Annotated in this window: 56 protein-coding genes and 1 tRNA gene (1 of these 57 running past the window's edge); 41 read left to right on the forward strand and 16 right to left on the reverse strand. The window is 55.3% G+C overall.

Annotation, left to right across the window (positions count from 1 at the left end; translation table 11 throughout):
• From AD948_RS09675 to AD948_RS09685, 3 genes are all read left to right on the forward strand, one after another.
• On the forward strand, positions 1–413 hold a 413-nt coding region (locus AD948_RS09675), incomplete at its 5' end, for a DUF1178 family protein (protein ID WP_061471704.1).
• Positions 414–590: 177 nt separating this feature from the next.
• A complete protein-coding gene (locus AD948_RS09680; RefSeq protein WP_231948299.1) occupies positions 591–1,001 on the forward strand; it encodes a DUF2147 domain-containing protein in 411 nt (136 codons plus the stop codon).
• A 30-nt stretch (positions 1,002–1,031) separates the two neighbouring features.
• Positions 1,032–2,291: a lactonase family protein gene (locus AD948_RS09685; protein WP_006557635.1), complete on the forward strand. Its 1,260-nt coding sequence runs from the start codon at positions 1,032–1,034 to the stop codon at positions 2,289–2,291.
• Between the two features lie 11 nt (positions 2,292–2,302).
• On the opposite strand, the gene ubiG is transcribed toward AD948_RS09685, so the two are convergent.
• The gene (gene ubiG, locus AD948_RS09690; protein ID WP_061471706.1) at positions 2,303–3,043 is read right to left on the reverse strand and encodes a bifunctional 2-polyprenyl-6-hydroxyphenol methylase/3-demethylubiquinol 3-O-methyltransferase UbiG; all 741 of its coding nucleotides are present in this window, start codon (positions 3,041–3,043) and stop codon (positions 2,303–2,305) included.
• Between ubiG and AD948_RS09695 the strand changes: the two genes are divergently transcribed.
• The 7 genes from AD948_RS09695 to prfA all read left to right on the forward strand — a co-directional run bounded on the left by AD948_RS09695 (position 3,042) and on the right by prfA (position 10,671).
• Positions 3,042–3,248 carry a hypothetical protein gene (locus AD948_RS09695; RefSeq protein ID WP_006557633.1) on the forward strand — a complete coding sequence of 69 codons (207 nt, stop codon included), beginning with the start codon at positions 3,042–3,044 and terminating at the stop codon, positions 3,246–3,248. The two genes, ubiG and AD948_RS09695, sit on opposite strands and share 2 nt — an antisense overlap.
• Positions 3,218–4,471: an aspartate kinase gene (locus tag AD948_RS09700; RefSeq protein WP_061471708.1), complete on the forward strand. Its 1,254-nt coding sequence runs from the start codon at positions 3,218–3,220 to the stop codon at positions 4,469–4,471. Before AD948_RS09695 ends, AD948_RS09700 begins: the two co-directional genes overlap by 31 nt.
• Complete coding sequence (locus tag AD948_RS09705; protein WP_061471711.1) at positions 4,464–5,549, forward strand: NAD(P)H-dependent flavin oxidoreductase; 1,086 nt, start codon at positions 4,464–4,466, stop codon at positions 5,547–5,549. Before AD948_RS09700 ends, AD948_RS09705 begins: the two co-directional genes overlap by 8 nt.
• The gene (locus AD948_RS09710; RefSeq protein WP_248845988.1) at positions 5,542–6,924 is read left to right on the forward strand and encodes a helix-turn-helix domain-containing protein; all 1,383 of its coding nucleotides are present in this window, start codon (positions 5,542–5,544) and stop codon (positions 6,922–6,924) included. The genes AD948_RS09705 and AD948_RS09710 overlap by 8 nt, the downstream gene beginning before the upstream one ends.
• A 131-nt stretch (positions 6,925–7,055) precedes the next feature.
• The gene (gene ispG / locus AD948_RS09715; RefSeq protein WP_006557628.1) at positions 7,056–8,216 is read left to right on the forward strand and encodes a flavodoxin-dependent (E)-4-hydroxy-3-methylbut-2-enyl-diphosphate synthase; all 1,161 of its coding nucleotides are present in this window, start codon (positions 7,056–7,058) and stop codon (positions 8,214–8,216) included.
• A gap of 128 nt (positions 8,217–8,344) precedes the next feature.
• Positions 8,345–9,616 (forward strand): histidine--tRNA ligase, encoded by a 1,272-nt coding sequence (gene hisS, locus AD948_RS09720; RefSeq protein WP_061471790.1) that lies wholly within the window; start codon positions 8,345–8,347, stop codon positions 9,614–9,616.
• The gene (gene prfA, locus AD948_RS09725) at positions 9,613–10,671 is read left to right on the forward strand and encodes a peptide chain release factor 1 (RefSeq protein WP_045541909.1); all 1,059 of its coding nucleotides are present in this window, start codon (positions 9,613–9,615) and stop codon (positions 10,669–10,671) included. The genes hisS and prfA overlap by 4 nt, the downstream gene beginning before the upstream one ends.
• Before the next feature lie 52 nt (positions 10,672–10,723).
• Here the strand turns inward: prfA and AD948_RS09730 are convergent, their stop codons facing one another.
• Entirely contained in the window at positions 10,724–11,113 is a 390-nt protein-coding gene (locus AD948_RS09730) for a hypothetical protein (RefSeq protein WP_254909351.1), read from the reverse strand.
• Between the two features lie 120 nt (positions 11,114–11,233).
• Here AD948_RS09730 and prmC point away from each other — a divergent pair, with 120 nt between their 5' ends.
• Together prmC and AD948_RS09740 are read left to right on the forward strand one after the other, a co-directional pair.
• Positions 11,234–12,121, forward strand: a complete 888-nt coding sequence (gene prmC / locus AD948_RS09735; RefSeq protein ID WP_061471714.1) for a peptide chain release factor N(5)-glutamine methyltransferase — start codon at positions 11,234–11,236, stop codon at positions 12,119–12,121.
• 250 nt (positions 12,122–12,371) lie between these two features.
• Positions 12,372–12,821 carry a DUF4167 domain-containing protein gene (locus AD948_RS09740; protein ID WP_061471716.1) on the forward strand — a complete coding sequence of 150 codons (450 nt, stop codon included), beginning with the start codon at positions 12,372–12,374 and terminating at the stop codon, positions 12,819–12,821.
• 230 nt (positions 12,822–13,051) lie between these two features.
• Here the strand turns inward: AD948_RS09740 and AD948_RS09745 are convergent.
• A tRNA-Met gene (locus tag AD948_RS09745) sits at positions 13,052–13,126 on the reverse strand.
• Positions 13,127–13,235: 109 nt separating this feature from the next.
• Positions 13,236–13,694 (reverse strand): MlaD family protein, encoded by a 459-nt coding sequence (locus AD948_RS09750; RefSeq protein WP_061471719.1) that lies wholly within the window; start codon positions 13,692–13,694, stop codon positions 13,236–13,238.
• A gap of 118 nt (positions 13,695–13,812) precedes the next feature.
• On the opposite strand from AD948_RS09750, the gene AD948_RS09755 reads away from it, so the two are divergent.
• Positions 13,813–14,661: an undecaprenyl-diphosphate phosphatase gene (locus AD948_RS09755; protein WP_061471722.1), complete on the forward strand. Its 849-nt coding sequence runs from the start codon at positions 13,813–13,815 to the stop codon at positions 14,659–14,661.
• Positions 14,662–14,766: 105 nt separating this feature from the next.
• A complete protein-coding gene (locus tag AD948_RS09760; RefSeq protein ID WP_061471791.1) occupies positions 14,767–16,311 on the forward strand; it encodes an APC family permease in 1,545 nt (514 codons plus the stop codon).
• A gap of 121 nt (positions 16,312–16,432) precedes the next feature.
• Here AD948_RS09760 and AD948_RS09765 read toward each other — a convergent pair whose 3' ends face one another.
• Both AD948_RS09765 and AD948_RS09770 read right to left on the reverse strand, forming a co-directional pair.
• Entirely contained in the window at positions 16,433–17,530 is a 1,098-nt protein-coding gene (locus AD948_RS09765; protein ID WP_058988968.1) for an ATP-grasp domain-containing protein, read from the reverse strand.
• The gene (locus AD948_RS09770) at positions 17,527–18,102 is read right to left on the reverse strand and encodes a DedA family protein (RefSeq protein ID WP_006557616.1); all 576 of its coding nucleotides are present in this window, start codon (positions 18,100–18,102) and stop codon (positions 17,527–17,529) included. Before AD948_RS09770 ends, AD948_RS09765 begins: the two co-directional genes overlap by 4 nt.
• 177 nt (positions 18,103–18,279) lie before the next feature.
• Here AD948_RS09770 and AD948_RS09775 point away from each other — a divergent pair, with 177 nt between their 5' ends.
• The 8 genes from AD948_RS09775 to AD948_RS09810 are packed head-to-tail and all read left to right on the forward strand — an operon-like array spanning position 18,280 to position 26,182.
• Positions 18,280–19,293 (forward strand): lytic murein transglycosylase, encoded by a 1,014-nt coding sequence (locus tag AD948_RS09775; RefSeq protein WP_061471793.1) that lies wholly within the window; start codon positions 18,280–18,282, stop codon positions 19,291–19,293.
• A complete protein-coding gene (locus AD948_RS09780) occupies positions 19,290–20,171 on the forward strand; it encodes a septal ring lytic transglycosylase RlpA family protein (protein ID WP_061471725.1) in 882 nt (293 codons plus the stop codon). Before AD948_RS09775 ends, AD948_RS09780 begins: the two co-directional genes overlap by 4 nt.
• 8 nt (positions 20,172–20,179) lie before the next feature.
• Positions 20,180–21,400 carry a D-alanyl-D-alanine carboxypeptidase family protein gene (locus AD948_RS09785; RefSeq protein ID WP_061471727.1) on the forward strand — a complete coding sequence of 407 codons (1,221 nt, stop codon included), beginning with the start codon at positions 20,180–20,182 and terminating at the stop codon, positions 21,398–21,400.
• A 3-nt stretch (positions 21,401–21,403) separates the two neighbouring features.
• Entirely contained in the window at positions 21,404–22,036 is a 633-nt protein-coding gene (gene tmk / locus AD948_RS09790; protein ID WP_035381801.1) for a dTMP kinase, read from the forward strand.
• A gap of 9 nt (positions 22,037–22,045) precedes the next feature.
• Entirely contained in the window at positions 22,046–22,993 is a 948-nt protein-coding gene (locus tag AD948_RS09795) for a DNA polymerase III subunit delta' (protein ID WP_006557610.1), read from the forward strand.
• Positions 22,990–24,534 carry a methionine--tRNA ligase gene (gene metG / locus AD948_RS09800; RefSeq protein WP_061471730.1) on the forward strand — a complete coding sequence of 515 codons (1,545 nt, stop codon included), beginning with the start codon at positions 22,990–22,992 and terminating at the stop codon, positions 24,532–24,534. The genes AD948_RS09795 and metG overlap by 4 nt, the downstream gene beginning before the upstream one ends.
• An 8-nt stretch (positions 24,535–24,542) precedes the next feature.
• On the forward strand, positions 24,543–25,331 hold the full coding sequence (locus AD948_RS09805) for a TatD family hydrolase (RefSeq protein ID WP_061471794.1): 789 nt from the start codon (positions 24,543–24,545) through the stop codon (positions 25,329–25,331).
• A gap of 20 nt (positions 25,332–25,351) precedes the next feature.
• Positions 25,352–26,182, forward strand: a complete 831-nt coding sequence (locus AD948_RS09810) for an MBL fold metallo-hydrolase (RefSeq protein WP_061471733.1) — start codon at positions 25,352–25,354, stop codon at positions 26,180–26,182.
• Positions 26,183–26,267: 85 nt separating this feature from the next.
• Here AD948_RS09810 and AD948_RS09815 read toward each other — a convergent pair whose 3' ends face one another.
• Positions 26,268–27,146: a universal stress protein gene (locus tag AD948_RS09815; protein WP_006557606.1), complete on the reverse strand. Its 879-nt coding sequence runs from the start codon at positions 27,144–27,146 to the stop codon at positions 26,268–26,270.
• Positions 27,147–27,193: 47 nt separating this feature from the next.
• Positions 27,194–27,796 carry a pyridoxamine 5'-phosphate oxidase gene (gene pdxH / locus AD948_RS09820; RefSeq protein ID WP_211264468.1) on the reverse strand — a complete coding sequence of 201 codons (603 nt, stop codon included), beginning with the start codon at positions 27,794–27,796 and terminating at the stop codon, positions 27,194–27,196.
• Positions 27,797–28,106: 310 nt separating this feature from the next.
• On the opposite strand from pdxH, the gene fabI reads away from it, so the two are divergent.
• Both fabI and aroC read left to right on the forward strand, forming a co-directional pair.
• Positions 28,107–28,946, forward strand: a complete 840-nt coding sequence (gene fabI, locus AD948_RS09825; protein WP_006557604.1) for an enoyl-ACP reductase FabI — start codon at positions 28,107–28,109, stop codon at positions 28,944–28,946.
• Between the two features lie 8 nt (positions 28,947–28,954).
• Positions 28,955–30,025: a chorismate synthase gene (gene aroC, locus AD948_RS09830; RefSeq protein ID WP_006557603.1), complete on the forward strand. Its 1,071-nt coding sequence runs from the start codon at positions 28,955–28,957 to the stop codon at positions 30,023–30,025.
• Here aroC and AD948_RS09835 read toward each other — a convergent pair whose 3' ends face one another.
• Positions 30,026–30,457 carry an OsmC family protein gene (locus AD948_RS09835; protein ID WP_061471737.1) on the reverse strand — a complete coding sequence of 144 codons (432 nt, stop codon included), beginning with the start codon at positions 30,455–30,457 and terminating at the stop codon, positions 30,026–30,028.
• Positions 30,458–30,717: 260 nt separating this feature from the next.
• On the opposite strand from AD948_RS09835, the gene AD948_RS09840 reads away from it, so the two are divergent.
• Positions 30,718–32,217: a malate:quinone oxidoreductase gene (locus AD948_RS09840; RefSeq protein WP_276325359.1), complete on the forward strand. Its 1,500-nt coding sequence runs from the start codon at positions 30,718–30,720 to the stop codon at positions 32,215–32,217.
• Between the two features lie 559 nt (positions 32,218–32,776).
• Here the strand turns inward: AD948_RS09840 and AD948_RS09845 are convergent.
• The 5 genes from AD948_RS09845 to AD948_RS09865 form a co-directional block, all read right to left on the reverse strand.
• Entirely contained in the window at positions 32,777–33,307 is a 531-nt protein-coding gene (locus AD948_RS09845) for a 6-pyruvoyl trahydropterin synthase family protein (RefSeq protein ID WP_061471739.1), read from the reverse strand.
• Positions 33,300–34,028, reverse strand: a complete 729-nt coding sequence (gene queC / locus AD948_RS09850) for a 7-cyano-7-deazaguanine synthase QueC (RefSeq protein ID WP_061471741.1) — start codon at positions 34,026–34,028, stop codon at positions 33,300–33,302. The genes AD948_RS09845 and queC overlap by 8 nt, the downstream gene beginning before the upstream one ends.
• Positions 34,029–34,031: 3 nt before the next feature.
• Positions 34,032–34,676, reverse strand: coding sequence for a 7-carboxy-7-deazaguanine synthase (queE, locus tag AD948_RS09855; RefSeq protein ID WP_058988957.1), 645 nt, complete (start codon positions 34,674–34,676; stop codon positions 34,032–34,034).
• Between the two features lie 23 nt (positions 34,677–34,699).
• Positions 34,700–35,734 (reverse strand): biotin synthase BioB, encoded by a 1,035-nt coding sequence (bioB, locus tag AD948_RS09860; protein WP_061471743.1) that lies wholly within the window; start codon positions 35,732–35,734, stop codon positions 34,700–34,702.
• Between the two features lie 497 nt (positions 35,735–36,231).
• On the reverse strand, positions 36,232–37,005 hold the full coding sequence (locus AD948_RS09865; RefSeq protein ID WP_061471744.1) for an SDR family oxidoreductase: 774 nt from the start codon (positions 37,003–37,005) through the stop codon (positions 36,232–36,234).
• Positions 37,006–37,145: 140 nt separating this feature from the next.
• Between AD948_RS09865 and AD948_RS09870 the strand changes: the two genes are divergently transcribed.
• The 14 genes from AD948_RS09870 to AD948_RS09940 all read left to right on the forward strand — a co-directional run bounded on the left by AD948_RS09870 (position 37,146) and on the right by AD948_RS09940 (position 52,015).
• The gene (locus AD948_RS09870; RefSeq protein ID WP_061471746.1) at positions 37,146–38,069 is read left to right on the forward strand and encodes a LysR family transcriptional regulator; all 924 of its coding nucleotides are present in this window, start codon (positions 37,146–37,148) and stop codon (positions 38,067–38,069) included.
• Between the two features lie 103 nt (positions 38,070–38,172).
• Positions 38,173–38,460 carry a putative hemolysin gene (locus AD948_RS09875; RefSeq protein ID WP_050942277.1) on the forward strand — a complete coding sequence of 96 codons (288 nt, stop codon included), beginning with the start codon at positions 38,173–38,175 and terminating at the stop codon, positions 38,458–38,460.
• 551 nt (positions 38,461–39,011) lie between these two features.
• A complete protein-coding gene (locus AD948_RS09885) occupies positions 39,012–39,698 on the forward strand; it encodes a phosphoadenylyl-sulfate reductase (protein WP_061471797.1) in 687 nt (228 codons plus the stop codon).
• A gap of 63 nt (positions 39,699–39,761) precedes the next feature.
• A complete protein-coding gene (gene cysD, locus AD948_RS09890; protein WP_006557924.1) occupies positions 39,762–40,556 on the forward strand; it encodes a sulfate adenylyltransferase subunit CysD in 795 nt (264 codons plus the stop codon).
• Positions 40,557–40,582: 26 nt separating this feature from the next.
• Positions 40,583–42,463 carry an adenylyl-sulfate kinase gene (gene cysC, locus AD948_RS09895; protein ID WP_061471750.1) on the forward strand — a complete coding sequence of 627 codons (1,881 nt, stop codon included), beginning with the start codon at positions 40,583–40,585 and terminating at the stop codon, positions 42,461–42,463.
• A 192-nt stretch (positions 42,464–42,655) separates the two neighbouring features.
• Positions 42,656–43,507: a sulfate ABC transporter permease subunit CysT gene (cysT, locus tag AD948_RS09900; protein ID WP_061471752.1), complete on the forward strand. Its 852-nt coding sequence runs from the start codon at positions 42,656–42,658 to the stop codon at positions 43,505–43,507.
• A complete protein-coding gene (locus tag AD948_RS09905; RefSeq protein WP_061471754.1) occupies positions 43,489–44,307 on the forward strand; it encodes a sulfate ABC transporter permease in 819 nt (272 codons plus the stop codon). The genes cysT and AD948_RS09905 overlap by 19 nt, the downstream gene beginning before the upstream one ends.
• A complete protein-coding gene (locus tag AD948_RS09910) occupies positions 44,304–45,371 on the forward strand; it encodes a sulfate/molybdate ABC transporter ATP-binding protein (RefSeq protein ID WP_061471756.1) in 1,068 nt (355 codons plus the stop codon). Before AD948_RS09905 ends, AD948_RS09910 begins: the two co-directional genes overlap by 4 nt.
• A gap of 146 nt (positions 45,372–45,517) precedes the next feature.
• Positions 45,518–45,862: a DUF2849 domain-containing protein gene (locus tag AD948_RS09915; RefSeq protein WP_061471759.1), complete on the forward strand. Its 345-nt coding sequence runs from the start codon at positions 45,518–45,520 to the stop codon at positions 45,860–45,862.
• 31 nt (positions 45,863–45,893) lie between these two features.
• Positions 45,894–47,588, forward strand: a complete 1,695-nt coding sequence (locus AD948_RS09920) for a nitrite/sulfite reductase (RefSeq protein WP_061471761.1) — start codon at positions 45,894–45,896, stop codon at positions 47,586–47,588.
• A complete protein-coding gene (locus tag AD948_RS09925) occupies positions 47,575–48,063 on the forward strand; it encodes a DUF934 domain-containing protein (protein ID WP_006557916.1) in 489 nt (162 codons plus the stop codon). The genes AD948_RS09920 and AD948_RS09925 overlap by 14 nt, the downstream gene beginning before the upstream one ends.
• 18 nt (positions 48,064–48,081) lie before the next feature.
• Positions 48,082–50,106, forward strand: coding sequence for a glycosyltransferase N-terminal domain-containing protein (locus tag AD948_RS09930; protein WP_061471762.1), 2,025 nt, complete (start codon positions 48,082–48,084; stop codon positions 50,104–50,106).
• Positions 50,106–51,107 (forward strand): tetraacyldisaccharide 4'-kinase, encoded by a 1,002-nt coding sequence (gene lpxK / locus AD948_RS09935; protein WP_408736065.1) that lies wholly within the window; start codon positions 50,106–50,108, stop codon positions 51,105–51,107. Before AD948_RS09930 ends, lpxK begins: the two co-directional genes overlap by 1 nt.
• Positions 51,104–52,015: a lysophospholipid acyltransferase family protein gene (locus tag AD948_RS09940; protein ID WP_061471766.1), complete on the forward strand. Its 912-nt coding sequence runs from the start codon at positions 51,104–51,106 to the stop codon at positions 52,013–52,015. The genes lpxK and AD948_RS09940 overlap by 4 nt, the downstream gene beginning before the upstream one ends.
• A gap of 76 nt (positions 52,016–52,091) precedes the next feature.
• Here AD948_RS09940 and AD948_RS09945 read toward each other — a convergent pair whose 3' ends face one another.
• The gene (locus AD948_RS09945; RefSeq protein WP_061471767.1) at positions 52,092–52,994 is read right to left on the reverse strand and encodes a glucosamine inositolphosphorylceramide transferase family protein; all 903 of its coding nucleotides are present in this window, start codon (positions 52,992–52,994) and stop codon (positions 52,092–52,094) included.
• 145 nt (positions 52,995–53,139) lie between these two features.
• Here AD948_RS09945 and AD948_RS09950 point away from each other — a divergent pair, with 145 nt between their 5' ends.
• Positions 53,140–53,937, forward strand: coding sequence for an inositol monophosphatase family protein (locus AD948_RS09950; protein ID WP_006557911.1), 798 nt, complete (start codon positions 53,140–53,142; stop codon positions 53,935–53,937).
• Positions 53,938–54,035: 98 nt separating this feature from the next.
• Positions 54,036–54,899, forward strand: a complete 864-nt coding sequence (locus tag AD948_RS09955) for a lipid-binding SYLF domain-containing protein (RefSeq protein WP_039903671.1) — start codon at positions 54,036–54,038, stop codon at positions 54,897–54,899.
• A gap of 294 nt (positions 54,900–55,193) precedes the next feature.
• Here the strand turns inward: AD948_RS09955 and mltG are convergent, their stop codons facing one another.
• On the reverse strand, positions 55,194–56,180 hold the 3' portion of the coding sequence (mltG, locus tag AD948_RS09960; RefSeq protein WP_061471769.1) for an endolytic transglycosylase MltG. 12 nt of this gene lie beyond the right edge of the window; the window shows 987 of its 999 coding nt (coding positions 13–999); the start codon falls outside the window, past its right edge; the stop codon is at positions 55,194–55,196.

The following is a 56,180-nucleotide window of genomic DNA, read 5'->3' on the forward strand; positions in this document are numbered from 1 at the left end:
GGGATAGCGCGCCTTTTGTGCAGTTGCAGCAGAATGGTTTTTTAAACTGCCCTGAGTGTGGGACATCTGATGTCCGGCAGGTTTTGATGGCCCCCGCCATTGCCAAAGGCGGGAAGAGTGGCGGTGCTGCCGAGCACGAAAGCGCGCCGACCTCAGCGCCCGCCACGCAGGCTGCCGGGGGTGCAGGCATTCCTGATAAGGTTCTGGTGGCCTTTCAGAAAATGCGGCAGGTGGTAGAGCAGAACTGCGAGAACATGGGTGACCGCTTTGCAGAAGAGGCTGTAAGGATTCACCATGGTGAAGCGCCTGAACGGGGTATTTATGGGAACGCGACGGAGCGTGACCAAGAAATGCTCCGTGAAGAAGGGGTGGATGTGGTGGCCATTCCGTGGGTTCGGCGGTCAGATAGCTGACTGTGAAAGAGCGGTTGGCGGGGAAGTCTGTCTGATACAGGTCATTCCCGCTGAAGGCGCCCAAAATACAGATGCAGCCAGGTAGGTTGCAGGAATATGGAGAAGGACAAGGTGAGCAGAAAGAACAGATGGCTTGCGGCATTCCTTTACCCAGTTCTGATATGCGCGTTCTTTATCGTGTCAGGCACCGCCCGGGCGGAAAGTGTGCAGGCCAATCCGTTTGAAGGCTACTGGCTCAGTCAGGGCCATGATGGCGTGTTCAAGATAGGAACGTGCGGGGATACGGTATGTGGTCACCTTGTTGGGCTGCAATATGAGGGCACGGATGTTCCGCGTGACAAAAAGGGGAATTCGGAGTGCAATCTTCTGATGCTTACCGATTTCCGTGCATCCTCTGATGAAGGCGGGCGTTGGAACGGCAAGATTCTAGACCCTGACACCGGAAGCGTTTATCAGGCGCAGATATGGTCTCCCAGAAAAGATGTTCTGAAACTGCGGGGATATATCGGGTTGCCGCTTTTTGGCGAAACCCAGACATGGACCCGTTATCAGGGAACCATCGGCCCGGTGTGTAAAATGCCGCATTAAAAATTGAAAAGAACAACAAGGCTCTTGTTTATGACTCATTCTCTTTCCCGTCGTCTGTTCGGGCTTGCTGGCATGGCCGGAGCCGTGACGGTAGCGCTTCCGGCCTACGCTCAGGACGATACGGCCAAGGCTCCAGATCCGGCTGATCCGGAATCACGGGAGCGCACATATTGTTATGTGGGGGGATATACCCAGCACGGGCCGCCGGGAGGAAATGGGGAAGGGATTACCGTCTTTGAAATGGATCCGAAGACGGGCGTTCTGACAAACCTGATGACATTCACGGACATTGCCAGTCCGTCCTATATTGCGCTCTCACCCGATAAACGGTTTCTGTATGCCGTCAGTGAGATCAATGATTTTGATACGGCGCATAGTGGCTCTGTAACGGCGTTCTCAATTGATCATGCAACAGGTGCCCTGACAAAGCTGAATACTGTTGCCTCCGGCGGCGCGGACCCGGCGCATCTGAGCGTCCACCCGTCTGGCAGGTATGTCATGGTCGCTAATTATACCGGGGGAACGGTCGGGGTTCTGCATGTTCTGGCCGATGGCTCTCTGGGCCGTATGACCGAACTGCTGCACAACACCGGGCCCCGCATGCCAGATCGGGCGGCGGATAACCCGCCGGGCAATTTTGCCATCAGCGATCATTCATCAGCCCATCCCCACATGGTGAAGGCTGACCCTACAGGCAAATACGTTCTGGTGATGGATGCCGGGCTGGACCGTGTTTACGTGTGGACCATCAATCTGGATACCGGCAAGCTCACTCCTGCCGCTGTGCCCTTTACAACCATGACGCCGGGTTCTGCGCCCCGACATTTTGAGTTTGGGTCGGATGGACACAAGCTCTATCTGCTATGTGAGCAGGACTCCAAGGTTGTGGTAGCGGATTTTGACCCGCAGACAGGCAAGATTGCGCCGCAGCAGACTGTCAGTAGCGTGACAGCGCATTTCCGTGGCAGCACGTTGGCCGCAGGCATTCTGCTCTCTCCTGATGAACATTTTCTCTATGTGTCCAACAGGCTGGGGGATTCGCTGGCTGTGTTTCAGGTCGCCAAGGATGGAGGCCTGACATTGGTGGATGAGATCTGGACCCATGCGGATTATGGGCGGTCGCTCATGTTTGATCCGTCAGGCAGCTATTTGTACGTTGCAAACCAGAGGAGTGATTCCATCACATCCTTCCGGGTTGATAAAACGACGGGAAAGATCAGTTTCACATGGGACTTTACGCCAATTGGCAGCCCCACGTGTTTTGAATTTCTGCGTGTTCCGGCTTCCTGAGCGCGCCGGAATCAGCTTTTTCTGAAAGCCGCAATGTAATTTACATCAAGGTTGCGGCTTTCCTTCCAGCCGGTCAGGCTGGGCACCATGCCCGCAATAGCCTGGATGTTCAGACCTGCTGAGCGGCCATATCGGCCCAGTTCGGCAGGGGTAATAAATTTCCGCCATTCATGCGTACCAACCGGCAGGAGGCGGAGCAGATATTCCGCCCCAATTTTGCCAATGGCCAGAGATTTCAGGGTGCGGTTCATGGTGGATACAATCACAATGCCACCCGGTTCCGCCAGATCAGCCAGCATGTGCATAAATCTTTCAGGATCAGTCACATGCTCTATAATTTCTAAGGCGACCACGGCATCAAATTTGGCGTTTTCCGCCACCAGTTCTTCTGCGCTGCCAACACGATAAGTCAGCGGGCCGGAGCCATCGGGAAGCGGGTGATTTTCAAGATGCGTCCGTGCGGCGGCAATGCCGTTGGCAGAGGCGTCAAGGCCCAGAACATCATGGCCCGCCCTTGCCAGTGCCTCACTGGCCAAACCCGCGCCGCAGCCGATATCAAGCACACGCACGCGGCGGCTGGTGCGCCCACGCAGGGGGAAGTGGCGGCAGGCCCAGCTTATCCGCAGTTCATTCATGGCATGCAGGGGCCGCATGGGGCCGGAGGGGTCCCACCATTTATCCGCCAGAGCGCCAAAGCGGGCAATTTCTTCGGGGGAAACGGAGGATGCAGCGTCGCGGCTGGAGGGATGCATGGAACAAAATTCCTTTCCTGCTGATCTCCCCCGCTGGACGAGAGGGGGCCGGGAAGGGTATGTGACGCGCCTTGTGAAGCTTCGCAACCGTCCTTTTGCGTCTTTCATGCCAGCAGTGCGCGTGGAAGGTGAAAAGAACGGTCTGTTTACGGCCTGTCTGGTGGAGAAAAAATTATGCCCGGTTCCGTGCCTCGGATCGTCATGAAGTTTGGCGGAACGTCCGTGGGGGATATTGAGCGCATTAAGGCCGTGGCCGAGCGTGTCAAGAAACAGAAAGACGCCGATTGTGATGTGCTGGTTGTTGTCTCCGCCATGGCGGGGGAAACCAACAAGCTGGTCGGTTATTGCGATGCGCTTTCTGACCTGCATGACGCGCGGGAATATGATTCCATTGTGGCGACCGGTGAACAGGTGACCAGTGGCCTTCTGGCCATTGCCCTGCAGAAACTTGGTGTGTCCGCGCGTTCCTGGGCCGGATGGCAGGTTCCTATCCGGACCGATTCGGCACATGGCAAGGCCAGCCTGGACACAATTGACGGCGCCCATCTGCTGGGATGCATGGCGGAAGGCGTTGTGCCTGTGGTGGCCGGCTTTCAGGGCGTGGGGCCGGACGGGCGTGTGACCACGCTGGGCCGTGGGGGGTCTGATACCTCGGCCGTTGCGCTGGCCGCAGCCATCAAGGCAGACAGGTGTGATATCTATACCGATGTGGACGGGATCTACACGACAGATCCGCGCATTGTGTCAAAAGCACGCAAGCTTGAAAAAATTACCTATGAAGAAATGCTCGAACTGGCATCCGTCGGTGCGAAGGTTCTTCAGACACGGAGCGTTGGTCTGGCCATGCGGCAAGGCGTACGTGTGCAGGTTCTTTCAAGCTTTGTAGATGGGCCAGCCTTGGTTGAAGGTAAGCTTCCCGGCTCCCTGGTGGTGGATGAGGACGAAATAGTGGAAAAGAAACTGGTGACTGGCATCGCGTATTCCCGTGATGAGGCCAAGCTGTCTGTAAGGCGGATTCCTGATCGTCCGGGGATTGCCGCTGCAATTTTCGGCCCGTTGAGTGAAGCCAACGTCAATGTGGATATGATCGTGCAGAGCACGGGTGCTGACGGCACAACGAACATGACGTTCACAACCAGCAAGACAGACCTGCCGCGCGCTATCAGCACACTGGAATCCGTGCGGGACGCTGTTCAGTACGAAGAACTGGTAACGGATGATGATGTGGTGAAAATCAGCGTGGTGGGCACAGGCATGCGCTCGCACGCCGGGGTGGCCAGCACCATGTTTCGCACACTTTCTGAGCGCTCAATCAATATTCAGGTGATCTCGACCAGCGAAATCAAGGTTTCTGTTCTGGTCGCTGCTGAATACGCGGAACTGGCAGTGCGTGCTCTGCATACAGCGTATGGGCTGGATAATGTCTGACCTGATGGAACGCGATCTGACGGCATTGCCGACCGAGTCCGAGAAAGAACGGGCGCGTAAGCGCCTTCAGCACCTATGCCAGCGTGGTGCAGATTTTCTGGGGACCCAGTACGCCATTCTTGGCGGGGCGATGTCCTGGGTTAGTGAGCGTCATCTGGTTTCCGCCATTTCCAACGCTGGTGGCTTTGGGGTGATTGCCTGTGGCGCCATGGAACCGGACCGTCTGGCCGAAGAAATAGCGGCAACCCGTGCGCTGACGGACAAACCATTCGGCGTGAACCTGATCACCATGCACCCCCAGCTTTCCGAGTTGGTGGATGTGTGTTTGCAGGCAGGCGTTGGCCATATTGTGCTGGCTGGTGGTATTCCACCGGGGGCGGCCATCAAGGCCGCCAAGGATGGCGGTGCTAAGGTGGTGGCCTTTGCGCCTGCTCTGGTGCTGGCCAAACGGCTGATCAAAATGGGTGTAGATGCGCTGGTGATTGAAGGGGCGGAAGCTGGCGGTCATGTCGGCCCTGTTTCTCTGACGGTGCTCGCGCAGGAAATTCTGCCCCACATCGATCAGGTGCCGGTGTTTGTGGCTGGCGGGCTGGGGCGTGGGGACGCGCTGGTTTCCTATCTGGAACTGGGGGCTTCCGGCGGCCAGTTGGGCACCCGTTTTGCCGCTGCTGCGGAAAGTATTGCGCATGAAAAGTTCAAAAAAGCGTTTGTGCGGGCTAATGCGCGGGATGCCATAACCTCTGTTCAGCTTGACGAACGTTTTCCCGTTATTCCGGTGCGGGGGCTGGCCAATGAAGGAAGCAGCCGTTTCGTGGCGCATCAGGCGGATGTGATTAGTCGCTTTCAGAGTGGCTCGATCTCGCGTGAGGAAGCCCAGCTTGAGATCGAACATTTCTGGGCTGGCGCCCTACGTCGGGCTGTAATAGAGGGAGATGTTGAAAACGGATCTGTCATGGCCGGGCAGTCTGTCGGAATGGTGAAGGCCGTTCAGCCTGTGGCTGACATTATTGCGGACCTTGTTGATCAAGCTGTGCTGGCACTGGTGCGCCAGCAGCGACGTATGGATGCTGATGGCTGATACCCGTTCTGTTCCCGAGCAGGAAAAACCTGCCGCTTCCTCCGTCCTGCCAGATGTGGCGAGTGTTGGTGTGGGAAGCGCGTTGCGTATGCGGCGGGAGCAGCTTGGCTGGACATTACCGCAGATAGCCGACTGGCTGCGTATTCGGGAAGCTTATCTGGAGGCTCTGGAAAGTGGGCGTGCCGGGGTTTTTCCGGCAGAGGCCTACGCCTTGGGCTTCTTGCGCACGTACGCGCAAGCCTTGGGCTTTGATGCTGAAGATGTGGTGCAGCGCTACAAGCGGGAAGGGAAGGTTCGAAATCGCAAACCCGAACTGACTTTTCCGGCACCACCGCCTGATCGGCGAATTCCGCCGGGGGTTACAGTTTCTCTCGGGTTGCTGGTGCTAGTGGGGGCCTATGTGGGCTGGTACCAATTCGTAGGCCATGCCCCGCCGGTGCCTGAGCATGTGCCGCCCGTGGCGGAGATTATTCCGGGCGAGAAAACGGCCAATGCTCCTTCCCCGCAGGTGGCGTCCATTCTGCCTGATCCGGGCGCTTCTCCTCCACCGCAGCCTGCGCCAGCCCCGGCATCGGGCGTGCCTTTAGGGGGCGCAGAGCATTCAGTTCCTGCCATAGCTTCAAATGATCCGTTGGCCCCGTCTGCGCAGGGAGCAACAGAACAGGCTTCCGGTTTGGCTAGCGGGACGGAAGGTGTTTCTTCTCCTGCGGCGAATACACCGCCACCGTCTTCGGACAGTGCCGAAGGGAGCGAGTCTACTGGAGCAGACGCAAACCAACTTGTCTTGAAGGCGGATGCCGCGAGTTGGGTGCAGGTAAAGGATGGTGCCGGAAAAGTGGTGTATGACCACATCATGCAGCCGGGTGACCAGTGGGATGTACCACCAGAAAACGGCCCCTATAGTTTGACAGTTGGTAATGCTGGCGGCGTTATGGTTGCTGCCGGAAGTGTGACAACGCCTCATCTTGGTCGTAATGGCGCGGTGCGGCGGAAGCTGCCGTTGACGGTTGACGCTGTGCGGGACGGGAGCCTTGCGGGGGCGCCGGTATCGAGTGTGGTTACATCCCCCTCGGCATCATCATCCGTACCAGCCGCTCCGTCGCTTCCTGCTGCCGGGCTTGCTTCACCGCAGAGTTCTTCAAAGCCGCAACAACAGAATAATGGCTCGCAGTCGGAAGATGTGCCATCCTCCACGTTGCCGGCAGGCGGAAAGGCCGCTTCTTCATCTGCCCAGCCGGATCAGGACGGTGTCGTGCAGGAGAATGCGCCAGCCATGCCAGTGCGTTCCATGCCGCGGCGTAAGAGCAGCCCCCCTCCTGAAACCAGCGCGGATGACCTGAATGCCCGTCAGTTACAGGGATTGGGCGGACATTGAATGCCTCTTTTACGCGCTTTCATGTAGCCAACGCGCATTGATTTTGGCAGGAAGGCATCAAACGTAATGGGTGATCGTGCACCACAACACGGTTTGCCTGATCAACTGTCGTCTCGACAAAAGGATGTAAGATGAGTGGCTACCGGCCTTACCAGTATATCGAGCGTCGGAAATCACGGAAGATCCATGTCGGCAAGGTAGCCGTCGGTGGGGATGCGCCGATTTCTGTCCAGACCATGACCAACACCCTGACCAGTGATGCACAGGCCACGATCGAACAGATCCGCCGTGCAGAACTGGCTGGTGTGGATATCGTCCGCGTGTCCTGCCCGGACGAAGAAAGCACCAAGGCGCTTGAAGAAATTGTGCGGGAAGTGAACGTGCCCATCGTGGCGGACATTCACTTTCACTACAAGCGGGCCATTGAAGCGGCCAAGGCTGGTGCGGCCTGCCTGCGTATCAACCCCGGTAATATTGGCAACGCCGAGCGTGTGAAAGAAGTTGTCAATGCTGCCAAGGATTATGGCTGTTCCATCCGTATCGGTGTGAATGCCGGGTCTTTGGAAAAGCATCTGCTGGAAAAATACGGCGAGCCTAACCCGGAAGCACTGGTAGAAAGCGCTCTGGAACATGCCAAGATTCTGGAAGATCACGATTTCCGTGAATTCAAGATCAGCGTGAAGGCCTCTGATGTCTTCATGGCGGTGGCTGCCTACCAGCAGTTGGCTGATGCATGTGACTACCCGCTGCATATCGGTATCACGGAAGCTGGCAGCAAACGTGCCGGCACTGTCAAATCTTCCATTGGTCTGGGTAATCTGCTGTGGGCCGGTGTGGGTGATACCATGCGCGTTTCGCTCTCTGCCGCGCCGGAAGAAGAAGTGTTGGTCGGGTGGGATATTCTTAAATCCCTTGGCCTGCGTCACCGTGGCGTAAAGATTATTTCCTGCCCGTCCTGTGCCCGTCAGGGTTTCAATGTGGTGGAAACGGTTCAGACGCTTGAAGATCGTCTGGCCCATATCAAAACTCCGCTGACGCTTTCCATTATCGGGTGCGTTGTGAACGGACCGGGTGAAGCCCTGATGACGGATCTGGGTGTAACGGGCGGTGGTTCAGGCCGTCATATGGTCTATTCCGCTGGCAAGCAGGACCATACTATTCCGGCTGGCGACATGATTGAGCATGTGGTGGAGCTGGTGGAAGCCCGTGTGGCAGCCATTCAGGCCGAAGAAGCCAAGGAAAAGGCTGAAGGCAAGACGGAAGAACTGCCGGAAATGTCTTCCGCTAAATAAAAGCTGAGGCCCAGCATGGTCTGATTCCGGGCAATCAGACCATGCGCCTTGGTTTTTTATCGTAAAATTTGAAGAGTCAGCTCGCTGCGTAATAGCCGGTGGCGGGCGCTGTGATCGGGAAAAGATCTGTGAGCACCATTCAACCCGTAAGAGGAACGCACGACCTTATTGGCGAGGAGCAGCGGCGTTACACGCATGTTGTCTCAACAGCGCGCCATATTGCGGGGCTATACGGGTTTGATGAATGGTCCACCCCGATTTTTGAAGACACGAAAGTATTTTCCCGCTCGCTGGGCGATACGTCAGATGTTGTCTCCAAGGAGATGTATTCCTTCAGTGACCGGGATGGCGAAAGCCTGACCCTGCGTCCGGAAGGCACGGCTGCCATCTGCCGCGCTTTGGTGACAAATGGGCTTACGCAATCCCTGCCGCAGAAGGTTTTCTATGCAGGCCCCATGTTCCGGCATGAGCGGCCACAGAAAGGGCGTTATCGTCAGTTCCATCAGATTGGTGCAGAACTGATGGGTGCAGCGGAACCTCTGGCTGATGCTGAGGCAATAGCGTTGGGGTATCAGGTGCTTACGGCGCTGGGTGTGGCGGAACACGTGACCTTGGAGCTGAATACGCTGGGCGATACGGCCAGCCGGGATGCGTGGCGTGCTGCACTGGTGTCTTATTTCTCCGGCTATAAGGACCGCCTTTCGGAAGAAAGCCGCATCAGGCTGGAGAAAAATCCGCTGCGGATTCTGGACAGCAAGGACGCTGGTGATCGGTCTCTGGTGGCAGATGCCCCCATGATGGAAGAGTTTCTCACGCCGGAAGCCCGCACATTCTGGGATGATCTGCGCCGCACGCTTGATGGCTTCGGAATTGAGTACAAGGTCAACACAAGCATTGTGCGTGGGCTGGATTATTATAATCACACCACCTTCGAATTTGTGACCAGCAAGCTGGGCTCTCAGGGCACGGTTATGGCAGGCGGCCGTTATGACGGCCTGGTTCAGCAGATGGGTGGGCCGGAAGTGCCTTCCATTGGTTGGGCTGCTGGTGTGGAGCGCCTTTCCATGTTGCTGGATGCGTCTCCGGCTGCGCCGCGCTCGGTTGTAATCGTGCCGGTTGGTTCACCCGATGAAAAAGCACTTTTCCAGATCTTGCAGGGGCTGCGTCGGCAGGGAGTGCGGGTGGAAATCGGGTATCGTGGCTCCTTGCGTAAACGTATGGAGCGGGCAGGCAAGCAGAATGCCAGCCACGTGATTTTCCTGGGCGAGGATGAGTTGGCTAAAGGGGTCTTCAGGGTCAAAGCCATGGAAACCGGGCAGGAGGAGGAGGTCTCTCGTGATCGACTTCTTTCTGACGCAAAGGCAGTGTTTGCGGGCGTGGGTGGATCAACGGCGCAATGACTTTGGATGAACGGCTGGACAGGATTGTCAGCCGGGCGCTTGAACTGGAAGCCCAGCTGGCTAGTGGCATAAGCGGCGAGGCTTTTACGCAGGCCTCTCGTGAATATGGAGAAATTGAGCCGCTGGTAGCGCGCATCACCGCGCTGCGCTCGGCTGAGCAGGCTGCCCAGCAGGCGGAAGCGTTGCTGGCAGACCCGGAAATGAAAGAACTGGCCGAGCTGGAACTGGCCGAACTTCAGGAAACATTGCCGCAACTACGGCAGGATGTGCGCCTGGCCATGCTTCCGCGAGATGCTGCCGACGAGAGAAGTGCCATCCTGGAAGTGCGGCCTGCCGCCGGTGGAGATGAAGCTGCTCTTTTTGCGGCAGAACTGTTTGATCTGTACCGTCGATATGCGGACCTGCGAGGCTGGCGTTTTTCCATCATGGATTATGATGAGAGCGAGCTTGGTGGTCTGCGCGAAGGGATTGCGGAAATCAGCGGGAAGGGCGTTTTCGCACGATTGAAATATGAATCTGGTGTTCATCGTGTGCAGCGTGTGCCTGCAACGGAAAGTCAGGGCCGGATTCATACCTCCACCGTAACCGTGGCGGTGCTGCCTGAGGCAGAAGAGGTTGATGTTACGGTTGATGAAGGTGATTTGCGGATTGACGTCTATCGGGCGTCTGGCGCGGGTGGCCAGCATGTGAACAAAACTGAAAGTGCTGTGCGCATTACCCATTTGCCTACCGGCATAGTGGTGGCCATGCAGGAAGAAAAAAGCCAGCATAAGAACCGCGCAAAAGCCATGAAGATTTTGCGGGCGCGACTGTATGAGCGGGAACGGGCGGAAGCCCACGCATCCCGCGCAGCGAACCGGAAATCTCAGGTGGGGACGGGCGACCGTTCAGAGCGTATCCGGACGTATAATTTTCCGCAGGGCCGCGTGACAGACCATCGGGTTAATCTGACGCTCTACAAGATTGACCGCATCATGCTTGGTGAAATTGATGATTTTGTGGATGCCCTGACACAGGAAGAACAGGCCGAACTTCTGGCCGCGGAAGGGTTCTGAGTTTGGCCTTGGCCGAGCGCTCCAAGTTCTGCCGAGATGTTGGCTAGAACGGCTAACTAACCGGCATGGAGCAGACATTGGAATGGGTAGGGTGATGCTCCGCAATGGAGTCATCATCGGGGTCCATCAGGAAGAATTCGGTAAAGTTGTTGGAGCCCAGCGCATAAAGGTGATGGCCATCCGGATTGTGAAGCGTGCCATCATTGCTGACTTCGTGCGTTTCCACCCGTCCTTCTGGTGTGCGAATGGTGATTTCACCGCAGAGGGTATAAGTGTGGTCAATCCGGCCCATCGGGGTCGGGATGCGCACGGTCTTCCCGCGATTTTTGTCATCCAGTTTGAAAATGGCAGCCAGCTTTCCATCCAGATAAAGGCGGGAAATCTCGGAGATTTCTGCATCCGCTTTCTCGTCAGTCACCGTAAATTCGCCTGCATGCGCCATTGATGCTCCGGCCGTAAGGGAGACAATGGCAGCGCAGAAGGGTAAGAGCACCCGCAGGACGCGTCCGGTGCAGGATGAAAATGTCATTTCAAACAGTACCGCTCTGATAAAGGGTTCCTTATGAGTAGAGCAGAAAAACATGCAGCCAGCCAGCCGCTGGGTCAGTTGCTTGCTCATGGTGCGCAGGTGCTGGCAGCGTCTGCTATTGAAAATCCTCGGCGGGAGGCCCGGCTTCTTCTGGCGTATGCGCTGGGCAAAAGCCCGGAGCAAATGTTGGCTGCATCCCCCAGAGATGATGTGCCCGCAGAACCCTTTCTGTCTTATCTGGCCCGTAGGGCTGCGCATGAACCCATGGCGTTCATAACCCGCAGCAAAGGGTTCTGGACGCTTGATCTCGCTGTTTCTCCGGCAACATTGATCCCGCGTGGTGATAGTGAGACCGTTCTCGCCTGTCTTCTTGATTACTGTCCTGACGTGCAGGCAGCCTTGTCTGTGCTGGATATGGGAACGGGAACAGGTTGCCTTTTACTTGCGGCTTTGGCGGAATATCAGAAGGCGTGGGGCATTGGCGTGGATATCAACCCCGACGCCGCGATTCTGGCTGCGCACAACGCCAAACGATGCGGGATGGCACAGCGCGCCTTTTTTCTGGCAGGCAGGTGGGATGATGCGCTGAAAGGCCAGCGTTTTGATGTGCTGCTGAGCAATCCGCCCTACATTCCAACATCTGATCTTGCTGAGCTGATGCCCGAAGTCCGACTGCATGAACCACTCACCGCGTTGGATGGAGGGGAGGATGGTATGGAGGCGTATCGTTTCCTTTGTGGGCGGTTACCTTATCTCCTCTCCCCACAAGGTGTAGCCATTTTCGAGATCGGGATTCATCAGTCGCGGGATCTACGGCATGTTGCTGCGGAACATGGGCTGGAGATTGTTGAAATCAGGCCGGATCTGGGTGGGGTGCCAAGGGCCGCAGTTTTGCGGGTCAGGACTGATGCAATCACATAAAAAATAGGTTGGCTTTAGCTTGGTGGATTGCTAAGATCATAACTGCTTATTCAGAGATGTGGCGATTATCATTTATTTTTCCGCCATATGAATAAAGCAATGAGGGCCTTTATCTCAGCAATGGTTTTTCCCTGCTGAAAAGAAGCCCGTTCCGACACACAATTCGGCCTTCAGTCAGGAAGCACGTCTTGAAAAGTTCGACTGTTTCTTCATGCAGAATGCCATGAACGTGAAAGTGCTGCGATAGCTCATGAATGTAAAACGGATGCGAACCAGAAATCATCGCTCTAGTGGTAGCGGGAGTGGTGGTTCTTCCCGGCATCTGAATGGTCAGATTCCGATGAACCGGAACCACGTGTTTGATAGTCATGGCCCTGATGTTCGTGTACGTGGGACGGCACAGCAGCTTTTTGAAAAATATCTCCAGCATGGTCGGGATGCGACGGGCGCGGGAGACCGTGTTGCCGCTGAAGCGTATTTCCAGCATGCCGAGCATTACTTCCGTATCATGAACGCCATGACGCAGGCCGCCCAGCAAAGCCAGCAGGAGCGGGCAGAGCGTCAGGCATCCCGCCAGCGCAATGTCAGTGCATCTGATGAAGGTAATGAAGCGTCTCGCGGAGAAGATGGTGATGCTCCGGTGCGGGGCGAAGAACCGCAGCCCGATATTCAGCCCCAGCCTGAATTGTCTGAAGGCTGATCTGACGGTTTTTTAGAGTGAGCGTCGTATGGTGTTGTGCCTTCTCTGAAGGACACGCTATGCGACGCTTTTTTTTGTGTGGATAGCATCAGGCAAAAAGAATTTTGCTTATCCGTGGCAGAATAAGTGCCGCCATAAATTCAGATGACTGCAATTTTTATGGGAAGAAACCCGAACATCAAGGAATAGAAAAGCTACTGATTTCTAAAGTCTTGATTTTCAAGGAAAGATGGTAGCGGCGGACGGATTTGAACCGCCGACCAAGGGATTATGATTCCCCTGCTCTACCGCTGAGCTACGCCGCCATCGTTCGGTGGAGGTGATCTACCCTTGGTGGGGTGGGGTCGTCAAGGCGTTCTTGCTGTTTTTGTTACAAAAAATCGCAGCCGCCAGTGTGGGCGCAGGCAACGGCCTTCATTGATCCAGATTGCCTCCGCCAAAAATGTAGTTGCTCACCTGCTGCTCAAGGCTGGAAGGCTCAAGCGTGTGGGTCAGTACCGTGCCCGGGGTTGCCAGAGTGTGAGAATGGCCTGGCTCAATTATCAGAGCGTTATCGGAAGAGAGGGTGCTGCTGCCAATTGTCAGTGTGCTGTCATCAGGGATCTTGAGTTCCGTGTTCACCCGGAATTTCACAATGGCCATTTGAGAAACAGGATCAAGTGTAACAGAGGAAACACGGCCCACAGGCACGCCAGCCAAGGCAACATCCGCGCCGCGTGCCAAACCGTTGGCAGAGACAAAGCGCGCAGAAAGGTCATACCGCTCCTGTCCGGGGGCGGTCTGGGTGGCGCGGGCATACAGCGCGAAGGCCAGCGTGCCAGCCAATACGGCGCTGCTGAAGAGTGTGGCGCCTGCGCGGCCTCTCCCAATCATTGATCTGCTTTCTCCGTTATTAAGGCAGGGCTCTTGCCCATTGGTTATGAATGCTTGCAGCAGGCAGGGACTTGGTGCAAGGACAAGCTTGTGTGGCCAGAACTGGGTTTTGTTATCAATGTCTTTCATTCAGGCTATTATCATAGCTATCCTGCAAGGGGCGACGGAACTGTTTCCGGTCAGCAGTCTGGGGCATGCGGTCATTTTGCCTGCACTGCTGCACTGGTCTTATGATCTGCATGATGAAGCGTTTCTGCCTTTTCTGGTGATGCTGCATCTCGGGACGTCCGTTGCGTTACTGATTTTCTTCTGGAAAGACTGGGCCGCCCTGTTCAAAGGCTCTGCAGGCCTGCTGGGAAGCAGGATCCAGATGGAAAGCATGCACATTCTGTTCCTGCTGGTTGTGGCCACTATTCCTGCCGTTATCATCGGCGGGCTGTTTGAACATATGTTGCGCAGCCTGTTCGGTTCAGCGTCTTCCGCTGCTATTTTCCTGTTTCTGAATGGCATTATGTTGCTATTGGCGGAAAAATTGCGGGGTATGGGCGGTCGTTATGGTGTGCGCACGGTAGCGGACATGACAATGCGGGACGCCCTAGTGATTGGCGTGTGCCAATGCATTGCCTTTCTGCCCGGTTTTTCCCGGTCTGGGGCGACCATCTGCGGTGGTTTGATCCGTGGTCTGCGGCATGACACAGCCGCGCGCTTTTCCTTTCTGATGGCTGAGCCAGTCATTATTGCCGCTACGGTAAGGGAAGCCTTCAAGATGCGGCATATGCCGTTGCAGCCTGGGCAGATGCACGTGGCATTGATTGCTGCCGTAATTTCGGGCGTGACGGCTTTGGCCAGCACAGCTTTCCTGATGCGTTATTTTCGCGACCATGATAGATGGGCGCTCTCTCCCTTTGCCTATTACTGCATTGGGGCAGGGCTTATCGCGACGCTGATTTTCCATTTCAGTGCCTGAAGCAAAGAGCGGCTTGCCGAGGACGCAGGCCTGATTCTATTTGCATATTAGAGCCGGCTGCGTAACAAAAGCTGCTGGCGTGTGGTGGAGGTTATACAGGCTCTCATGGGGTTTTCATCCTGCCCGGAAAAAGGGCGGTCTCGCCGTAAATCACTTGAGAGAATCGAGCAGGAAAATGGCGCTCAGCGGTTAAGCCGCACATTAGGCCCGCTTCAACTCACCATGTTGGGTGTAGGCTCCACTATTGGTGCTGGCATTTATGTGATGACGGGCACCGCCGCCGCCAATTATGCCGGGCCTTCCATTCTGCTTTCTTTTGTCGTCGCCGGATTGGCCTGTCTGTTTACGGCGCTGGCATATGGCGAACTGGCTTCAGCCATGCCGGTTTCCGGTTCTGCTTATACTTATGCCTATGTTTCCATGGGGGAAGCGTGGGCATGGGGTGTGGGATGGTTGCTTCTGCTGGAATACGGCATTTCCTGCGCGGGCGTGGCTGCCGGATTTTCCGGCTACGCGGTAAGTTTCCTACAGGATTTCGGGATTCATGTTCCCTCGGCCTTAAGCACCACAACCATGCAGGTCGCGCTGGATGGAACGCAACGTCATGTTTCCGTGGCAGGTCGACTGGATGCGGTCGGCGCTGCATCCATTCTGGTTGTGACAGGCTTGCTGATTCTGGGGGTAAAGGAATCTCTGCGGATCAACACGGCCATTGTTTTCCTGAAAGTGGGCGTTCTGGCCGTTTTTGTGGGTCTTGGCGTATGGCAGATCCATCCCTCTTACTGGACGCCCTTTATCCCGCCGCATGAAGGGGGCTTCCGCTACGGATTGCCGGGAATTTTTCGGGCAGCTTCTATTATTTTCTTTGCGTATGTTGGCTTTGAAGCTGTTTCTACGGCCTCATCGGAGGCCCGTAATCCGCGCAGGGATATTCCGGTAGGGATTATCCTGTCCCTGTTGATCTGCACGGCGGTTTATATTGTTGTGGCGGCCGTTCTGATTGGTGTGGTGCCATGGAAGACGCTGGATGTGGCTGATCCGTTGGCAATAGCGGTGAATGCCATGCATCAGCCCTGGCTGGCCGTTTTTGTGAAAATAGGGGCGGTGGTCGGCCTGTGCTCGGTTTTGTTCGGGCTACTTTATGCCCAAAGCCGTATCTTTTTTGCCATGGCGGAAGATGGCCTGCTGATGCCTGTCTTCAGCACATTGCATTCACGTTATAAAACACCCTGGATCGGCACCATCGTGCTTGGTCTTCTGGTGGCTGTGGCCACGGCGACATTACCGATCGATATTATTGGCGATCTTGTAAGCCTTGGCACGGCTACGGCATTCGGCATTGTGTGCTTTACCGTTATCTGGATACGCAATACTGCGCCGGATTTTCCGCGCTCTTTCAGCGTGCCCGGTGGCGGTTTTAGAATAAAAGGGATCTGGCTTGGCTATGTGCCCCTTTTAGGCATTCTATTCTGCCTGATTATGGCGGCTCCGCTCTTTATAGATATCATTATGGCCGTGTTTTCAGGAGATCCGGTACCGGCCGTTTTGCTGGCAGCTTATATTCTGTGTGGTTGGGCAAGCTACCGCTTTTACGGCCGGAGCCATTCTCGGCTAGGCAAGGATGCGGCCCTTACTGAACCAGCACCCTAAAAGGTAGGGCGCGCCGGTGCGCGGCCCATCCGAGTTATGAGCGGCGCTGCGGAGGGATCGCGTATCAGTGATCCTGTGTGAACGTTTTTATCATATCCTTGATTGGGATAAGTCGGCCTTCTCAATCATTCATGGGATAGGATGCCAGCAGTCGCTTTTGCCTGCGCCACAGACGCACGCCATGCCAGAGGCCGCTGGATTTCCAGCCAGCTTTTTTCTTTTTGGCGCCTATACGGAATGTTTCCCCGTAATGATGAAACTGGGCGGCATAGGCTTCACGCAAGCTGGTGCGGGAGTCCCAGATATGGGTGGCCTCAGAACCTACGCCGTTGATTTCAATAATCTCGAATTTCTCGCCAGCACGCAGAGCGTCAACACTGTCGAATTTCACATCCACACGGCCAAAGTGGAAATCAGGGATATCCTGCATGATTTCGTCCAGCCTTGCCGTAAGGGCCGGTGTGATATCTGCTGCGCCGTTGCGGAAAATGGCGCCTTTACAATGGTTGCCCGTAAAGACGAGATCTATGGTTTCCCCTTCAGGCAGAACCTCATGCAGACGATTTTGCAGGCGCGGGGTGTAGATATGAAGCAGGAGGCGTGTGCGTGGATCCTGCTTCAGGAGTTCCAGAACCGTATCTCGTCCGTTGCCTTGTAGCGCAGGAATATCCTTGTAAGTCAGGGAGGAGAGTGTGCCATGCGGGCTGTCAGGATGGCGGATATAGAACAGGCCGGCTTCATGCCGGTAGGGAATAAGACGCTGAATAACCAGTTTTATCCCTCGCGGGAACGCGGCCAAGGCAGCATCCAGTTCGGCTGACGTGCGGGCCAGCTTTACACCCGTACCATTGCAGCCAATATCTGGCTTTACCACGACGGGTAGGCTGAGGCCTTTATGCGCCATCGCTTCTTCCGCGCGGCGTGTATCGTCAGTGCTTGTAAACAGGGTTGTGTAAGGGGCGATCCAGCGGGCGGCTGTTGTGCCCGCCATGTCCAGAATGCCGCTTTTACTTTCACCGCACAGGCCGCCCGTTTCAATCCGAGGGTTGGCTGCTGTGGGAGTGCTGAAGTCCCGATACCGAAGGCCCAACAGAATCCAGTAGATCACGATAGGCGTGTAAAAAATCCACCCAGGCCAGAATTCAAAGCTGGAAAGAGGTGATCCATTTTGGGATTGCGGAGCGGATTGAGCGTGGGCTGAGAGGGGCTGCTTGGTCATTTTCCCTGTTTCTGCATGCGGGCGACAATACGACCCATAATGATGATGACCAGCACAAAGCCGAGAATGCCTGCCCAGCGCCAAGCCCCAAGGTGGGCCAGAAGATAGCCACCAATGTGGAGCGATAGCGCAAATAGCGCAGATGTCCAGATCAGGGTGGCAGCCAGAGTGGCCAAGGTAAAGGTGCGCAATCCTGCATTGAAAAACCCGCAGGCAGTATAAAGGGGCAGGCGCGTGCCCGGAATGAATCGGCTTATGAAAACCACCTTGAACAGTTTTTGCGTCAGCCACTGGCGCTGCATATCGCGTTCGGGGGTGTTGACCCAGCGCCGGGCCGGGGGCCAGCGGGCAGCCAGATAGCCCATTCCGTAAAGCCCCACATCACCAAGAACAATGCCGACATACAGGGCGATGAGCGCTTCAAAAGGCCCCAGAGCATTCAGTTTGACCTGAATGGCAGTGAGCACAGTTGCCGCATCTTCCAGAATGAAGGTGGCCAGAATGACAATAAGTACCTGCACGGCCGGGTAGGCCGTTGTTGCTGCGAGAAAATGCTCCAGAGAGTCTGGCATTCAGTCAAAATATTCCATGTAAGGGTGATCCCTGCTGTGACAGGCAAAGGGCAGGAGGGCAAGGCTGGCAGAAGGGAAAAGCCATATGGCTGCCAGAAAAAAGAGATGGCGCGCAGGCGGATAAATACGCTTATATCCGCTCCAGTTAACGATAGATCATAGCGCGACTGGTGAATGATGCTGAGAAGAAGAACCCTTGTTTGTGGGACTATGTCCTCGCTGCTCGTGCCTGCATTCGCCCGCAGCGCTGCTTCGGCAAAGCATGTCAAAAAGGTGAGCAGCCCGGCTGCAACGGGGAGCTATGCTGCCTTTCTGGCAGGTGTTCGACGGGAAGCTATCCAGCAAGGGCTTTCCGCTTCAATGCTGGATGAAGCCCTGGCTTTGACAACGCAACCAAATGCCAAGGTTTTGAAAGCTGACCGCCATCAGCCGGAATTCACCCTTACGTGGGCTCAGTATAAAGACCGGGTGATCACGGACAAGAAAATTTCAGATGGCCAGAATGCTGTTGCGCAACGCACGGCCCTGCTTAACCAGATCAGTCAGGCCTATGGCGTGGACCGTGGTGCCATTGCGGGAATCTGGGGGCTGGAATCTGCTTACGGCACCAGAATGGGAACTTACCATGTGGTCGATTCCCTTGCGACTCTGGCTTTTGATGGCAGACGATCCAGCTTTTTCCGTGCCGAACTCTTCAAGGCACTTCACATTCTGAATAACGGCGACATCACGCCCTCCGGTATGTTGGGAAGCTATGCGGGTGCCATGGGACAACCACAGTTCATGCCCAGCGCCTATGAACGCTACGCAGCCAGTTTCCCGGCAGGCGGGCGGCGCGATATCTGGAATAATGAAGCAGACGTTTTTGCCTCTATCGCAAACTATCTTGCCAAATGTCATTGGCAGGTAGGAGAGCCATGGGGCGAACAGGTGCAGGTGCCTGATACGCTGGACCAGTCCCAGATTGGTCGTGCTGCCGTGCATCCCGTCTCCTACTGGGCGGGCTTGGGCGTAAGGCCTCTGTTAGGCGGAGGCTTTTCTCGGCCGGGTCTGGAAGGGGCGGTTATCCGCCCGGATGGTGCGGGTGGGGAAGCCTATATGGTTTACCACAATTTCAACGTGATCCGCCGGTACAATCCCTCAGACTTCTATGCTCTGGGAGTCGGTCTTCTAGGTAGTGCCATAGTGTGAAAAAAGCCGTTCTGCTGTGCTGTGTAGGGGTTGTGGCCTGTTCTAGGCCGGTGCCCAAGGTTCAGCCTTCCGTACATTATGTGGTGGGGTCGGGCTGGCAGGTGGAAAATGCCTGGTTCTATCCCAGAGAGGATTTTTCCTATCAGGCGACAGGCTTGGCTGTTCGTCAGAAACAGGAAAAGACCGCATCAGCACTGACTACGGATGGTGAAGTGCGTGATGACGCGACCATGACAGGAAGCCATCCCACCTTGCAGTTACCTGCGGTGGTTACGGTGATGAATCTGGATAATGGGCGGGAAGTAACGGTCCGGCTGAATGATCGGGGCCCGAAGGAAATTGGTCGCCTGCTTGGCTTGTCACGTAAGGCAGCAGATCTGCTGGGAATGGGAACCGCGCCAGCGCGTGTAAGAATTGTGGAAGATGAAGCAGCCAGCCGTCATCTTGCTGAAATCCTGCCCGGTGGCCCCATGTTGCAGATCAATGCGGCTCCACTGGAAACGGTAACCCAGACCCAGTTGAAGGAAGCGAAGGCAGGGGCCAGAGTCGGGCGCGCCGTTCCGGCTGTTCAGCAGTCTGCGCCGCAAGAAGCTCCAGTGGCAGGTGGTCCCATCGTTCTGTCTGATCTCCCGGCCACATGGCGGCAGGGGATGCCTGTTGCTGGTCAGTTCTGGGTCGAGACGGCCGATTTTACATCCCGTTACGCTGCCGCCCGAGAGGCGGCCCGTCAGGGAGCGTCTGTTGTCCCTTCATTTACCCAGCAGGGAAAAATGTGGGCTGTCCGTCACGGACCGTTTGCGACTATAAGCGAGGCGGATGTGGCCCTGAGGCATGCCCTTGCTGATGGTTTAACCGGATCTCATATTGTCGTCGAATAGGAAAGAACGTGCATACTCGCCGGTTTCTTCTCGCAGGGGGTGCGGCCCTTGCCTCCACTGGTTATTCATTCAATGCGTTTGCCCGTAAGGTAAGGGGTGGTGCGACCCATGCGCATGCACCTGCCGCAGCAGCGGCCACGCAGCCTGCTCCCGTGCCGGAAACGCCCGCTATTACGCCGGTAGGGCCGGTGGATACCGTAGCGCGCTGGGCCTGCATTCTGGACTACAACAGCGGCGCAACGTTGCTTGAAAAGGCAGCGGATGAACGGATGCCGCCTTCATCTCTCACCAAGATGATGACGGCGTACGTTACCTTCACCATGCTGAAATCTGGCCGCCTGAAGCTGGACCAGACCCTGCCTGTGAGCGAAAAAGCGTGGCGCATGCAGGGATCACGGATGTTCGTGCCATTGGGGCAGAGCGTTTCTGTTGAAGATCTTATCCAGGGTATGGTGATCCAGTCTGGTAATGATGCCTGCGTGGTGTTGGCTGAAGGTATCTCCGGGTCGGAAGAGCAATTCGTCGCCCTGATGAATGAGATGGCAGGGAAGTTGGGGCTAACTAACTCACATTTCTTGAACGCAACGGGCTGGCCTGCTGACGGCCACTATATGTCCGCACGCGATGTTGCGTATCTTGCCTTGCGTCTCATCCATGATTTTCCAGAATATTATCATTATTTCTCGGAAAAAGAGTTTTTCTTCAACAAGATCCGGCAGGAAAACCGGAATGCTCTGGTGGTCAAGGGACTGGCGGATGGCCTGAAGACTGGCCACACGGATGCAGGTGGTTTTGGTCTATGTGCATCGTCTGAACGGGAAGGGCGTCGCGTCATTCTGGCTCTGAATGGCATGCCAACGTCCAATGTTCGTGCCCGTGAGAGCGAGCGGTTGATGGGGTGGGCGTTCGCCAACTTTGAATCCGCAAAAATTCTCAGCAAAGGGGATGTGGTAGAACAGGCTCCCGTATGGATGGGGCAGGTTCAGACAGTCCCCTTGGTTGTGGCGCAGGACTTCACCATGCTGTTGCCCCATGGCTGGCGCAACTCAACGCATGTGTCTCTGGATTATCAGGGACCGTTGGCTGCTCCCCTCAAGCAGGGGCAGCCTGCTGGGCAACTGACGGTGTTGTTGCCGGGTGGTCGACAGGCGCTGGTACCCGTTGTGGTCGGGCAGGATGTGCCTGCGCTGGGTGTTCTGGGGCGTGCGGCCCGCAGACTGCATCTTTAAGACATGAGTAAAGGTCTGTTTATTACGCTGGAGGGAGGAGAAGGCGTAGGGAAGTCCACGCAGCTTAAACTGCTGCAGGCAGCACTTCTCTCCGCTGGTGTGGATGTTGTGACCACGCGGGAACCTGGTGGTTCTCCGGGAGCCGAAGAATTACGGCAGGTTCTTCTGTTTGGTAAACATCCGCTCTCTCTCCGGGCGGAGATTCTAACGCATTTTGCGGCACGATATGATCATGTTGATCAGGTGATCACGCCTGCGCTGGAAGCCGGGAAAGTGGTGGTGTGTGATCGTTTTACGGATTCCACGCTGGCTTATCAGGGTTATGGCCGCGCAGAGGGAAACCCGGATGTCTTGCGCCTGATTTCTCGTCTGCAGGAGCAGTTGGGTCGTGATCCGGACATGACGTTTCTGCTGGAAGCTCCGCGGGATGTTGCTCGTCTGCGGCTGGCAGCGCGGGGCGCTCCGGTTGATCGTTATGAACTGTCAGATGAAGGGTTTCACGCCCGGGTTCTGGCGGGTTTTCAGGAGATCGCCCGGCAGGATACCGGCCGCGTCCGCCGTATCAGCACGGATGGCCTCTCACCAGAGGCGGTCAATGCCATGATTGTCAAAGATATTCGCGCACGTCTTCAGTAAAGGACTATCATGCAGGAGGACCCGCGCCTTGCATCGCTGTATCTGCAAGGGCATGAGGCCGCTTTGCAGGCCTTTCGCACGGCTCTTGCTTCCGGACGAATGCCTCATGCGTGGCTTATTACCGGGCCACCGGGCATAGGCAAAGCGACGTTCGCATTCCGCGTGGCGCGCCTTATATTGGGCGGAGAAGATGCGGATAGTCCGGCAGGGCGGCGCATCTCCGCAGCAACACATGCGGATCTTCTGGTCGTTAGCCGAAGTTTTGATGAGAAACGGCAGCGGTTTCGCGGTGAAATTGTTGCGGATGAGGTTCGGCCTATTAACGCGTTCCTGCGCCGCACAGCGGCGGAGGGAGGTTGGCGCGTTGTGATTGTGGATGGTGCGGAATGGCTCAACAGAAGTGCCGCCAATGCCCTTTTGAAGATTTTGGAGGAACCGCCTCCGCAGGCTGTGCTTTTATTGACCAGTTCTGCTCCGGGCCGGTTGTTACCCACCATTCGCAGTCGGTGCCGTAAGCTTGATCTGGCTCCCCTTGATACGCATAGCCTGCAGAGTGTGATTGTTCGGCAGGTGCCGGACGTTTCTCCGGCTGACATGACCCGTATGCTTGAAAGCGCGCAGGGAGCACCCGGAAGAGCGCTTGCCCTTCTGGCGGATCAAGGCGGTAAGATGGCTGATCTGGCGCAGGAAGCTGTGGCGGGCGTTTCTGTCAGTCGATCCTATCAGATTGCTGAGGCTGTTTTGCGCAAAGACGACGGTTTTAATTTATTTTTCAGTCTGTTATCTGATTTTCTTCAGAATAGGGCGCGTCAGTCCGCACGGCAGGGGCTTAATCAGTCCAATGCTCTTGCTCAGGCTTGGGAGGCCATTATGCGTCTTCAGGGCGAGACGGAACGCTTCAATCTGGATAAACAGGAATCTCTTCTCCAAGCCATGACCATTGCGAGTAAAGCATGACCGGCCGTTTTTATGTCACGACCCCAATCTATTACGTGAATGGCGCCCCCCATATCGGGCACGCCTATACCTCCGTTGCGGCGGACGTCATGGCGCGTTTTCACCGGCTGGAGGGGGACGAGGTCTTTTTTCTGACCGGAACGGACGAGCACGGCCAGAAGGTGGAACAGGCTGCACAGGCAGCAGGTATTGACCCCAAAGTTTTTGTGGACCGTGTTTCTGCGGATTTCCGGAACATGGCGGATGCCATGGCCATCTCCTATGATGACTTCATTCGCACAACGGAACCGCGTCATATTACCGGTGCGCAGGCTCTTTGGCAGAAAGTGGCGGAAAGTGGTGCCATCTATCTGGGGGCGTATGAGGGATGGTACGCTCTTCGGGATGAGTGTTTCTACGGTGAAGATGAACTGATTGACGGGCCGGAGGGCAAGAAAGTTGCTCCTACCGGCGCACCTGTCGATTGGGTGAAGGAGCCCTCCTATTTTTTCAGGCTGTCAGCATTTCAGGACAAATTGCTGGAACTGTATGAAAGTCATCCTGAATTTCTGGGCCCCAACAGCACCAAGCGCGAGATTGTCAGCTTCGTGAAGCAGGGGCTGCGCGATCTTTCCATCAGCCGCACCAGCTTTAAATGGGGCATTCCCGTGCCGGGGGATGAAGCCCACGTGATGTATGTCTGGTTTGATGCTCTGGCCAATTACCTGAGTGCGCTGGACTACCCTAATCCTGACGCGCCCCGTGCTGCGTTCTGGCCTGCCAATCTGCATCTGGTGGGCAAGGATATTGCCCGTTTCCATGCCATTTACTGGCCAGCCTTCCTGACGGCTGCCGGTATTGAGGTACCAAAGAAGATTTTTGCGAACGGCTGGTGGACGATTGAAGGCCAGAAGATGAGCAAATCTCTGGGCAATGTGGTCGATCCGCGTGATCTGGCAAAAGAATTTGGTGTGGATGCCGTCAGGTTCTTCCTGCTGAGGGAAGTGCCGTTTGGCGGAGACAGTGATCTTTCCCGCAAGTCCCTGATCACGCGCAACAACGTGGAACTTGCGAACGATCTTGGCAATCTCTGCCAGCGCACGCTCTCTCTGGTTGCCCGAAACTGCGATGGTATCATTCCAGAGCGTCGGGCGCTTACAGAAGCTGATACCCATCTCTTGGGGCAGGTGAGTGTGCTGCCGGAGTTGATGGCCGCCCAACTGGAACGCTGTGCATTGACGGATGCACTGGAAGACGTCTGGAAAGTAATCCGGGCAGGCAATGCCTACATTGATCATCAGGCTCCGTGGGCGCTGCGTAAAACCGATGTCGAACGGATGAAAGACGTTCTGCGGGTTCTGCTGGATGCATTGCGCGGTATTGCCACAGTGCTTCAGCCGTTCATGCCGCAGAGCATGGATCGCATGTTGACCCAACTTGGGGTTGAAGATGGTGAGCGGACATTCGCTGCACTTGAAACCCTGCTTCCTGCTGGGCGCAAGCTGCCAGCGCCACAGGGTATCTTCCCGCGTTATGTAGAACCCACGGCAGAGCCTTCATGAATTCGACCATGGCAGGACTGATCGATTCTCATTGCCATCTGGATCACTTCACGGCGGAAGAAATTCCCGTGCTTCTGGCAGCAGCCAAGGAAGCGAACGTGAGTGGCATGGTCACCATCGGTACGCGTCTGGCACGAGCTGACCAGCAAAAAGCACTGACACAGTTCAGCACGCCTGACGTGCGCGTGTGGTGCAGTGTGGGCACGCATCCAGACCATGTTGAGGAAGAGCCCGTGCCCTCCGTGCAGGCGATTGTGGCATGTGCAGATGCCCCGGAAGTAATCGGGATCGGCGAGAGTGGTCTGGATTATTTCCATGGGGAAGAAAGCGTGCGCCCCCTTCAGCAGGAGAGCTTTCGGCAGCATATTGGGGCGGCCCGCGAGTTGAATGTGCCGATCATCATCCACGCGCGCCAGGCGGATGAGGATATTGCGCAGATCCTCCGGGAAGAAACAGAGGTTGGGGCATTCCCTATTCTGCTGCACTGTTTTGCTTCCAGCGCCGCACTGGCCCAGTGTGTTGTCGATCTGGGAGGATATGTCAGTTTCTCCGGTATTTCGACGTTTCCGAAATGCGGTGAGTTCCGTGAGGTAGCCCGTACCCTGCCGGCTGACAGGATTCTGGTGGAAACAGATTCTCCTTATCTGGCTCCTGTGCCGCGGCGGGGTAAAAAGAATGAGCCCGCGTATGTGGCCTATACCGCAGCCTGTATTGCAGAGGTTCGGGGTCAGGAAATGGCCGACTTCACGCGCATGACCACTGAAAATTTTTATCGGCTGTTCCGTAAGGCGGCATGAGTGGGGAGAGGCCGGGAGAAATGAAGGTCACCATTCTGGGGTGTGGCGGCTCGGCTGGTGTGCCGATGCTGGGAGGAGAAGATGGGCACGGCATCTGGGGGCGCTGTGACCCAGCGGAGCCGAAAAACCGTCGCTCCCGTGCCTCTATTTTCCTGGAGATGGGAAACGGCGAAAATATACTGGTGGACACCAGCCCGGATATCCGGGCTCAGCTTCTGACAAACGGCATCAAGGCTTTTCGTTCCATTTTTTATACCCACGCTCACGCAGACCATATCGCGGGGCTGGACGAAGTACGTGGGATCAATCGTATTATCCGGCAGCCAATCAAGGCTTATGGCGCGGCTTCGGTGCTTGATGAAATCCAGACGCGGTTTGATTACGTCTTCAAACCATGGACATCACCTGAATTTTTTCGTGCGGTTGTTGAGGCCTGTCCTGTTCCAGAGCAGGGACAGTTTGAAATGGCAGGCTATCTTTTTACCGTATTTCAGCAGGTTCATGGCCGTATCCATTCCAGCGGATTGCGGTGTGGAAATTTTGCCTACAGCACGGATGTGGTTGAGCTCGGTCCGGAATCTCTGGCTGCCTTGGCCGGGGTTGAGACGTGGATTGTCGATTGCTTCCAGCAAAAACCCCACAGCGCTCACGCATGGCTGGAACGGGTTGTAGAATGGCAGGATATCCTTCAACCGCGGCGAACCATTCTAACCCATATGGGAACGGATATGGACTGGCGTTGGATGAAAAATAATCTGCCAGATACCATGGAGCCAGCATGGGATGGTATGACCCTGAGCGTGGATGAGCCTGCGCCCATTTCCGCGCGAGCGTCTGTTTCCTGCTCCTGAACTATGGCCGCTTTTCTCTCTTTTTCCTGCCTCTCGTCCATCCCGTAAAAGGGAGGGAACGAGACGCAGTATTATGCTCGCCGGGTTAGCGGCTCATCAGAACGGTGAGGTCCGCATGTTCCAGAACATGACGGGTTACGCCGCCCAGAATAAGCTGGCGCAGGCGGGAATGGGAATACGCGCCCATGGCCAGCATGTCCGCATCGAAATCCTTGCAGGCGGCCAGAAGCCCTTTGCCAACATCCCGATCTACCGGGTTGAAGGCAACCGCATCTGCCTTGATACCATGGAAAGACAGGTAATCCAGCACATCCCGCGCTTTGGGGCCGCGGCGCTGATAATCCTCACAATGCAGCACACGTACAGCGTCCGCGGTCAGTGCCCAGGCCAATGCTCCGCGCAGTGCCGAGGAAGATTCCGCAGTGCCATTCCAGCCGATACAGACCCGTTTGATAAGGCCCTGCGGTGGAGTGCGCGGCGCGATGACAACGGGGCGCCCGCTGTCAAACAGGACGGCATGCAGGGTTTCGGAGGAAGAAACTTCTTCTCCTGAATCCGGGTGAGGGACCAGCGTAAAGTCAGAAAGCCGTGCGTGGGCCGGCACGATCTCACTTTCCGCGCCGGAGAGAATATTGAAGCTCATGCTTGGCTCATCCCATGGGAAGGGAGAGCGTGGCGGCACAACCTGAATATCCGGATGGGTGGCGGCAAACTGCTCAAAAAGCTGGTGCACTTCGTGCGCGTGGCGAGCGCTTTCATGCTCTGCGGAGCGCATCAGGTCTTCCACCATGGCGCCTGAAAGTCCTTCGCCTGCCATAGGCGCAATGTCTCGTCCGTCTGGACGGACATGCAGCACGGCAAGGTGCGCCCCAAACCGGCGGGCAAAATTATAACCGCGTATCAGAGCCGCTTCACCATTTGAGATGCTGGGCAAGGGAAGCAGTATTTTTCTAACGTCTTTCATTCTTTTTATGTCCCCATCTCTCATTCAACGCTGTCATAAAACGGCTGTTAAGGATACAGCCGGGTTACATTCCATTCATTTCCATCGGGTGTCCATCTGGCCCGATCATGCAGCCGGTAAGGGCGCTCTTGCCAAAACTCAAACGCAGCAGGGGCCACTCGGTACCCGGACCAGTTGACCGGACGCGGAATATCACCCTCTCCATACTGTTCTTCAGCCGCTTTCAGGCGTGCTTCAAAAATGGAACGGTCAGCCAAGGGGCGGGACTGGTCAGAGGCAATGGCCCCCAGCCGTGATATCCTGCTTCGACTCGCAAAATAAGCATCGGCTTCCTCGGGTGTTACCGATGTGACCGTTCCTTCAATCCGGATCTGTCGCCGCAGACTCTTCCAATGGAACAGCAAGGCAACATTAGGGTCTGCGGCCAGTTCCTCGCCCTTGCGGCTGTGCTGGTTGGTGTAAAAAACGAAACCACGCCGATCCATGCCCTTCAGGAGAACGATACGTGCGGAGGGATGGCCATTGGGCGTGCTGGTGGCCAACACCATGGCGTTGGGGTCAGAGGGCTCGGTTTTTTCGGCTTCTTTCATCCATGCGGAAAAGAGCTCAAATGGGTCTGCGTTCAGATCGATAAGTGTCTGTTCGGTCATGCTGTCCTCTTTGTCTCGCATCGGATAGTCAAAGGGTGCGAGCCCGTTTCTGTTTTCATACTGCTAATGGGGGAGGGTGAGGAGAGGCGATTACTGCCAGCGGTCTGCTTTTCTTGAGAAACCAGGGAAATGCGGTTGAGTAGAGTGCCCAACAGTTTTCATTTTCCCTGTGTAATCAGCAGGTATGTGGCAGACGGGCAGGTTTTCAGCCAAAGGACGAACGCAAGGTCTTGTTTAGTCCGTGCGGGTATGCGACCACCCGACTTAAAGTTCTTGCACATTCGTAAACAGATAGGTCGAGGTTTGCAGCATGTCGTCTCATGACACCACATTGCCCGCAAAGGGTACGCTGATGCAGGGTAAAAAAGGGTTGGTCATGGGGGTGGCCAATGATCGTTCCATCGCATGGGGAATTGCCAGCGCAGTGGCAGCACAGGGCGGGGAAATGGCCTTTACCTATCAGGGTGAAGCTCTGGGCAAGCGCGTGACACCTCTGGCCGAAAGCATTGGCGCATCCCTGGTGCTGCCATGCGATGTGACTGATGATGCAGCTATTGATGCCGTATTCACAAAGCTTGAACAGGAATGGGGTGAGCTGGATTTTGTGGTGCACGCTATTGGCTGGGCAGATAAAAAATATCTGCGTGGCCGGTATGTGGACACCCCGCGGGATGCGTTTCTGACGGCGCTGGATATCTCCTGCTATTCCTTCACCGCCGTTGCACAGCGTGCAGCGCGTCTGATGAAAAATGGCGGTTCTCTGCTTACCCTGAGCTATCTGGGGGCCGAGCGTGTGATGCCACATTACAACGTGATGGGTGTCGCAAAGGCGGCTCTTGAGGCCTCCGTGCGTTATATGGCGGCTGATCTGGGCAAGGATGCCATTCGGGTAAACGCCATTTCTGCTGGCCCAATCAAGACCCTTGCTGCCAGTGGTATTGGTGATTTCCGTTATATCCTCAAATGGAACCAGTATAACGCGCCGCTGGAACGCAATGTGGCTCTTGAAGAAGTGGGGGGAGCCGGGCTCTACATGCTTTCAGACCTTTCTTCCGGCGTGACGGGTGAAGTTCATCATGTGGATAGTGGCTACCACATGGTGGGCATGAAAAATCCGACCGCACCTGATATTTCCGTCGCTGGGGACTAAGTAAAACCGTGTCCTACAACACCTTTGGCCAGATGTTTCGTGTTACCACATGGGGGGAAAGCCATGGACCGGCCATTGGCTGTGTCGTGGATGGCTGCCCGCCGCGTCTGGCGCTGACAGAAGCTGATATCCAGCCTTTTCTGGACCGTCGGCGGCCGGGGCAATCCGCCTTTACCACCCAGCGGCGTGAGCCCGATGCGGTGCGTATTCTGTCTGGCGTGTTTGAAGGGCAGACCACAGGTACCCCTATTTCCCTGCTGATTGAAAATACGGATCAGCGGTCACGGGATTATGGTGATATTGCCCAGACCTACCGCCCCGGTCATGCAGATCTGACCTATGATCTGAAATACGGTATTCGTGACTATCGCGGAGGGGGACGGTCCTCCGCGCGTGAAACAGCCTGCCGTGTGGCGGCCGGAGCAATCGCCCGGCGTCTTCTGGGGGATGATATTCGTGTGCGCGGCGCGCTGGTTCAGCTTGGTCCGCACAAAATTGACCGGAGCCGGTGGGACTGGGAGGAGGTGGAGCGTAACCCCTTTTTCTGCCCCGATGCTGCGGTTGTTCCGGAATGGGAAGAATACCTTTCCGGTATCCGTAAAGCCGGTCTTTCCATTGGGGCGGTGATTGAAGTCGTCGCTGAAAACGTGCCAGCAGGTCTGGGAGCTCCTGTTTACGGGAAACTGGATTCAGACCTTGCTGCGGCACTGATGAGTATTAACGCCGTTAAGGGAGTGGAAATTGGTGACGGCTTTGCCGCCGCTGCCCTGACTGGTGTGGAAAATGCTGATCCGCTTTTCATGGAAAACGGGAAAGTGGCGTTTGGGGCTAATCATGCAGGCGGCATTCTGGGAGGCATTTCCAGCGGGCAGCCGATAGTGGCGCGGTTTGCAGTCAAGCCCACCAGTTCCATGCTGACCCCAGTTCCTTCCATCACGCGTGATGGACAGGAAAAAGACGTCATCACCAAAGGGCGGCATGATCCCTGTGTGGGTATTCGTGCTGTGCCGGTTGGAGAAGCGATGATGGCCTGCGTATTGGCAGACCATCTTTTGCGGCACCGAGGCCAGATCGGCTGATCAGGCGACCAGTGTCGCATCCAGCGTAATTGTTGCTTTGAACAGTTTGGAGACAGGGCAGCCTGTCTTGGCTTTGTTAGCCAGTTCTTCAAACTGTTCCTTGGATGCACCAGGAACGTCAGCCTTGAGTGTCAGGGCAATGGCGTCAATTTCAAAACCGTCAGCCGCTTTATTCAGGCTGACCTCGGCCTTTGTGTCGATGGATTTCGCCGTAAGCCCCGCGTCACCCAGAAGAAGGGAAAGCGCCATGGAGAAGCAGGCAGCGTGGGCCGCGCCCAGTAATTCTTCCGGATTGGTGCCGGGTTTGCCTTCAAAGCGTGTATTAAAGCCATAAGGCTGCTGGTTCAAAGCCTGACTTTCTGTAGAAACTGTGCCTTTGCCTTCCTTGATGGGACCTTCCCAATGGGCAGTGCCGAATTTCTTGATCGCCATATCATCTTCCTTTGCAATACGCGTTGACGGGTCGCGGTGTGAACGTGCGCAATACGCGGGGGTTCAGTGCAATGCTGCTCCGCTCTCGCAGAGATGAGAAGATGTTTGCAGTGAAGGTGTGGCATATGACTCTCCCATAGGTGCGGCTCCGTCTGCCTCTGCACTTGCGTCATGGCAGGAAGCGCTGCATTCGGAAATGCTTTCCGGCACTGTTCTTTTTGTGCGGACAAAACAGGACAGGGCTGACCAATTCGGAGACCATGATGAGTTCCACCACGACCGATACCTCTTCTTCCGTTGATGTCGTCCTGATTGGTGGAGGCGTAATGAGCGCCACGCTCGGGGCTTTTCTTAGACAGCTTCAGCCAGACTGGAGTATTAGTATTTTTGAACGCCTGGATAACGTGGCGGAAGAAAGCTCGGATGCCTGGAACAATGCGGGCACCGGCCATTCCGCGTTGTGCGAACTCAATTACACCCCGCAGCAGGCTGACGGCAGCGTGGATATCAGCAAGGCTGTTGCCGTTAACGAATCCTTTCAGATTTCCCGTCAGTTCTGGGCGTATCTGGTAGAGCAGGGGATTATTGCTACCCCACGTGACTTCATTACGCCCGTGCCGCATATGAGCTTTGTATGGGGCGATGCGAATGTCAGCTTTCTGAAGAAGCGGTATGAAGCCCTGAGTGCGCATCCGTTGTTTGAAGGCATGGAATATTCGGAAGACCCCGCGCAGATGGCGCAGTGGATGCCGTTGGCCATGAAAAATAGGCCCGCTGGCCAGAAACTGGCTGTAACCCGGAGCCTGAACGGCACGGATGTGAATTTTGGAGCCTTGACGCGCCTGCTGTTCGGATATTTGGCCAGCACTCCAGCCTGCACATTGCATACCAAACACGAAGTTCAGGATATCAAACAGGGGAAGGATGGACGCTGGCGTGTTCAGGTTCAGGATTTACGCCTGAACACACAACGTACCGTCAGCGCCAAGTTCGTATTTATTGGCGGCGGTGGTGGCGCGCTTCCTCTGCTCCAGAAGACGGGTATTCCGGAATCCCGTGGTGTTGGTGGCTTCCCGGTCAGCGGGCAGTTTCTGCGTTGCAAGAACCCGGATATCATCGCCCAGCATCATGCAAAGGTATATGGCAAGGCCTCAGTCGGGGCTCCGCCCATGTCTGTCCCGCATCTTGATACCCGGATGATCAATGGTCAGCGGGCACTCCTGTTTGGGCCCTATGCAGGGTTCTCCACCCGTTTCCTGAAAAACGGATCTTTGCTGGATCTGCCCCTGTCCATAAAATCCAACAATATCGGTGCCATACTGGCCGTGGCGAAGGATAATTGGCCGCTGACTAAATATTTGATCCAGCAGGTTTTGCAGTCTAATAGTGAACGTATAAACGCCCTGAGGGATTTTGTGCCTGAAGCCCGGTCTGAAGACTGGGAACTGGTGACAGCAGGCCAGCGTGTGCAGATCATCAAGAAAGACGCCACAAAGGGTGGGGTGCTGCAGTTCGGCACCGAAGTTATTGCCAGTCAGGATGGTTCCGTTGCGGCATTGCTGGGCGCTTCTCCCGGTGCATCCACTGCGGCGCCCATTATGTTGACGGTGCTGAAAAAATGCTTTGCAGACAAGTTGCCGGAATGGGATGCCAAGCTGAAGGAAATCATTCCGTCTTTCGGGCAGAAGCTGGCCGATAATCCCGAACTGTGCACTCAGCTTCGCGATAAAACCACCACAGTCCTGAATCTGAAAGAATAGAGAACAGCCAAAATGTCTGGGTCACCTGCTAACAGAGCCCAGACTAATTTTTAGCTGACAAAGAATGGAATAGGTTCAGGGGTATCTATCCGGAGGGATCGAAAGCCCCTCCTTTTCCGATTATATCGAAAGTGCAACCTATTGATATTTCTAGTGATAGAAAAGTTCAGATAGGGTTTTTCGAACCAGCCGCCCCCGTATATGAGACCATATGGGTAAAAAGAGGGTTTCTTGGCTGGTTTTCAGTCCGGCAAACGAGCCAGCTTTGAATTTCCAAAATCCTCGGCAAAGAGGATGGCGTGGAACGGGGTCCGGCTGGGTTACCCTGTCTTGAGAATGCCTCTGACAGATGAGAGGCTATTTGAGAAAGCCTGTCCGAGCCCGCTGGACTGGAACGGCTTTTTTGAGGTCACGCGCGTGGGAGTATTGTCCTGAGTGCTAAGCGTTGGGTCTTAAAGTCTATCTTTTTAGCCTCGGAAATTCCTCGCTAACTCTCTGCAGCTTATTGTTCGCGCAGCCTCGAAGACAGACAGCGCAGCAAATTCTGTTGACGCTGGTTTCAGGTTGCGTCCGAAATACTCATGTCAGCCCGCTGCCACCAGCATTCAGCCGGAGGGCGGATCATGGGAATGATTTCGTCGGGATTCCCGCTGAATGTGACCGTGTTTGTCGGGGTTTCCTGTAAGGAGAGCTCCGTGCAGCGGAGCATATCTCCTTCTGCCCGCAGAAAGGCGTTGATCTTCGCCATCATCAGGCAGACCATTAGTTCCGTGGTGGGGTCGCCAGGCGTTACCACAATGCGGCGTGCACGCTCCGGTTCATGGGCCTGAAACCACCCCAGAAGCGGGTCATCTTCTGCCAGTTGCAAAGCATGATCCAGTTTTTCGTCTACAAAACGGTGCCAAGTGCTTTTGGCTTTCTGGAACGAAACAGGCATATTGCCTTTGCCATCCAGACGGGTCTGGTGGGTAGGGGATAATTTTACAGTTACGAATTCATTATGCCCATGAGGCAGAGCACAGGACTCGCTGGCACCATGAATAAGCCGGTGGCCCATGGAAAAGCGGCGGGTAAAAACCAGATCAGGCATGAGCCTTCTCCGCTTCATAGTCTTCCCATCCCGCACGGCGGAGATCACAGGCTGGGCATTTTCCGCAGCCATGGCCCCACGCGTGGAGCGCTGTGCGTTCTCCAAGATAACAGGTATGGCTTTCACGGTTAATCAGGGTGACAAGATCATCGCCCCCCAGTTCCTCAGCCAGTTTCCATGTTTCAGCCTTGTTGATCCACATCAACGGGGTGTGCAACACGTAGCGCGCATCCATCCCCAGATTCAGGGCTACCTGAACGGCTTTTATGGTGTCATCCCGGCAATCCGGATAGCCGGAATAGTCGGTTTCACATACCCCGGTGACAATATGCCGGATGCCGCGCCGGGCTGCGAGGGCCGCGGCAAAGGTCAGAAAGATGATGTTCCGGCCCGGCACAAAGGTGTTGGGCAGGCCCCCTTCAGCCATAGCGATTTCAGCATCGCGGGTCAGTGCTGTTTCCGAGATATCGCCAAGCGCGCCGAGGGCCAGAGTGTGATCCATGCCCAAACGTTCAGCCCAAACCGGATTTTGAGCCCGCATGCCTTCACGCAGTGCTTCGCGGCATTCCAGTTCCACCGCATGGCGCTGGCCATAATCAAACCCCATGGTTTCCACACGGCCGAAGCGGGCCAGCGCCCACGCCAGACAGGTTGCGGAATCCTGTCCGCCAGAAAACAGAACAAGAGCTGATTCTTTTTGAGCGTTGAGAGGGAAGGCCATGGATCAGGGAATACCGGTCAGCTTGTGGGTCTGAAGAGAAAGACCCCATTTGGGGTGCGCCATACAGTAGCGAATGGCAGCCTGTATATTGGCGCTTTGCTCTGGCCCGTCCATGGGTTGAAGCCAGAAATGTGAGAAGTCGAGATTTTCCAGCGTAGCGGGATCAAGTCCCGATTGCGGGAAAACCAGCTTGAGCTCAGTTCCGTGCTGCTGTTCAAGCGGTGCGCCGGCTTTGGGGCTGATGCACAGCCAGTCTATCCCGTCAGGTGCTGCGACAGTGCCATTGCTTTCAACTGCGATCTTAAAGCCTCGTTGGTGCATGGCATCAATCAAAGGGGTATCAAGCTGGAGGAGGGGTTCTCCTCCCGTAAAGACTACCAACCCTGGTACGGAACGTGAAACAGGTTTGTCAGGCCACAGGCTCGCAATCGCATCTGCCAGGGCATCAGCGTTTTCAAATTTCCCACCGCCGGAACCATCGGTGCCAATGAAGTCCGTATCGCAGAACTGGCACGTGGCCTTGGCGCGATCTTCCTCACGCCCGGTCCACAGATTGCACCCGGTAAAGCGGCAGAACACGGCCGCACGACCAGCCTGTCCTCCTTCTCCCTGAAGGGTGAGGAACATTTCCTTTACGGAGTAAGTCATTGTTTTAAAAGGTCAGGTGCAGCTCAGGCCTGAACTGCGTCCAGACCAATCCCTGTTGTGTGCATACCCAGGCGATCAAGCAGAACCCGATCACGCTGAGCCTGCGGGTTGGGAGTGGTCAGTAGCCGTTCCCCATAAAAAATGGAGTTGGCTCCCGCCAGGAAACAGAGGGTTTGCGTTTCATCGCTCATGTTTTCACGGCCCGCAGCAAGACGAACGCGGCTTTTGGGCATGGTGATGCGCGCTGCGGCAATCATGCGCACAAAGTCGAGCGGATCAATCTCTTCGGCTTCGCCCAGCGGAGTACCTTTTACGCGCACCAGCAGATTGATGGGCACGCTTTCAGGATGGGTGGGGAGGGTAGCAAGCGCGGCAATCAGGCCAGCCCGATCCGTCTCGTTTTCGCCCATGCCAACAATACCACCGCAACAGACATTGATGCCGGCATCACGCACATGGGACAGCGTATCCAAGCGATCCTGATAAGTGCGGGTGCTGATAATCTCACCGTAAAATTCGGGGGAGGTGTCCAGATTGTGGTTGTAGTAATCCAGCCCCGCATCCTTGAGTTTTCCGGCTTGCGCGGAATCCAGCATGCCGAGAGTGACGCACGTTTCCAGCCCCAGATCCTTGACACCTTCCACCATGGCACAGACGGTTTCCAGATCATGCTCTTTGGGGGAACGCCATGCGGCCCCCATGCAGAAGCGGCTTGCCCCGGCATCACGCGCCTTGCGGGCTTCTGCCAATACGGTTTCCACAGCCATCAGGCGATCGGCTTTAACGCTTTTTTCATGCCGCGCACTCTGCGGGCAATAAGCGCAATCTTCCGGACAGCCGCCAGTCTTGATGGAAAGAAGGGTGGAAATCTGGATATCTGTCGGGTCAAAACTGGCCCGGTGAATAGTCTGGGCCCGGAACATAAGTTCAGGGAATGGCAGCTCCAGCAGAGCCTGAATGTCAGCTACTGTCCAGTCATGACGAATATCAACGCCAGTTACGCCGGACGCAGACATGGCGGAGGAGGGACGGGAAACAGGAGAAGAACCATCGGGCATGTGAGAAACCGGATTTTTTATGATATAAAGATAACATCATATCTGCTTTGCAGCCTGAACGCCAGCGTGAGTCATTCTGAGGGAGACGGGATTTCTTCCAATTAAGAAGGTGTCTCGAAAAATCAGTATGGTCGGACTACTGAGAAGCTTGTGGCGGAACACACCGGATTGTTGTCCCGCTGGTCACATCGTGCTTTCAGATCGGTTTTTTGGGTCTAAAAAAAATCTTTGCCCATCCTCACATGCTGCTGGTTCAAACGGCGTTTGAAATAGCGGATTCAAATGCCGAGCAAGTTGGCCTGCTGGGCTGTTGGAGGTAGCCGACACGGGCTTTTAGGGGGCTTGGCTCGTATATCGCTTCAAAACTGGGCTGTTTCAGTCACTAAAACCCAGAGGCCGATTTCTGGATCGGTCTTCCTGATATCTCTATGAAAAAGCCAACCCCGAGAAGAAGGCTTTTGGGAGACAAAAACCTTCTTCCTGCAAGCGGTGTGGGTTTATTTTGTTGTGTAACCGCCGTTAACCAGAATGGTCTGTCCCGTCATCCACCATCCATCAGAAACCAGCGTGCGAACAAACGGCACGACATCTTCAATATCCGTCAGGCCGGTTTTGCTGAAAGGCGAAAGGGCCGCGGCGGATTTGTGATAGGCTACAGCGTCAGGCGCTTCCTGCCCGTAGAAAAACGGCGTATCCATGGGGCCAGGCCCAATGGCGTTTACGGAAATGCCACGTGCGCCAAATTCCTTGGACGCAGCACGGGTAAAGTGCTCCACCGAGGATTTTGAGCCTGCATAGGTAGAGTAAAAGGGCGTGTAGGCACCCAGAAGAGACGTCACAAGCGTGACGATCTTGCCGTTGTCCTTCAGGTGAAGGCCTGCTTCTTTCAGGAAGAAATAGGCAGCCTTCGTGTTGACGGCAAACATCTCGTCAAATTCAGCCTCAGTTGTCTCCGCAATCGGTTTTTTGAGAACTTTGCCAACGGTGTTGATAGCGATATCGGGCTTGCCAATCGCGGCAATAGTATCCGCAAACAGCTTTGTTGTTGCGGCTGCCGTTGTGAGATCTGCCTGAAATGCTACGGCTTTGACGCCTGTCTGCGTTAACGTTGTCAGCGTTTTGTCAGCATCGGCTTTTGTGGCGGCACTATTATAATGAATAGCAATGGCGCCTACACCATGGGCAGCCAGATCATGTGCAATCAAGGCACCAAGATTTTTGGCGCCTCCGGTGATGAGAACTGTTTTTCCGCGAAGAGAATGGTCAACCATAATGTATCTCCTGTTTTGTGCATGAGTGACAGCCACAAGACTGAGGGCAATAATATTGGTCGGCATTAGGCGAATAAATTTGTAATTTTCGACAACATATGTCGTAAAAACAGGACAATCATCGAGTTCTGGAGAAGGGTATGGATCGGATTGATCTGTTCCGGATTTTTACGCGCGTTGTGGAGACAGGAAGCTTCTCAAAGGCGGCAGATTTTCTGGGAATGCCCCGCTCCAGTGTCTCCACAGCCATTCAGATGCTGGAGCAACGGGTAGGGGTTCGGTTGCTGGCACGGACGACGCGTTCGGTTTCCGCCACGCCTGACGGACAGGCCTTTTACGACCAGTGTGTAAGGCTGATCGTGGAGGTGGAGGATGTGGAAAATCTGTTCAGGCAGAATCACGTCAGCCCGCGTGGGTTATTGCGGGTCAACATGCCGGGGCGGATAGGGCGGCTTGTTGTGGCGCCTGCATTGCCTGAATTTCTTGATCGCTATCCGGATATCGATATTGAACTGGGCGTAACGGATCGGCCCATCAATCTGGTTGAAGATGGTGTGGATTGTGTTCTGCGTGTTGGGCCTTTGCAGGATTCCAGCCTGATCGCCCGTAAAATTGCGGAACTTCCGTTGGTGAATGTGGCCAGTCCTGCTTATCTGGCGCGGTATGGCTGCCCGATGGTGCCCGAAGATCTGATTCATCATAAAGAAGTGCATTATGCTTCTCCCGGCACCGGGCGCATGGAGGCATGGGAATGGGTGGACGAAGTTCACGGACTGCACAGACACGAAATGGCTGGGCGGGTAACAGTGAACAGTGCCGAAGCGTTGATTGCGTGCTGTCTGGCTGGCTTGGGCCTGATACAGGTGCCAGCCTATGATGTTAAGGCAGATTTGCAGGCGGGACGTCTGGTTGAAGTTTTGCCTGATTATCAGGCAGAGACCTTGCCGCTGGCACTGGTTTATCCTCACAGAAAACATCTTTCCCGCCGGATTCAGGTTTTTGCAGACTGGGTTGTCGATGTGTTGTCCCGGCATGGGGTTGAGAACAGGCATGACAAGTCTTGAATTTTAGGGCAACAACACGCGATACGGGTCGGAATAGGAGCGGGGGAAGAGACCTGCTTTTGGCCGTACCATTCTGTAAGAAATTGAACAGGATAATCAGGTCATGAAGCAGATTTTCCAACGTACAATGCAGGCAGCGCTGATGGTGAGCACGCTTGGCATGCTGGCTGGTTGCCAGACACCACACCATGAAGATCGCTCAACACAGCGGGTGCGGCCGTTACGGATGCCTAATCCAGCCACGCTTTATTGCACCAAAAAAGGCGGCACGTTGACCGCCCAGCACGATGACCAGAAAGGGCAGGTAAATTTTTGCCATCTGCCGGACGGAACCGTGATGGAAGAATGGGCACTGTTCCGTCGTGATAATCCGAAGCCGCCAGTTCAGTAATCATTAGGTAGCAGAACAGTCCTGCAGCCATCTGACTTCGGGAGGGAGGATGATGGCAGGGACTGTGCAGAGCCGTGAGGCAAAGACTGTGCCAACCATTAGAGCGTATTTTAAAGCGCACATAAAAATCGCATAAGATATATTATGCCAACTAAATGGTGGCGGAGGTGGATCCCGGTAGCGCTCCCGGCTTTAAATCTATGGTTTTGACTGCCTTTGCTCTGTGTTTGATATTTTCGGTTTCTGGCAGATTTCTCACAAAAACCGTTCTGCCAACCGTTGCTGCGGCTATCCACATCAGCAATGGGATCTATCTGCGGAACAACAGTAAAGGCTGTTTGGGTTGTGGGTGCTCCGTGGCAGGCTAAGGGATATATCACGAAAAAATAATGTGGTTTGTGTGGCGCGAGTTTAAATGTGCCTTGAGCCTTATGTATGGCTTGGATGCAAATTTCGCGTTCATTTTGTGTGGATTGTCCTTGAAGATGCTCGTTTTCGTGTGTAATTGAGGGCGGGCACGGCAATCAATGGCTTTTTTGGAAAGTGCTTTTATGTCTGTTGAACCACAGGTTCTCTCCATGCTGCGTGCAGAGGAAGATGACCCTGTCAAACTTTTGCGGTCAGCCTTTCGGCTTCTCAAAGACAGAATTGCGGTTCTCTCTTCCTTCGGTGCGGAATCTGCGTTGCTTCTTGCGCTTGTGGCGGAAGCAGCGCCTGATATGCCTGTGCTGTTTCTGGAAACAGGAAAACATTTTCCCGAAACGCTGGCTTACCGTACCGAGTTGGCTCGCTTTTTGGGGCTGACTAATGTGCAGGACATAAAGCCTCAGAAAGCGGCGCTTGAAGCGCGAGACCCCACCGGAGAATTGTGGGCGTTTGACCCGGATGCTTGCTGTCAGTTGCGCAAGGTCGAACCGCTTGATGCGGCCTCCCTGCCCTATGCTGTGTTGGTGACGGGCCGAAAGCGCGGTCAGGCGTCCACCCGCGCGGCACTACCTGTTGTTGAGGAAAAAGCCGATGGGCAGGTGCGGCTTAATCCTCTTGCAGCTTGGACGGGTGCAGAAATCACTGAGGAAATGGCACGGCGCGGCTTACCGCCTCATCCTTTGGTCGCCCAAGGTTATCCTTCCATTGGTTGTGCACCCTGCACGCATCCCGTGGGCGCAGGCCAAGATGCGCGTGCAGGACGCTGGGCCGGACTTTCTAAAACGGAATGCGGCATCCATACGGCAGGTTGATGCGCCTTTTTCCACCACTCCAGGTTCACATCTATTTTTCTAGAAACGGGTTTTGATCGTAACATGGACCATCTTGATCAGCTTGAGGCGCAAAGCGTCTTTATTCTTCGGGAAGCCTATCGCAAGCTTCGCCCCCTGGCCATGTTGTGGTCTCTGGGCAAGGATTCCAATGTTATGGTCTGGCTTGCCAAAAAGGCGTTTCTTGGGCGTGTGCCGTTTCCTGTCATGCATGTGGATACGGGCAAAAAATTTCCGGAAATGTATGCGTTCCGTGATGAATACGCCAAGAAATGGGATCTGGATCTGCTTTTGGGCACCTGCCCGCCTGTAGAAGACATGGACCCTTCTTTGCCGCCGGCCGCGCGTTCCGCTGCTCGTAAAACGGCTGGCCTTGCTGCGATGATTGAAAAGCATCATCTGCAGGGCGTGATTGCTGGAATTCGGCGTGATGAACAGGGCACGCGTGCCAAGGAACGTGTGTTCAGTCCGCGCGGTGCCAGCCATAAATGGGATATCCGCAACCAGCCTCCCGAATTCTGGGACCAGTATGCCACCCCGCATGAAGAAGGGATGCATATCCGCGTCCATCCTCTGCTTTCATGGCGTGAGATTGATATCTGGCGCTACATTGAACGCGAAGGCATTCCGCTGGTTGATCTGTATTTTGCCAAAGACGGCAAGCGCTATCGTTCTCTGGGCGATCAGGACATTACAAATCCGGTGGAAAGTAACGCAGCCACGGTTGCTGAAGTTATCGCCGAGCTTGAAACCACCCGCACATCTGAGCGCGCAGGCCGTGCCATGGACCATGAGTCCGAAGATGCCTTTGAACGGCTTCGTGTTGCCGGTTATCTCTGATCTTTAGTGCGGACTGGAATTTCATCATGAGCCAAAACGTTATTTCGTCTCAGGACGCGGCAACTCCTATTGTTATTGTGGGGCATGTTGACCACGGAAAATCGACCCTGATCGGCCGGTTGCTTCACGACACGGACAACCTTCAGGAAGGTAAGGTTGCCCAGATTATTGAGTCATCCAAAAAGCGCGGCCTGAAGATCGAGTGGAGCTTCCTGCTCGACTCTCTTCAGATTGAGCGTGACCAGGGTGTGACAGTTGATTCGACGCGCATTCCCTTCCTGCTGGGTGGGCGGGAATTTGTGATTGTGGATGCGCCCGGACACCGTCAGTTCCTGCGCAACATGATTACGGGTGCCGCAGATGCAGAAGCCGCCGTTCTGGTGGTGGATGCTGCTGAAGGCGCGCGTGAGCAAACCCGTCGTCACGCCATGTTGCTGCATCTTATTGGAATCCGGCATGTCATCGTGCTGCTGAACAAGGTCGATCTGCTTGATTTTGACCAGAAGAAGATTGAAGCAGTTGAACAGTCTGTTTCTGAACTTCTTGGCAAGCTTGATCTGGAAGCCGCGCTGTTCGTGCCTGCTTCTGCTCGTGACGGCGATAATATCGCCTCCCGTTCCGAGCGTATGCCGTGGTATGATGGACCGACACTGACAGAGGCTCTGGCACAGGTTCCCTCACCTGCGTCACGTGCCAATCTGCCGCTACGTCTGCCGGTGCAGGACGTATATCGCTTTAACGACAAGCGCTATGTGGCCGGGCGTATCGAGCGTGGGCGTGTGCGCGTTGGTGATACGGTTATTATCGGAACGCAGAAGACCCCTGCGCGCATTGCATCCATTGAAAGCTGGCATACTGCACCGCAGGTTGCTGCTGTGGCGGGGCAGTCCATTGCTGTTACGCTGGAGCCGGATGTTATTCCAGACCGTGGCGATCTCCTCCATCTGCAGGAAGAACCGCCGGTTGAGGCGTCCCGTATTCGGACGCGTTTGTTCTGGCTGCGTCAGGAGCCTCTCCGGGTTGGGGAAAGCTTCAAGCTGCGTTTGGCTACGGCAGAGCATGCTGTAACGGTTACGTCCATTGATTCCGTTCTGAATCTGGAAGATCTGACCGAACAGCCGGGTGAAGAAGTTCCCGCCGAAGGCTTCGCGGAAATCACGCTTTCTGCCTCGGAAAACGTGCAGTTTGATCCGTTTGTGCCGGGCACCGCAGATGGGCGCGGCGTGTTGGTTGACCGTCAGCAACGTATTGTTGGTGGGGCACCGTTGATTGGTCCGGCTGCAATTGCGGCGGGTGAAAAAGTCATTCATCCAAGTGCCAGCACTGTTACCCTGCAGGACCGCGAACGGATCAAAGGGCATCGGGGTGCCGTGTTCTGGCTGACAGGGCTTTCGGGTGCCGGAAAAAGCACGTTGGCGCGCGGTGCGGAAGCTGCATTGTTTGCCGCCGGGCTGGATGTGACGGTGCTGGATGGGGATACGCTGCGCACAGGCCTGTGCAAGGATCTGGGGTTCTCGGAAGTGGACCGGACCGAAAACGTGAGGCGCGCGGCTGAAGTCGCCCGTATTCTGCGGGATGCTGGACAGGTTGTACTGGTCGCCCTGATTTCTCCTTTGCAGTCTGATCGGGCTCTTGCCCGGCAGATCATTGGGGAAGGTTTTGAAGAAGTCTTTGTGGACGCTGATCTCTCCACGTGTGAACAGCGTGACCCTAAAGGACTGTATGCAGCAGCACGGTCTGGAAAGATCAGCGGTTTCACGGGGATTGATGCTCCCTATGAAGCACCTCAGGCTCCTGCCCTTCATCTGAAGACGGCCTCAGGCAGCGCGGAAAATGTTATAAAAACGCTTGCGTCTTTCGTGAAAGACGCCACGGCGTTATCAGGTGCAGCACGCGCGCGTTCCTGATCGAGTTTGTAAGACTTTTCCGCTTGAAACCCGGTTTCTGGCCTTTTCAGGAACCGGGTTTGGTGTGCGTTGAGGAAAGTGACATGGCTAATGTTTCGCCTCACCTGCTCCAGTGTTTGGCGCAGATCAAATGCTGCGATGTGAGCGTGCCAGTAGGGCCAGAGGCCCGTTCCTTGAAGTGCCATTGACGTGATGAGGCAGACTTTTCTCACTTTTTTGCGGGGTGGTGATTCCGCCCTGCCCGGTTATCGGCTTTCCCTCGCGGCAACGCTGTTGTGGACCGGTTTTTTTATTGTCCTGCCGTTATGCGCACTTGCGATCCGTCCTTGGCAGGATGGCATGGGTGCCGTGGTGGGCGCTCTGCATGATACCCGCATGTTTGCCGCTCTCTGGACCAGTTTTTCCTCTGCGGCCTTGGCGGCGCTGTTCAACCTTCCGATTGGACTATTGCTTGCCTGGGCGTTGGTTCGGGGAGATCTGCCGGGGCGTAGAGTTGCTGATGCTTTGGTCGATTTGCCACTGGCGCTTCCTACGGCTGTATCCGGTATTACGTTGGCTACCCTTTACGGTCCGCAAGGTTGGCTTGGCGCCCCTTTAGCCAAGCTCGGTATCGTGGTGGCCTACAGTCGGCCCGGTATTGTTCTGGCTCTTATGTTCGTAGGACTGCCTTTTGTGGTTCGTACAGTTGAACCTGTGTTGAAAAATCTTCCACGTGATCTGGAAGAAGCTGCGGTGCTGTTGGGCGCACGGCCCTGGCAGATTGTTCTCAGGGTGATTCTGGCGCCACTGCTTCCAGCCTTGATTACAGGGTTCGGGTTGGCGTTCGCTCGCGGCGTTGGAGAATATGGCTCCGTGATTTTTATTGCAGGCAACCAGCCTTTCCGGAGTGAAATCGCCCCCCTTCTGGTGGTGGTCAGGTTACAGGAGTTTGATTATCCCGGTGCAACAGCGATTGCCCTTGTTCTGTTGCTGACATCTCTGGCAGCCCTTGCTCTTGTGGGTGTGGTGCGGCGGAAGTTTTCTGCATGGGGAGATGCCGCGTGAAAACTTACATTCTGTGGGTGGTCTCATGGGCTGTCATAGCCATTGTTTTGCTGATGCCCCCGGCCGTTGTGGTAAGCGAAGCCCTGAAAAACGGGATAGGCCCAGCCCTTGAAACATTGAAAGATCCGGATGGTATTGCGGCTATCTGGTTGACGCTGGAAGTCAGTGTTGTTTCCGTGGCGGTCAACACGCTGTTTGGTGTGCTCGCGGCATGGTTGCTGACAAAATATCTCTTTCCGGGGCGTTCTGCCCTACTCGTCCTGGTGGAGCTTCCGCTCAGCATTTCTCCTGTGGTTTCCGGTCTGGTGTGGTTATTGCTGTTTGGAGCGCAAGGCTGGTGGGGACAGGCTCTTGAGCAGGCGGGTATTCACGTTGCCTTTGCCGTACCGGGCATCATGCTGGCGACTTTGTTCGTGACGCTTCCATATGTGGTTCGCACTCTGGTGCCATTGATGGAGCAGCAGGGGCGTGATGCTGAGGAGGCCGCGATGCTGGCCGGAGCCGGATTCTGGCAAATTCTGTGGCGCGTTACTCTGCCGGGTGCTCGGGTGGCTCTATTTTCAGGTATTTTGCTGACAACAGCGCGTGCCATGGGGGAGTTTGGCGCAGTCTCAGTTGTTTCCGGGCATATCCCCGGTCTGACCGAGACCATGCCGTTGCATATTGAAAGTCTTTATAATGGGTACCAGACTGTGGCGGCTTTCACCATGGCAACGCTTCTTGCTGCTATGGCGATGAGCGCGGTTCTGCTGCGTTCCGTGCCGGAATGGATCACCCGCTGGCGGGAAAAACAGGCATGAGCGTCTTAATCCAGAATCTGGTGCGGTGTGCTCCGGGTACACGCAAGCGGCTGCTCAATGATGTTTCTCTGGATGTACCAACTGGCGCTTTTGTTGCGTTGGTGGGGCCATCCGGCGCAGGCAAAACAACATTGTTACGCGCGATTGCGGGCCTTGATACGTGTGAAAGTGGTTCCCTGCTTCTGGATGGCCAGAAGGTGGAGAACATGCAGGACAGAGCCCGCAAGATCGGCTTTGTTTTCCAGAATTACGCCCTGTTTCCCCATATGACGGTGGCCCGCAACATCAGTTTCGGGCTTGACGTTCAGCCACGGGCCATGCGGCCATCACAAGGCGAGATTGCCGCCCGCGTGCAGGAATTGCTGGATTTGATGCAGTTGCCCGATATGGGCAAGGCTTACCCTGCCCGGCTTTCTGGCGGACAACGGCAACGTGTTGCCTTGGCGCGTGCGTTGGCGACCGGGCCTGGTCTGCTGCTGCTTGATGAGCCATTTGGGGCGCTTGATCCAATTGTCAGGCGCACCATTCGCTCGTGGTTACGCTCCCTGCATGATCGGCTGGGTCTGACCACCATTCTGGTGACGCATGATCAGGAAGAAGCGCTTGAAGTGGCGGACCGGATCGTGGTGATGCAACAGGGTTCCATCATGCAGGATGCCAGCCCGGAAGAGTTGGACAAGGAACCGGCAACCGCGTTTGTGATGGAGTTTCTGGGAGAATCCGCTACCTTCCGTGGTGTCGTGCAGGATGGGTGGTTCACGCCGGAAGAAGACGGAGTTCTGCCGTTTGCAGTCGCTGCCGAGATCGCTCCAGGTCCGGCTGATGCTATGATCCGACCTTTTGAAATTACGATCGCATCTGCCGATCTTGTGCAGGGCCAGACTGTGCCCATTTCTTCCCAAGGAGTGAGAAATGGCTACCGGCATTATCTGGCTCGATTGAAAGATCGCACCATCGCTGTGCATATTCCCGATTATACGGGAGAAAATGTGCTTTCAGAGAGCTATGGTGTTCTCGACATCAGCCGTGCGCGCCTGTTTCGGGATGGAAAAAGATACAGCTAGTGCCAAGGATGTGTGAATTATCCAGATAAGGTATGCGTTTGGGCGAGAGTGGTCGATAACCATCGTTCAAAAGCGTGTTATCTTGATAATCTCCACCATTATGTGTAAAATTTGCCCACTTGGGTCGTTCGAGAAAGGTGCCTCTCATGGACCGCAGAAATAACCGCCGGGACGCAGAAGGTTCCAGCGTGATTACCGCCAATCGTTTGCTTGACGGTCGTATTGTCTGGTTGGCGGCCGATGGAGAATGGTCCCCTTTCATTCGGCACGCTCATGTCTATTCAAATGCGGACATTGAGGATGCCCTGAAGCAGCAGATAGCAAGCGCGCAGGATAATGAACTGGTTGGTGTCTACGGCGTGCAGGTCACTGTTACGGCCAGTGGGCCGGTGCCCATCACCAGCCGTGAACGCATTCGGGCTGGCGGCCCCAGCGTGCATCCAGACTTTACGCCTGAATGGCAGGAGCATCCTGCCGTTTCTCCCGCCTGATCCGCGACGTTAACCAAGGTCTCTTTTTATCATGTCTCACGCCCCTCATTCTCCCTTGCCTGTCGGGCATTATGCCTATGATGAGGTTGACCGCACGTTTCTCAAGCAGCGTGTGGCTCAGTTTCGGGATCAGGTGGAACGGCGCATTTCCGGTGCGTTGACAGAGGAAGAATTCAAGCCGCTTCGTCTCATGAACGGGCTGTATCTTCAATTGCACGCCTATATGCTCCGTGTGGCTATTCCCTATGGTATTCTCAATTCCGGGCAGATGCGTGCTCTTGCCCAGATCGCCCAGAGATATGACCGTGATTACGGCCATTTCACCACGCGGCAGAATATTCAGTTTAACTGGATCAGGCTGGAAGATACCCCGGATATCCTAGCACTTCTGGCCGATGCGGATATGCATGCCATTCAAACCAGTGGCAACTGCATCCGGAACGTGACGGCAGATCAGTTTGCCGGCGCGGCTGCTGATGAAGTGCTCGACCCAAGAGTGCATGCGGAAATTTTGCGGCAATGGTCCACTCTGCATCCGGAATTCACGTTTCTGCCACGTAAATTCAAGATTGCAATTTCTGGCAGCCCGCAGGATCGGGTGGCGGCACGCTTTCACGATATTGGGTTGATGGCCCGCAACGGTGAAAACGGCCGACCGGTATTTGAGGTCTATGTTGGTGGCGGTTTGGGGCGGACACCGATTGTCGGTGTAAAGCTGCGTGACGATCTGCCTGAAGAAGATCTGATTGCTTATCTGGAAGCTATTCTGCGCGTTTATAACGAATTTGGCCGACGCGATAACATCTATAAGGCCCGCATCAAGATTCTGGTGCAGGCCTTGGGTGTGGATGAGTTCCGGGATCGTGTGAACGCAGAATTTGTTGCCATGGATCGGGCGCGCTACCGGCTTGATGAGAGGATTGTGGCGGCTATTCGGGCCCGGTTTGGCGTGCCTGATTTTGATCCGGCGGGTCAGGCTGCGGAAAAGCTTGCCCAGCAGCGTAAAGCGGATCGGGCGTTTGATTTCTGGGTACGCACCAATACGCACGCGCATAAACAGCCGGGATATGTTTCGGTAACAATTTCCTGCAAGCCTGCAGGCGGAATTCCCGGAGACGTGACATCCTCGCAGATGAATCTGCTAGCGGATCTGGCGGATCAACTGAGCTTTGGTGAGTTGCGGATCACCCATCTGCAGAACGTTGTTCTGGGGCATGTGCGGCAGGACAAGCTTTATGGCTTGTGGCAGACGCTTGAGCAGAATGGGCTGGGCACGGCGAATGTCGGGTTTATTACCGATATCGTGGCCTGCCCTGGCCTTGATTACTGCGCTCTGGCCAATGCGCGCTCCATTCCTATTGCGCAAAAACTGAGCGAACGCTTTGCAAGCCCTGATCTACAGCGGGAAATCGGCCCTCTGCGATTGAATATCTCCGGGTGCATCAATGCCTGCGGGCATCATCATGCCGGGCATATTGGCATTCTTGGGGTGGATAAACGGGGTGAGGAAGCCTTCCAGATCACACTGGGAGGAGCTGCGGATCAGGATACGGTTTCAATTGGCCAGATTATCGGGGCAGCCATGTCCGAAGATGAAACGGTTGATGCAATCGCCCGGATCATTGATACGTATCTTGCCAGAAGGACGGCGGGTGAGCAGTTTATTGAAACGTGCCGCCGTTTAGGCACAGCACCATTCAAGGACGCCGCGTATGCCACTGCTTGAGAACGGCCAAATTAAAGACGATAACTGGCAGATTGCCATTGAAGGCGAGAGCCTGCCTTCAGGTGATGTGTTGGTGCCTCTGGCGCGGTTGGCAGAGGGATTGGGCCGGAACGGTGATGGCCGTCTAGGTGTCCTGCTGAACGCAGGAGATCAGGTGGAAGACCTGCGTGTCGCCCTGCCCCGCCTGTCCTGTGTGCAGGTTACGTTCCCGATTTTCCGGGATGGACGCGGGTTTACACAGGCCCGAGCCTTGCGTGAGCACCTGCACTTCAAAGGTGAAATTCGTGCCGGCGGGCATATCCTGCCTGATCAGTATGAATTTCTGCTCCGGTGTGGCGTCAATAGCGTTGTTGTGCCGGAAGGCGTGGATGCTTCTGTATGGCAGAAAGCGCACGAGGCTTTTACCGTCGCCTATCAACCTGCTGTTCTGAACGAACAACCGGAAGGTTTTGCCTTCAGGAGGAAGTTGCTTTAGCGCCGGAGGCAATCTGGCGTGACGGCATTTCGTTTTTCCTCCAGTTCTCTTCTGCGCAAGATCCTGATTTCTTCGGTCAGAGGCTATCTGGGGCTGACACTGCGCACCATGCGCTGGACGTTTACCGTGGACCCAGCGGCCCGTAGGCTGTTGACTGCGCAGGACGGGCATACGGCCATTGTGGCGTTCTGGCATGAAGCTCTGCCGTTAACACCTGCTCTCTGGTGGTGGGCGGAGCCGCAGAACCCTACGTTACGCTTACATGTGCTGATAAGCCGTAATAAGGATGGTCGGCTGATTGCCGATATTGTTGGCCCATGGCGCATATGGTCCATTGCGGGCTCATCTGACACGCGCGGCAAGAATAAAGGCGGAGCGGCTGCAATCCGGCGTATGCGTGCCAGATTACGCCATGGTGGTATTGTTGCCATAACGCCAGATGGTCCGCGTGGTCCGCGTCGACAGGCACAGCAAGGGGCGGCTGCGCTGGCGGCAATGGTAAAAATGCCTATCGTGCCTATAGGCGCAACATGTTCCGGCTTTCGCCTGAAATCCTGGGACAGAATGATTATTCCCGTGCCCTTCGGGAACGGTCGTTTTGTCTGCGGTGCTCCTCTTTTCCATCTTAATGCTGACGGAAGAGGTGCGGAGGAAGCCGGACAGATTTTATCAGATGCCATTACGGACGCGATGGACAAGGCTGAGGCCGCCATGCGTTGTAGAACCGTTACGCATCAGGCCCCGACAGAAGAATTTCGCCCCGAACCGCTCGATCTCATGCCATCGCGGCTGTGGGCTACGGTTGCTACAGTTCTTGCTCCGGCATTACCCTTTTTTCTGAGGTGGCGGCAGACGCGCGGCAAAGAAGTCGCAGCCCGTGTGCGGGAAAAAATGGGGTTTGCGTCTCGATCGCGGCCAACGGGGGCGCTGATCTGGTTTCATGCAGCCAGTGTCGGAGAAGTCGTGTCCATTCTGCCGTTGGTTGAAAACTGTTTATGCCAGAATACTCGGCTCACGGTGTTAGTCACAACGGGCACAGTGACAGCGGCCCGAATGGTTGAGCAACGAATGGCTGATGCGGCGCGTGTCATCCATCAGTTCGTTCCGTTGGATGTTCCGCGATGGGGCAAACGTTTTCTCGGTTACTGGCAACCGCAGGCCGCTATTTTCACAGAAAGCGAATTATGGCCCAATCTGATTGGACTGTGTCATGAGCGCAACCTGCCGGTGGCTTTGGTTAATGGCAGGTTGTCAGCTGCATCTTTCCGTAAATGGCAGAAAGTGCCACGGATTGCGAAACGGATGCTGGAACGTTTTGCATGGATTGCTCCTCGGGCTTTGGAAGATGCGCAGCGTTTTGAGAAACTGGGCGCTCGGACAGTACTGGCGAGCGGAGATTTGAAAACGGTTGCGAGCCCTCTTCCTGTGAAGAAAGAGGCATTGCAGGCGCTTAGAGCACAGTTAGCGGGGCGTCCTGTATTTCTGGCCGCGTCCACTCATGAGGGTGAAGAGCACGTTATCCGGAAAGCGCTTGAGACTCTGCAAAATGAAATACCAGATCTTTTGACGCTTATTGTGCCCAGGCATCCGGAGCGTGGTGCTGAGGTTGGCGCACTTTTTTCGGGTGTGCCTCGGCGTTCTTTGGGAATGGTGCCGCAGAAGGCGGACGCTGTCTGGATATGCGATACGTTAGGCGAACTTGGTCTTTTCTATCGTCTGGCGGACGTGGTGTTTATTGGAAACAGCCTTCCGGGCGTAAAAGGTGGTGGTGGCGGCCATAATCCGTTTGAACCGGCGCGCTTGAATTGCGCGCTGGCAACAGGCCCGTTGGTTCATAATTTTGAAGAGGCGTTCCAGAAGTTGGGGAATAGTGTGGCCGTGGTGAAAACGGCTACTGATCTTGCTCAATGGGTCAGACAGATGTTCGCAGATCCCGCACTGCGTGCGCATAACGCCGCAACGAGCAAGGAGCGTGTTTCCGCCGCCAATGAACATCTTGTGGACCGTTTGACCAGCCGCGCTCTGGACCTGCTGAAGTCATGATCCATCCGCCTAGTTTTTGGCAGAATCCCGAGGCAAAATGGTTGCCCTTCGTGCTTTCACCGATAGCTGCAGTAGTGTCTGCCTGGGCGGACAACAGGCAGGCGAAAAAGGGGTGGAAAGCCCCCATCCCTGTTTTATGCTGTGGGAATATAACAACCGGAGGTACCGGCAAGACAACAGTCGTGCTGGATCTGGTAAAACGGTTGCAGAACCGGAAAATAGCCGTTCACGCGCTGATCCGTGGGTATGGTGGCAAGGTCAAGGTGACCACAAGGGTAGATCCGGCCCTGCACACAATTAGCGATGTGGGAGATGAATCCCTGCTGCTGGCGACCCACTGTCCGACGTGGGTGGGCGGTGATCGTGTCGCATCCGCACGTGCTGCTATCAATGCAGGCGCGCAATGTCTGATTATGGATGATGGGTTTCAGAATCCCGGTTTGCACAAAGATGTGTCGCTGTTGAGCGTTGATGGCATTGTCGGCTTGGGGAATGGTCACGTTCTTCCCGCAGGCCCTTTGCGTGAACGGGCGCAAAGGGCATTAGCGCGTGCCTCTGCTGTTCTTCTCATCGGGCCGGATAGAACAGGCTTTCTGGCCCGCTATAAACGAGAACTTGCGGCGTGCGGGCCGGTTCTGCGTGCCGCCCTTCAGCCAGATAGGGCAGATATTGCAGCGTTAAAAGACACACCGTGCGTTGCCTTTGCCGGACTGGGGCGGCCGTCTAAATTCTTTGAGGGATTGAGTGAGGCCGGGGTCATGCTCTCCCAAAGCCTCGCCTTTCCTGATCATTATTTCTATAAGGCGCGGGATTTGGAGCGCCTGATTACTCTTGCCGAGCAAGACGGTGCGCAGTTGGTTACAACGCCCAAAGATGCGGTGCGTCTCCCGGCTTCTTTTCGGTCCCGTGTTCAGGTTGTGGGGGTGGGATTGAAATGGGATGATGAGATGGAACCAGAAAGGCTTCTTGATCGCCTTTTTTCTTCAGGAACAACCAGATGAGTAAAGGAGAGATAACGGCTCTCATGAGGGTGGAGGCCGCAGTTGCGCGCTGTCTGCTTGGTGCGTTCCTGAAAATGGGGCCAGTCAAAGCATCCAATTTTGCTGGTCGTGTTACTCGTTTTGTTGGGCCGTTGCTGCCTGTTTCCAAGGTGGCTGATCGCAATCTGCAAATTGCCATGCCAAGCCTGACACGTCCGCAGAGAAAGCTGATTGTCAAAGGTGTATGGGAGAATTTGGGGCGTACGGTTGGCGAGTTGCCTCACCTCTCGCGCTTGCAGGAAAACACCCCCTCTGGCCCGGGATTTGAAGTTCAGGGGGCCGAACATCTGTTGGAGCAAGCTCGTCGCGGAGGCTCTGTTCTGTTTGTTTCCGGTCATATTGGCAATTGGGAAATGCTCCCCCCCGGCGTTGCACGGCATGGTACGCCATTTGCGTCATTTTACAGGGCCGCCGGTAATCCCTTGATTGATGATATGATCCGTAAGCTGCGTGATGCGGCAATGGCGCCTACCCCCATGCCTCTTTTTGCCAAAGGGGCACGCGGCGCGCGGGAAGCGTTGGTGTATGTTGCCAAAGGTGGCCGCTTGGGGATGCTTGTCGATCAGAAAATGAATGACGGCGTAGAGGCGCGTTTTTTTGGTCAACCGGCCATGACCGCCCCTGCTCTAGCGGCTATGGCTCTGCGATATCGGTGTCCGGTTATTCCTGGATATGTAGAACGACTAGGACCAGCGCGGCTGCGAATTGTTGTGGAACCGCCCATGACCTTGCCTGATACTGGCGATAAGCAGCGGGATTTGGAAACCCTTGTGCAAATGGTGAATGATCGTCTGGAAAGCTGGATCAGGCGCAAACCCGAAAGCTGGTTGTGGCTGCACAGACGCTGGCCGAAAGCCTTGTATCGCTAGAAATTCGCCGCGCTAGCGCATGCGGATTTTCCTGAGGCTTTGCGTGCAAAGTGTTTCAGGCAGCATAGCCAGATCTTCAGGGGCTTGTGCGCGTGGCTGTTTTTTGGAGCCACCGTTTGACATCATGCACATGACGGAGCGGTGAATGGCTGATGTGTTTTGCATCAATCAATGTCACGTCTCCGGCGGCCGAAAGGGTATGCAGACCATCCGTCCATGGGCGAAAAGCCGGGGGAGCTACAAGTCTGGTGGTCACAGAGGTGGTGCAGGATGTGGGGCTTAGGCCAGAAATACGGACAATAGAGATCGCACCACCGTAGGTTTTTGTGCAGTCCTGCGTAGGAAGAAGTACGTCGTCCCCATCAATGATGGGGGTTCCGCCTGGTCTGCCGCTAGCCAGATTTTCACGGATGGGGTTGGCAGGATGCAAGCGCCAAGGGCCCGTAAGATGCTCGGAAAAAGCTGCACACAGCATGGATTTTTTTTCGCGAGCTGAGCCCGGAGGGCTGAAAAACATCCACCATAACCCTTTGAAGAAAATGGGCGATGCATCAATGGCTGCAACCGGAAAAGAGAAATGGCCAATTTTCTCCCACCTATCCGGAAAATGAGCGGCGCGGTAAAGGCTTAGTGTTCCGGAGCGGTGTGCTTCGGGAAGCATCCAGAATGCGCCGTCATGTTGGAAAACAACCGGATAGGAAAGATGCCACGGTTCCGACAGCACCCGTGCGCGGCGAACAAACCGAAAAGAGGCATCAAACTGAAGCATGTCTATTTTGCCGCATTTGGTCCGGTAATCATAAGCTTCGGCAAAAACATACAGGTTCTGTTCGTGCCATAGACCAAACGGGTCTGCCAGAAACCGCAGCCCATGATCATTTCCGATCCAGTGAGGAGAAAATCCTTCGAGTGTTCCCGCCTGAAGTATGGAGGCCATGGAGGCACGGATGATACCTGTCTGCCACTGGTCTGTTCTCATAAAGGGCAAAATCCAGCCTCCTTGCCGTGGGTTCAGGGCTTGTCTGTAAAGCGATCCTGCTTTTGTACGCACAGGTGTCGCTTCGCAAGGCACTTCCCGTTATGGTGCACGCCACCATACGTCTGTTTTTTGGAGTTGTGTTTCTATGTCCTCACCCAATCCGGCTATTGCCTGTCGTTTGGAAGCCGCTCGGGCCGTGGTACATGATGCGGCCTGTCTGGCCATGTCCATGCGTCCGCCGCCAGGTGGCCCGGCAGGTAAGCAGAAAGCCGCTCAGGATTGGTTGACAGAGACAGACGGTGCGGTTGAAGCGTTTATTGCCGAGCGTATGAAAGCCCTTTTCCCAGACGACGGCTTTCAGGGTGAAGAAGGCGGCGTGGCCCGTGCAGGCCAGTTGCGCTGGGTGGTGGACCCGATTGACGGAACCTCCAATTATGCCCGCGGGAGAAGTCGCTGGTGCGTGTCTCTGGGGCTTCTGGATGGAGATGATCCCATAGCGGGCGTGATTGAAGCCCCGGCGCTGGGAGAAGTCTATACCGCCTTACGCGGCCATGGTGCTTTTCTGAATGGCAAACGTATTCAGGCGTCTCCTGTTACAGACCCGGCAAGCGCCATGATTGAAATGGGATGGAGCAATAGGGTTCCAAAGCCCGTGTTCATGGAAAAGATTGACGCCATCATGGATCTGGGAGCCATGCCGCGCTCTGGTGGTTCCGGGGCCCTTGCCTTGGCGGATGTCGCCTGCGGACGGCTGGACGGTTATATAGAAATTGTTATCAATCTGTGGGATGTGGCGGCTGCACTCCCCCTGCTGGCTGAAGCGGGGGCGAGAGTGTCGCCTTTCCTGCGCACGGGCGGTTTGACGGGCCCTGCAACCATTCTTGCCGCCAACCCCCATATTGCCGACGCTCTTTCAAAAGCTGTCTCGATTCCGTTGGAGTAGAAAACAGAGGAAAGGTTTATCCTTCAGGCCATTCTGCCGCCATAAAATCCTGCTTTTGTCGTGGCCCATGATTGCGGCCCATAATGGAGACCACCCGCATGCGGTCTGTTTATCGTTTTACTTCTTTTTCTCTGGCTCTAGGTATGGTGACAGCTCTGGCGAGCGCTCCTGTCAATGCCAATGCCGCTGAAACTGTTCAGACGCTGGTCGATAAGGCAGCTCTTACGGTTCAGGATATTTTTGTGGGAGCCACGCCTCAAAGCGCCGTAGCGGTCAATCTTGCCAAGGCCCGTGCGGTCATGGTCTGTCCTTCTATTTTCCGGATGTCCATCGCCTTTGGCGGCGCGGGAGGTGGGTGCCTTCTTCTGGCAAGGGACGCTCGTGGGTCATGGTCTGATCCTGCATTTTATACGCTCAGCACGGCATCCTTCGGGCTGCAGTTGGGCGTGCAGAACTCTCAGGCCATGTTTTTTGTCATGACAGACCGTGGCCTGCAGGCCCTGCTGGATAGCCAGTTCCAGTTTGGCGCAAACGCAGGGGTCTCTTTTGCAACACTCAGCAGCAATGTAGAGCGCGGGAATGCTGGCGCTCGGAATACGGATATTCTGGTGGCGCAGAAATCTCAGGGTGTGTTTGCTGGGGCTGCGTTGGGTGGTACCAAACTGACAGTGAATAGTGATTCCAACCGCAAATATTATGGCCAGAGCGTTGGGCCAGAAGACATTGTGGTTTCCATGCGCGTCAACAACGCTGGTGCGGACCCGCTGCGCAGCGTGTTAACCCGATACGGTAAACTGTCATCTGCCACGCCAGCCTCCACAAGCGGTAAAACAACGCAATCAACCCCAGCGTTTCAGCCGACCAATGACGCGGATACTGTGCCGAACTATAATTCTGGCACACCGTCCAGTTCTGGTGCAGTGCAGCACGAAACTCTTGCGCCGCTCAAAACCGGAAAATAGTGCGACGCGCGCAATCTTAATATCAGGACTAGAAAGGGCGGGAGAACCGAAGTCATTCCCGTTCCTTCCTGCGCGTTCAGACTCAGAAGTCGTTTGAAAGTAAACGGGAAGCTGTTTGCGTCAGAGTATGACGGGCCTGAGTTACCAGATGGTTCTGCACATATGATGAAATCCCCCGTTCCAATGTCGAAAATTTTTCGTCATTCTTCAGAGGCTGACATCTCGCTCTGGTCTTTTATCGTTGGGAAGCGATGAGAAAAAGGGCACGCGTTGTCTCTTATTCGGGAGCTTTTTTCAGAGAGGCGCGGGCCCAGAAATAGGCGGTTGTTCTTTCTTCTGTCGAAAGAGAGATACGTTCCTGTTGTGGTCTGCAAGCGTAGCGGCAAAATTGTGCCCCCCTTCCCCATTGGCGACAAAGTAAAGCATCTCTCCTGTTGCAGGATGAGCAACGGCCTGGAGCGATGAAAGCCCGGGCGAACAGATGGGGCCCGGCGGAAGACCCGTGACCGCATAGGTATTATAAGGGCTGGATATTTGCAGATCCGTGTGGGTCAGAGGTCGCCCCAAAGGCGGGCTGCCATTGGTCAGGGCATAAATAACGGTTGGGTCTGTCTGTAACCGCATGCCTTTTTCAAGACGGTTAAGAAAGACTCTGGCAACCATCGGGCGTTCTGACGTAAGCGCTGTTTCTTTTTCTACCAGAGAAGCCAGTGTCACAAAGGCGCGCTGATCTGCAATTAAGCCAGTGTCTTGCCGGCCGGTCCACAGTTTAGAGACTGTGGCTACCATGGCGGCATGTGCCCGATCCATGAGGGCGCTTCTGCTACTGTTGCGTAGATAGCTGTAAGTTTCTGGCAGAATACTGCCTTCCTGTGGCAGAGGAGTGTCCCCGATCAAGAAAGGGGCGGCTTGAACGAGCGCCTGAATCTGATGCGCAGTCAGGCCTTCCGGAATGGTAATCTTGTGAAGAACTGGCTTGCCATGACGCAAAATCCAGAATGCATGTTCCATTGATGTAAACGCAGGGAAATGCAGTTCTGCGGCGTGAAGTTGTCCATCATGCCGGGTTAGCAAAATTGCGCTCAGAGCTAAGCGCTCAGTCCACCATCCCTGTTTGAGAACGCCAGCATATTGCAGGGTGTGAATGGTGCTCTGATAATCGCCATGTGGAATAACCACATCCGTATCTTGAGCAAGCGGACCAGAACCGTGATAGTCCTGCCACGCTTTTAATCCTGTTCCTCCCACTCCAAAAAAGAGCAGAAGAAACAGGAGAAAGAA

Source organism: Acetobacter senegalensis (assembly GCF_001580995.1).
Classification (GTDB): Bacteria; Pseudomonadota; Alphaproteobacteria; order Acetobacterales; family Acetobacteraceae; genus Acetobacter; species Acetobacter senegalensis.

Coding starts and splice junctions, on each gene's coding strand:
- AD948_RS09685 (WP_006557635.1), top strand. CDS start 1,032: ATGACTCATTCTCTTTCCCGTCGTCTGTTCGGGCTTGCTGGCATGGCC.
- AD948_RS09695 (WP_006557633.1), top strand. CDS start 3,042: ATGGAACAAAATTCCTTTCCTGCTGATCTCCCCCGCTGGACGAGAGGG.
- ubiG (WP_061471706.1), bottom strand. CDS start 3,043: ATGCATCCCTCCAGCCGCGACGCTGCATCCTCCGTTTCCCCCGAAGAA.
- AD948_RS09700 (WP_061471708.1), top strand. CDS start 3,218: ATGCCCGGTTCCGTGCCTCGGATCGTCATGAAGTTTGGCGGAACGTCC.
- AD948_RS09705 (WP_061471711.1), top strand. CDS start 4,464: ATGTCTGACCTGATGGAACGCGATCTGACGGCATTGCCGACCGAGTCC.
- AD948_RS09710 (WP_248845988.1), top strand. CDS start 5,542: ATGGCTGATACCCGTTCTGTTCCCGAGCAGGAAAAACCTGCCGCTTCC.
- ispG (WP_006557628.1), top strand. CDS start 7,056: ATGAGTGGCTACCGGCCTTACCAGTATATCGAGCGTCGGAAATCACGG.
- prfA (WP_045541909.1), top strand. CDS start 9,613: ATGACTTTGGATGAACGGCTGGACAGGATTGTCAGCCGGGCGCTTGAA.
- AD948_RS09730 (WP_254909351.1), bottom strand. CDS start 11,113: ATGGCGCATGCAGGCGAATTTACGGTGACTGACGAGAAAGCGGATGCA.
- prmC (WP_061471714.1), top strand. CDS start 11,234: ATGAGTAGAGCAGAAAAACATGCAGCCAGCCAGCCGCTGGGTCAGTTG.
- AD948_RS09740 (WP_061471716.1), top strand. CDS start 12,372: ATGAATGTAAAACGGATGCGAACCAGAAATCATCGCTCTAGTGGTAGC.
- AD948_RS09750 (WP_061471719.1), bottom strand. CDS start 13,694: ATGATTGGGAGAGGCCGCGCAGGCGCCACACTCTTCAGCAGCGCCGTA.
- AD948_RS09755 (WP_061471722.1), top strand. CDS start 13,813: ATGTCTTTCATTCAGGCTATTATCATAGCTATCCTGCAAGGGGCGACG.
- AD948_RS09760 (WP_061471791.1), top strand. CDS start 14,767: ATGGGGTTTTCATCCTGCCCGGAAAAAGGGCGGTCTCGCCGTAAATCA.
- AD948_RS09765 (WP_058988968.1), bottom strand. CDS start 17,530: ATGACCAAGCAGCCCCTCTCAGCCCACGCTCAATCCGCTCCGCAATCC.
- AD948_RS09770 (WP_006557616.1), bottom strand. CDS start 18,102: ATGCCAGACTCTCTGGAGCATTTTCTCGCAGCAACAACGGCCTACCCG.
- AD948_RS09775 (WP_061471793.1), top strand. CDS start 18,280: ATGCTGAGAAGAAGAACCCTTGTTTGTGGGACTATGTCCTCGCTGCTC.
- tmk (WP_035381801.1), top strand. CDS start 21,404: ATGAGTAAAGGTCTGTTTATTACGCTGGAGGGAGGAGAAGGCGTAGGG.
- AD948_RS09795 (WP_006557610.1), top strand. CDS start 22,046: ATGCAGGAGGACCCGCGCCTTGCATCGCTGTATCTGCAAGGGCATGAG.
- metG (WP_061471730.1), top strand. CDS start 22,990: ATGACCGGCCGTTTTTATGTCACGACCCCAATCTATTACGTGAATGGC.
- AD948_RS09805 (WP_061471794.1), top strand. CDS start 24,543: ATGGCAGGACTGATCGATTCTCATTGCCATCTGGATCACTTCACGGCG.
- AD948_RS09810 (WP_061471733.1), top strand. CDS start 25,352: ATGAAGGTCACCATTCTGGGGTGTGGCGGCTCGGCTGGTGTGCCGATG.
- AD948_RS09815 (WP_006557606.1), bottom strand. CDS start 27,146: ATGAAAGACGTTAGAAAAATACTGCTTCCCTTGCCCAGCATCTCAAAT.
- pdxH (WP_211264468.1), bottom strand. CDS start 27,796: ATGACCGAACAGACACTTATCGATCTGAACGCAGACCCATTTGAGCTC.
- fabI (WP_006557604.1), top strand. CDS start 28,107: ATGTCGTCTCATGACACCACATTGCCCGCAAAGGGTACGCTGATGCAG.
- AD948_RS09835 (WP_061471737.1), bottom strand. CDS start 30,457: ATGGCGATCAAGAAATTCGGCACTGCCCATTGGGAAGGTCCCATCAAG.
- AD948_RS09840 (WP_276325359.1), top strand. CDS start 30,718: ATGATGAGTTCCACCACGACCGATACCTCTTCTTCCGTTGATGTCGTC.
- AD948_RS09845 (WP_061471739.1), bottom strand. CDS start 33,307: ATGCCTGATCTGGTTTTTACCCGCCGCTTTTCCATGGGCCACCGGCTT.
- queC (WP_061471741.1), bottom strand. CDS start 34,028: ATGGCCTTCCCTCTCAACGCTCAAAAAGAATCAGCTCTTGTTCTGTTT.
- queE (WP_058988957.1), bottom strand. CDS start 34,676: ATGACTTACTCCGTAAAGGAAATGTTCCTCACCCTTCAGGGAGAAGGA.
- bioB (WP_061471743.1), bottom strand. CDS start 35,734: ATGCCCGATGGTTCTTCTCCTGTTTCCCGTCCCTCCTCCGCCATGTCT.
- AD948_RS09865 (WP_061471744.1), bottom strand. CDS start 37,005: ATGGTTGACCATTCTCTTCGCGGAAAAACAGTTCTCATCACCGGAGGC.
- AD948_RS09870 (WP_061471746.1), top strand. CDS start 37,146: ATGGATCGGATTGATCTGTTCCGGATTTTTACGCGCGTTGTGGAGACA.
- AD948_RS09875 (WP_050942277.1), top strand. CDS start 38,173: ATGAAGCAGATTTTCCAACGTACAATGCAGGCAGCGCTGATGGTGAGC.
- AD948_RS09885 (WP_061471797.1), top strand. CDS start 39,012: ATGTCTGTTGAACCACAGGTTCTCTCCATGCTGCGTGCAGAGGAAGAT.
- cysD (WP_006557924.1), top strand. CDS start 39,762: ATGGACCATCTTGATCAGCTTGAGGCGCAAAGCGTCTTTATTCTTCGG.
- cysC (WP_061471750.1), top strand. CDS start 40,583: ATGAGCCAAAACGTTATTTCGTCTCAGGACGCGGCAACTCCTATTGTT.
- cysT (WP_061471752.1), top strand. CDS start 42,656: ATGAGGCAGACTTTTCTCACTTTTTTGCGGGGTGGTGATTCCGCCCTG.
- AD948_RS09905 (WP_061471754.1), top strand. CDS start 43,489: ATGGGGAGATGCCGCGTGAAAACTTACATTCTGTGGGTGGTCTCATGG.
- AD948_RS09910 (WP_061471756.1), top strand. CDS start 44,304: ATGAGCGTCTTAATCCAGAATCTGGTGCGGTGTGCTCCGGGTACACGC.
- AD948_RS09915 (WP_061471759.1), top strand. CDS start 45,518: ATGGACCGCAGAAATAACCGCCGGGACGCAGAAGGTTCCAGCGTGATT.
- AD948_RS09920 (WP_061471761.1), top strand. CDS start 45,894: ATGTCTCACGCCCCTCATTCTCCCTTGCCTGTCGGGCATTATGCCTAT.
- AD948_RS09925 (WP_006557916.1), top strand. CDS start 47,575: ATGCCACTGCTTGAGAACGGCCAAATTAAAGACGATAACTGGCAGATT.
- AD948_RS09940 (WP_061471766.1), top strand. CDS start 51,104: ATGAGTAAAGGAGAGATAACGGCTCTCATGAGGGTGGAGGCCGCAGTT.
- AD948_RS09945 (WP_061471767.1), bottom strand. CDS start 52,994: ATGAGAACAGACCAGTGGCAGACAGGTATCATCCGTGCCTCCATGGCC.
- AD948_RS09950 (WP_006557911.1), top strand. CDS start 53,140: ATGTCCTCACCCAATCCGGCTATTGCCTGTCGTTTGGAAGCCGCTCGG.
- AD948_RS09955 (WP_039903671.1), top strand. CDS start 54,036: ATGCGGTCTGTTTATCGTTTTACTTCTTTTTCTCTGGCTCTAGGTATG.